Here is a 57,671-nt window from a genome sequence, read left to right on the forward strand (position 1 = left end):
GAACTGTCTGTGTTGGATGGCGGTAAGTGCATTTTGCAGCTGCGCGGTGTGAGACCGTTCAAGTCAGATAAATATGATCTGACCCAGCATCCGAACTACAAGCTCACTGCCGGTGCTGATAAGAAAAACACGTTCAGCATCGAGGCGTTTCTTGACCATCGGCTGAAACTCAAGCCCGGTGATAAGTACGAAGTGGTTGATGCAGATCATGCCAAGTAAGTTCGTTCCGGTGACGAAGATGTCATAGGTGTGCTGTTGGCAACAGAATAAGAAGGGGCGGCGAGCTGCCGCCTCTTTACATAGCCAGGTTTCTGATTGGGATTGGAAATCTGGCTATATGTTTGCCCATTTGCAGGTGCACATGCAGATGGAAAATCACTATTCATCAGCCCACAAGGGCGCATCGTACAAGGAGGTACACATTTATGGCATTTTTCAATAGCGCAGTAACCGTTCTTCAGACTCTCGTTATCGCACTGGGTGCCGGTCTCGGTATCTGGGGAGCCATCAACCTGCTGGAAGGCTACGGCAACGACAACCCTGGTGCAAAGTCTCAGGGCATGAAGCAGCTGATGGCTGGCGGCGGCGTGGCACTGATCGGCACGACTCTGGTGCCGCTGCTTTCTGGACTTTTTGGTTAAACAGAAAGCATACGAGGTTGGAATTCTGATGAGGGCGGCGGTGAGCCGCCCTTTTACATAGCCAGGTTTCTGATGGAAATTGGAGACCTGGCTATTTTTTTGCCCTTTTGCAGGTGCACATGCAGGGGGATATTCACTATTCATCAGCCCATTAGGGCGCATCGTACAAGGAGGTACACATTTATGGCATTTTTCAACAGCGCAGTAACCGTTCTTCAAACTCTCGTCATTGCACTGGGTGCTGGTCTCGGTATCTGGGGAGCAATCAACCTGCTGGAGGGCTACGGCAACGACAACCCCGGTGCCAAGTCTCAGGGCATGAAGCAGCTGATGGCTGGCGGCGGCGTGGCACTGATCGGCACGACTCTGGTTCCACTGCTTTCCGGTCTGTTCGGTTAAGCGAAAGCTGTCGGAGCGAAGATTCCGACCGGGCGGCGAAAGCTGCCTGTTACATAGTCAGGTGCAGGCAATATCCGCAGCTGGCTATTTTCTGCGCTCTCCGGCAGGTGCACATGTTGGAAGTTTGGCGCATAACCGCAGTTTAGAATCGCACCGGCTGATAGGCCGGACAAGTTACAGGAGGACAAATCTATGGCGTTTCTTACTACAACTGCATCGGTACTGTCTCTTTTCTCACAGCTGTTCATGCTTCTGTCCCGGATGGCGAAGCTGTTCGGTGTGTTTGCGTAAGGAAGGAGGCGGCTCATGCAGAGTATCCTTGAACAGATCACAGATTGGCTCAAGAGCATGATCATCAGCGGTATCATGGGAAATCTTTCAGGGATGTTTGATTCGGTCAACCAACAGGTTGGACAGATCGCAGGCGATGTGGGAACCACACCGGCGAACTTTTCACCTGCGGTTTTCTCTATGATCCGTAACATCTCGGAATCCGTGATCCTGCCCATTGCCGGAATGGTGCTGACATTCATCGCCTGTTATGAGCTGATCCAGATGCTCATCGAGCATAACAATCTGGCAAATTTCGAGACGTGGACATTTTTCAAATGGGTCTTTAAGACCTTTCTGGCAGTGACTCTGATCTCGAACACATTCAATATCACGATGGCTGTCTTTGATGTGGCGCAGCAAGTGATCTCCCGAAGCGGCGGTCTGATTTCCGGCAGTACGTCCGTCAGTGATGCGACCCTGACAGCAATGCAGGCTACACTGGAAGGCATGGACTTGGGACCGCTGCTGGGACTGTATTTGCAGACCTTTGTGGTTCAGGTCACGATGCTGGCATTGTCGGCTATCATCTTTGTCATCGTGTATGGCCGAATGGTGGAAATATATCTCATGGTGAGCCTTGCGCCGATTCCGTTCGCAACCTTTGGAAACCATGAGCAGAGCCATACCGGTCAAAACTACCTGCGTTCCCTGTTTGCACTGGGATTCCAAGGCTTTCTTATCATGATCTGTGTAGGCATCTATGCAGTTCTGATTCAGAACCTGTCCTTTTCGGATAACATCATCAGCAGCATTTGGGGCGTTATGGGCTATACGGTTTTGCTGGCATTTACACTGTTTAAGACGGGAAGCCTTGCGAAATCCGTGTTTGCAGCGCACTAAGGAAGGAGGAATGATTCATGGCATCTTATATTTCTGTGCCGCGAGACCTTTCAAAGGTCAAAACCAAGGTCTTTATGAACCTGACCAAACGGCAGATTCTCTGCTTTGGAGCCGGTGCGCTGATTGGCGTTCCGGTTTTCTTTTTGCTCAAATCCAGCGGAAATCTGAGCCTTGCCGCACTTGGCATGATGGCAGTGATGCTGCCGCTTTTCTTTCTTGCCATGTACGAGAAAGACGGTCAGCCGCTGGAAGTGGTGGCAAAGCACTTCTATGAGGCAAAGTTCAAGAGGCCGAAAACGCGGCCTTACAAAACAAAAAATTACTATGCACTGCTGGTGCAGCAGGCAGATGTGGAAATGGAGGTAAATCGCATTGTTCAAAATTCTCGAAAAGCTGACAGCGAAGAATAAAAAGCAGGATGACATCCGAATGCCGTCTCATCTGTCAGCCGCAGAGCAAAAACAGGTGCAGACGGTGATTGATCGTGCAAGGGGTGACCGCACGGTTCCGCATTCGGCACAGGAGAGCATTCCTTTTCAGCGGATGTTCCCGGACGGTATTTGCCGTGTGACGGACAATTACTACACCAAAACCATTCAGTTTCAGGACATCAATTACCAGCTGGCGCAGCAGGAAGATCAGACGGCTATCTTCGAGGAATGGTGCAGCTTCCTGAACTTCTTTGATTCCAGCATCCGCTTTGAGCTTTCTTTTATGAATATGGCTACGGATGCCTCGAATTTTGAGAAGATGGTGCGCATCCCGTACCAGAAGGATCATTTCAATCCGGTGCGCACGGAGTACAGCACCATGCTGCGCCGCCAGCTTGCCCAGGGCAACAACGGTCTGACCAAGACGAAGTACCTGACGTTTGGCATTGAAGCAGAATCCATGAAACAGGCAAAGCCGAGGCTCATTCACATTGAGATCGACCTGATGAACAACTTCAAACGCTTGGGTGTCCGGGCAAAATTGCTGAACGGCAAGGAACGGCTTCATCTGATGCACGATATATTCCACATGGGTGACCATGACCGATTCAATTTCGATTGGAAGTGGTTGCCAGAGAGCGGGCTGTCGGTAAAGGATTTTATTGCGCCGACCGGGTTTGCCTTTCCGAAAAACCGTATTTTTCAGATGGGCGGGATGTATGGTTCCATGTCCTATCTCCAGATCACGGCTTCCGACCTGTCGGATCAGCTGCTGAAGGATTTTCTGGATATGGAATCCAGCCAGATCGTGACTATGCACATTCAGTCGGTAGACCAGAATAAAGCAATCAAATCCATCAAGCACACCATTACGGAGCTGGATCGTTCCAAGATTGAGGAACAGAAGAAAGCTGTCCGTTCCGGATACGATATGGACATCATTCCGTCAGATTTGGCAACTTACGGCAAGGACGCAAAGGCACTGCTGAAGGAATTGCAGAGCCAGAATGAGCGTATGTTCCTGCTGACCTTTCTGGTGATGAACACCGGCGAGACGGAGCAGGAGCTGGAAACCAATGTGTTTCAAGCTTCCAGTATCGCGCAGAAGTACAACTGCAACCTGCGCCGTCTGGACTTTCAGCAGGAGCAGGGGCTGATGAGCTGCCTGCCGCTGGCACAGAATCTGATTGAGATTCAGCGCAGCATGACTACCAGCAGCACGGCAATTTTCGTGCCGTTTACCACCCAGGAACTGTTTCAGACCGGGAAAGAGGCTCTGTATTATGGGCTTAATGCGCTGTCCAACAACCTGATTATGGTTGACCGGAAAAAGCTCAAGAACCCCAACGGGCTGATTCTTGGCACTCCCGGTTCCGGTAAGTCCTTCTCTGCCAAGAGAGAAATCGCCAATGCGTTCCTGGTGACGGATGATGATGTAATCGTGTGCGATCCGGAAGCCGAGTACACGGCACTGGTGCAGAAATTTGAGGGGCAGGTCATTAAAATCAGCCCTTCCAGCACGCAGTATATCAACCCGATGGACATCAACGCGAACTATTCGGAAGAGGATAATCCGATTGCCCTGAAAGCAGATTTTATCCTGTCCCTGTGTGAGTTGATCGTGGGCGGTAAGGAAGGCTTGCAGCCGGTAGAAAAGACGGTCATCGACCGATGTGTTCATCAGATTTACCAGACCTATTTTGAGAACCCGGTGCCGGAGAATATGCCGGTATTGCAGGACTTGTACGAGGCTCTGCTCCGGCAGGATGAAAAGGAAGCACACCATGTGGCAACAGCACTGGAAATCTATGTGACCGGTTCGCTGAACCTGTTTAACCACCGCACCAATGTAGATATCAATAACCGGCTGGTCTGCTATGACATCAAGGAGCTGGGCAAACAGCTGAAAAAGATCGGGATGCTGGTGGTGCAGGATCAGGTCTGGGGGCGTGTGACCGCCAACCGTAACGCCGGCAAAGCCACCCGCTACTATATGGACGAGTTCCATCTGCTTTTGAAAGAAGAGCAGACAGCAGCCTACAGCGTGGAAATCTGGAAGCGATTCCGTAAATGGGGCGGTATTCCCACCGGCATCACCCAGAACGTCAAAGACCTGCTTTCTTCTCGCGAAGTGACGAACATTTTTGAGAACAGCGACTTCATTTATATGCTGAATCAGGCAGCCGGTGACCGTCAGATACTGGCGGATCAGCTGAACATCAGCCCGCACCAGCTGTCCTATGTGACCCATTCCGGTGAAGGCGAAGGACTGCTGTTCTACGGGAATGTGATTTTGCCGTTCGTTGATCGCTTCCCCACCGACCTGGAACTGTACCGGATTATGACGACAAAATTAACCGAAGTGCAGGAAGCAAAGGAGGCGTAAGCGATGGCTGGCAAGAAAAATCCGAATCTCGGAGACAAGCTGCGGCAGGAGCGCGAGGGTGCGGAGAACACCCTTCGCGATTCCAGAAACAAAGCCGTAGGTAGCAGTACGGGAGAAAGCAGCAAGAAAAAAGCGGAACACCGAAGACAGATTCGTCACGAGGCCGATCTTGCCAAGATGCGCAGCAAGAAGCTGAAATCGGAGCAGGAAGTAAAAGCGAAGAAGAATGCAGTCGCTTCCGGAAAAAAAGATGGAAAGCCAAAGAAGCCGGGGAATCTTGCGACAGATGTACTTTCAGCCAAAGCACATCAGAGTGTGCGTAATGCCGACCGGGATAATAATTCCGGTGTGGAGACAGCGCATTTCACCGAAGGTTCAGCGGAAGGCGCAGTTCGTGCAGGTTTCCGGTTCCAATATGGTCGAAAGCTGCGGCAGTACAAAAAGCTGGAGCGGCTGGAGAAAAAGGCAGATAAAGATGCCGTAGATTCCATCTTTGCGGAACGCATGAAGTCTGATCCGCAGGCTGGCTCGAATTTCTTTTCCAGATGGCGGCAGAAGCAGGCTATCAAAAAAGAGTATGCCGCTGCGAAGGCAGGTGCAGCCGCAGCGGAGAACACAGCAGCTGGCACAGCCAAAGCTGCGCAGGGTACTGCCAGTATAACGGAAAAGGCATTTCAGTTTGTGCAGAGCCACTCGCATATCATCATCGGTATCGCAGCCGTGGGACTGCTTGTTTTGGTGATTGCCGGGTCGGTTTCGTCATGCTCCGTCTTGATCAATGGCGGCGGCAATGTGGTGCTGGGAACTTCCTACACAGCGGAAGATGAAGATTTGAAAGGAGTGGAGACGGATTATACCAAGCTGGAAGATAAACTTCGCAAACAAATCGACCGCATTGAAACCGACCATCCGGGCTATGACGAGTATCGCTACAATCTGGAAGAGATTGGTCACAATCCCTATGAGCTTGCTTCTCTACTGACCGTAGAATTTGAAAACTATACGAGAAGTCAGGTGCAGGCGCGGCTCCAGAGTATTTTTGAAGCGCAGTATGAGCTGAAGCTGGTGGAAAAGGTGGAAATCCGGACAAGGAAAGAAACCCGTGTGGGTTATCGCTACAATCCAATCACCGGAACCGGACACACCTACACCTATCAGGTGACGGTACAGTATGAGTATAAAATTCTCAATGTAACGCTGCTCAATCGGGGTGTGGACTATGTTGCCAGAAATTCCGGCCTTACAGATGACCAGCTGCAACGCTACGAAGTCACATTGGAGTGCAGGGGCAATCGGGATGATCTGTTTGCAGGCATCGCCTTTGCAACGCCGGACGGCGTGGGTTCCAGCGGAGAATACCAGGATTACGACATTCCGGGCGAAGCTCTGACGGATGAAAAATTCCGGAAGATGATTACCGAAGCAGAGAAATATCTCGGTTATCCCTATGTCTGGGGCGGCAGCTCGCCGAGTACCAGCTTTGACTGTTCCGGCTTTGTCAGCTGGGTCATCAACCACTGCGGAAATGGCTGGAATGTAGGCAGGCAGACGGCCAACGGTCTGATGGGAAAATGCGACATTATCCCGAAGAGTGAAGCAAAGCCCGGAGACCTGATCTTCTTCCAGAAAACCTACAACACCAGCGGAGCGTCCCATGTGGGCATTTATGTCGGCAACGGGATGATGATCCACTGCGGCAACCCAATTTCCTATGCTTCCATTGAGACGAACTACTGGAGGCAGCACTATTACTGCATGGGAAGAATTCGATAAAAACAGGGCGTTTATTCGCCCGGAAAGGAAACGATATGAGCTTGAAACTGGAAAAGATTGCTGCGGAGCGGGAGAAAGCCCGCAGAAAACGCGATGAGTGGGAGGAACGCAGAAAGGAATGGGACAGAAAGTACCACGAGCAGGAAAACAGCGAAATCTGTGAAATGGTACATGCCCAAAGCCTGACCCCGGAACAGCTGGCAGTCATCATTCAGATGGCGCAGGCTGCGGTTCCAAACCCGGAAAATCTGAAACTGGATGAGAAAGAAATGGAGGATATGGAATGAAAAAGATGATGGCAATGCTGCTTGCCAGCGTGATGGCAGCAGGAACCTTTACGACCACAGCGTTTGCCTATACGGGCAATGATGTGCAGAAGAACACATCTGCCAGTACCGCTGCGCAGGAGACGGATGCAGCGGAAAGTGCAAATGCAGGGAAAACGGACAATACCGACAACATCGAAATCGACCCGGACATGCAGGTGCTGCCGGATGGCTATGAAGTCTCTACGGATGCGGATGGGAACCTGATCGTTACGGTGGGCGGCAAGGAATACAACATCGGCAGCGAAAAGTCCCCAAAGCAGACTGGCACGGTGGTGCCGGGTATCACCAGCTTGCATTTCCGTTCCGGTCCCGGCATGGATCAGGAGATTATCGGGTATCTACATTCCGGTGATACGGTGGAGATTGTCGAAAAATGCGGTGACTGGTATAAGGTGAACTTCAATGGCAAAACCGGGTATGCACATGGAAAATACCTGAATGTCACGGATTCTGGAAAAGACAGCAGCATGTTCAGTGAAGATGCTCTGAAGTTGTTTCTGGATCTGATGCAGGGCGGACTGTCATCCGAGAGTGAAAAGGAATCCAGTACAGCTCTGACCCCGGAAGGAAATATGACGCTGGTGGACGATATCGGTGAGAAAGAAGATAAATCCAGCCAGCAGTTCATCACGCTGGTGACAAAGGCGGGAAACACTTTCTATCTGATTATCGACCGCGATAAGGACGGCAACCAGAATGTGCATTTTCTGAACATGGTGGATGAGGCCGATTTGCTTGCGCTGATGGATGAAGAGGAAGCTGCCAAGTATCAGGAGAAGGAACCGGAAGTCACGGAGCCTGCGGAAACCGAAAAACCGCAGGAGACGGAGCCTGCACCGGAAGAGCAGAAAACAGAGAACGAGCAGAAGAAAGCGTCTCCGCTTCCGATGATTATGCTGCTTCTGTTTGTGATTGGTGCAGCTGGTGTCGGCGGTTATCTCTATATCAAGATGAAGGGCGTAACGCCTGTATCCAAGAAAAATCAGCCGGACCCGGATGCAGATTATCACGATGAAGATGAAGATGCGCTCCAGCTGCCGGAGGATGATGGTGACGAGGATGAAGAAGTGGATGTCAATGAGGATTACGAAGCAGAATCGGACGATGAACCTGTCTGATTAAGGCAGCGTTGACCGGTAGGGGCGGCTGAGAAGCCGTCCCTTTTACATAGCTAAATGGTTTGTGGATGAATTATTTTGAGCTATGAAGCTATGGAATCCGTAGGCGATATCTGATAAAATAGAGAGTAAGAACAGTGATACAAATCGGAAGTTGTGGAGGTAAAATATAGATGAATCAAGGTAGAATGGCTAAAATGAGAATATCACCGGAATTGAAAAAACTGATCGAAAAATACCGCTGCGTAAAAGATACGGAAGGAATGTCTCCTGCTAAGGTATATAAGCTGGTGGGAGAAAATGAAAACCTATATTTAAAAATGACGGACAGCCGGTATAAAGGGACCACCTATGATGTGGAACGGGAAAAGGACATGATGCTATGGCTGGAAGGAAAGCTGCCTGTTCCAAAGGTCCTGCACTTTGAACGGCATGATGGCTGGAGCAATCTGCTCATGAGTGAGGCCGATGGCGTCCTTTGCTCGGAAGAGTATGAAGATGAACAAAGCCCTGAAAAGATTATCGAGCTGTATGCGGAGTGCATCAGGCTCTTTCACTCCATCGACATATCGGATTGTCCCTATACGAATAGCTTAGACAGCCGCTTAGCCGAATTGGATTACTTACTGAATAACGATCTGGCCGATGTGGATTGCGAAAACTGGGAAGAAGACACTCCATTTAAAGATCCGCGCGAGCTGTATGATTTTTTAAAGACGGAAAAGCCCGAAGAGGAACTTGTCTTTTCCCACGGCGACCTGGGAGACAGCAACATCTTTGTGAAAGATGGCAAAGTAAGTGGCTTTATTGATCTTGGGAGAAGCGGCAGGGCGGACAAGTGGTATGACATTGCCTTCTGCGTCCGGTCGATCAGGGAGGATATCGGGGAAGAACAGTATGTCGAGCTATTTTTTGACTTACTGGGGATCAAGCCTGATTGGGAGAAAATAAAATATTATATTTTACTGGATGAATTGTTTTAGTACCTAGATTTAGATGTCTAAAAAGCTTTAACTACAAGCTTTTTAGACATCTAAGATACTGTTTCAGCAGTAAAAGAAAAAATAGTAAGCGGTACGGCTTTACTATTTTAGACAACTTCCAGTTTGTAGACCTAAAACGGAATACAGTTCCTTACATAGCAGTCATGTGCTTCGGTGCCTGGCTGCTAATTTTTTTGCGAAAGGAGCAGTATCAAATGAAGCTTGTATTAGCGGAAAAGCCCTCGGTTGCCATGAGCCTCTCGAAGGTGATTGGGGCAAATCAGCGCGGGGATGGTTATATGGAGGGCAATAGCTACCTTGTCAGCTGGTGTGTAGGGCATCTGGTGGAACTTTCTCAGCCGGAAGCCTATGATGAAAAGTATGCCAAGTGGAGGTATGATGATCTTCCGATTTTGCCGGAACATTGGCAGTATCAGGTGTCCGCCAGCACGAAAAAGCAGTTTGGAATCCTGAGAAAGCTCATGCAGCGGAAAGATGTGGAGAGCCTGATCTGTGCAACCGACGCAGGCCGTGAGGGAGAACTGATTTTCCGACTGGTTTACCATCAGTGCGGCTGCAAAAAGCCGGTGGAACGTCTGTGGATTTCTTCGATGGAGGACAGTGCGATCCGGGAAGGCTTTCAGAAGCTCAGACCGGGAACAGAATATGATGCCTTATATGAGGCGGCTTTATGCCGGGAGCGTGCCGACTGGATTGTCGGAATCAACGCCACCCGGCTTTTTTCATGTCTGTATGGGCAGACCCTGAATGTAGGGCGCGTGATGACACCAACGCTTGCGATGGTGGTCATGCGGGATGCAGCAATTCGGGCGTTCAAGCCGGAGCCGTTCTACTCGGCAGAATTGAAATTTCGGGATTTTCAAGCGGGCGGTGATCGGATGAAAGAAAAAGCAGAAGCAGAAAAACTGGTGGCAGAGTGCTGTCAGGCGGGGAGTGCCATCATTACCAAGGTGGAGCAGAAAGAAAAATCAGAGAAGCCCCCGGCCTTGTTTGATCTGACCTCGCTTCAGAGAGAAGCAAACCGGCAGCTGGGATTCACTGCCCAGCAGACCCTGGATTACACGCAGGCTCTGTACGAGAAGAAACTCGTGACTTATCCCCGTACCGACAGCCGGTATCTGACGGATGATATGGCACCGCTGGTGCCGGAACTTGTTTCTGCGATCCAGCAGAGCTTTCGGATTCAGCCGGATGTGCCAGCACTGGTGAATGCAGCGCAGGTCATCAATTCCAAGAAAGTCACTGATCACCATGCCATTATTCCTACAAAAACAGCGGCAGGTTATGACATTTCCTCTCTTCCCAGTGGAGAACAGGCGATTCTTACCATGCTGGCGGTGCGGCTGATTTGTGCAGTCGGAACACCCTGCCACTATGCAGAAACCATAGTAGAAGCGGAGTGCGCCGGTCAGAAGTTCGGCACGAAAGGAAAAACTGTCACGGATATGGGCTGGAGGCGATATGCCGGAAAGTCGAGTGAAGACGCTGAGAAGAATGCGGAGGCAGGTGATCTGCCGAAACTTTCGGAAGGCATGACACTGGAACTTGCTGGTGTCGATCTGAAAGAAGGTAAGACCAGCCCACCCAAGAGATTTACCGAAGACCTTCTGCTTTCAGCGATGGAGAGTGCCAGCTCAGATGAATTCCCGGCTGGCGTAGAGCGAAAAGGCATCGGAACACCGGCCACACGCGCTGCCATCATCGAAAAACTGGTGCAGAAGGGCTTTATCGAGCGCAGAGGCGATAAGAGAACGAAATACCTTTGCTCTACGGATAAGGGAAATGCGCTGGTGACGGTGGTGCCGGAACAGATCCAGTCCCCCTCCATGACGGCAGACTGGGAGGAAAAATTGCTGAAAATAGAACACGGCGAGTATGACAGCGATGCCTTTATGGGCGAAATCAGCAGCATGGTCAGCGGACTTGTAAAAACCTACGAGGCTGTGAAAGGTGCCGATGTTCTGATGCAGTCGGAGCGCAAAGTTATTGGTTCCTGCCCGGCCTGCGGCAGTGATGTCTGCGAAACGGGAAAGGGATGGTTTTGCAGGGATAAGAGCTGCAAATTTGCGCTCTGGAAGGAAAACAGATTTTTTCAGACACTGGGAAAGCAGATGACGGAGGAGCTGGCAAAGCAACTGGTAAATCAGGGAAAAGCACGGCTTACCCATTGCTATTCCAAGAAGTCAGGACGTTACTATGACACAACCGTTCGTGTAGAGACCGGCGAGGACGGTGCAGCAGCATTTAAGTTGGAGTTTGGAGGTAAAGAATGAGCATGAAAATGATGAATGCAACTTATCTGGTGGATAATGCGGCGCTGCTTTCCTTGCAGGAAAAGCAGGACGGCGTGGAGTTCCATTGCTTTGATATGGACAGCAAGGTACAGATTGCCGAGGGACATATTGGCTGGGATGTGTTGGATAAACAGCCGTTTTCTACTTTGGAAGAAAGCGCGAGGATGGCAGCACTCCAGAAGATTCCCCAGATTGCAGGTCTTACCGTTGCACCGGTAGCTCCGGAGATGCTGGAGCAGGTACGCGGCGGCAGAAAGGTTCTTTGGCAGATGAAAAAGGCTGATCCTGAGCTGGAGAATGCTAAAAATATCCGGTTTATCACCAGCAGCTACGAAGATCGATTCAAAATTCCGGATGGCAGTGCGGTGGAGATCGAGTATCCGAATCGGAAGTTTTCGGCTCGCTGCGAGTATATGGACGAATATCATTTGCGCCTGGGGTATGATGTTTTGCACATCTGTCAGCTGGCAGAAATGCTGGAACGCGGCGGTGGTACATGCCGCCCGGAGCCACTGATTACGGAAGAACGCAGCGCATGGGATTTGGGAAGCAAGGGCTTTCTTACCATTCAGACCTGTGAGGACGGTTACGACTATACCTTATATCATAAGGACTTCACGGAAATTGACGGCGGGCAGATCGACAACCCGGAAATCAGCATGAATGCAGCCAGAGACCAGATTCTTTCGGATTATGGGTTCGGTGGCCGTACCATGACGCGGATTGACTATGATGAACTTTGTGATCGTGCAGAGGAAGCGGAAATCAGCAGACGGGAATCTGTGCTGGGTAAACTCTCGGATTTGTCTTCCAGAACGGATACGCCGGTGAAAGCTGCCAAGGCGAAGGAGGCAGAGCGATGAAATACAAGCTTACGAAGGCAGAGCAGGAAACCGTCATCAATTTTGATAATGAACTGGATACCGCCAGCATTTATACCCATGACAGCCGCCTGATTAAGAAGCTTCGGGAACTGCGAAAACAGTATCCGGAGCAGTTTATTTTGGAGCACCGGGAGCATGGGTCGGTCACTTATACGATTCCGAAACGCTGCGTCGGTATCCGACCGCCTTATAGTGAAAAGCGGCGGGAACAGCAGCGGCAGGAAGCAAAGGAAAACGGCCTGCCGTTTATGGAGAAGGGAGAAATGAACGATGGCAAGAATTGAAAAATGGGATGAAGTGCATGGAACGCAGGCACCGGACGAAAGAATGATGGCATTTCTCGACAGTACTACCGACCAGTATGCGATTTTGCAGCTTCGCCGCAGCGAGGATACGGTATATGAACGCTTTTCGTCTATGCGCGAACTGGAACGGATAGGGCTGGAACCGGATATTGACCATTATGAGGTGGTTTATACGGCTCCGCTTCTTCCCTACAAGGATCAGAATACGATGTTGGAGGAACTGTATGCGAAATTCAATGTTTCCCGCCCTGATGATTTTACTGGTCATAGTCTTTCTGTGTCTGACATCGTGGCTTTACGGCAGAATGGTGTTGTAAGCTGTCACTATGTGGATTCCATCGGCTTCCAGGAACTGCCCGGATTTTTGAAACCGGAGAACTACCTGAAAGCCGAAGAAATGGCGATGGAGGACGATTACGGCATGATTGACGGCGTAATCAATAACGGAAAGAAGGAAGAACCGGTGGAGAAAGCATCGGTTCTGGATCAGCTGAAGGAAAAGCAGGAGGCTGTGCCGCCTGCGCCGCCTCGCAGGTGCTGCGAAGAAAAGGAGTTATAAATGCGTTTTACGGATGACGAATGGATGCTCATGATGCTTTACAGCCCTGGCACACGGACAGGGCTGATCGAAGAGCTTCAAAAGATGCAAAAAAGTCTGACGGGCAGAGACAGAAACCTGCGCAGGTGGACGGCCTCGCTGCTTGCAAAACTGGCAGAGATGACGGATGCAGAATATGAGGCACTGGATTTGTATCCGGACGAATAAAGGAGAGGAGGAAAAAGACAGATGATGACGAAAACGGCTTATTATATGCAGATGGCGCAGGAAGCTGCGGCACAGATCACTGGCAGCAAAGAACAGTGGACAGCGTTTCTGACCACATCCGCGCGGCTTTATAAGTATCCCTTTGCGGAGCAGCTGATGATCTATAAGCAGAGGCCAGAAGCGACGGCCTGTGCAGAGTACGATCTCTGGAATGATCGGATGAACCGCTATGTGAAGCGTGGCTCCAAGGGCATTGCTCTTTTGGATATGCGCGGGGAGCAACCGAAATTGCGGTATGTATTTGATGTGGCAGATACCGGCGAACGGAAGAATTCCCGCCCGGTACAGCTCTGGAAAATGAATGCGGAGCATGAGCAGCCAATCATTCGGGCACTGGATGCAGCGTTTGATGTTCCTGCAGGTGCCGGGTCTCTGGAAAATCATATCATGGAAGCGGCGGAACGCCTTGCAAGGGATTACTGGGAGGAAAACCGCAGGCAGATTAGTGACATCGTTGCTGATTCCTATCTGGAAGGGTATGATGAACTCAACATCGGAGCTTCCTTTAAGAGAGCTGCCGCTGTCAGCATCGCATTTTCCGTCTTTACCCGGACGGTAGGCAATGCAGATGACTATTTTGAACACGAGGATTTTCTGGACATCTTTGATTTTAATACGCAGGCTGCCGCCAATGTGCTGGGAACTGCGGTCAGCGAAATGTCCAGCCAGATCTTCCGGGAAATTGAACGCACGATCCGAACCTATGAAAGAGATAAGCAGGCAGAAAGGAGCCAAAACTATGATGGAGCTGAATTACACGAAGAACGGCGATTACCTGATTCCGGACATCCAGTTGTCGGTGCAGGAACAGAAGCCCCTGGGCAAGTACGGGAGGATGCGCAGAGCGTTCCTGCAGGAGAACAACACGCTGCTGTACAATCACCTGATCCTGACCGAGAAGCTGTATCCGCACCTGTGGGAGATTCAGAAGACCGTGACCGCACGGATGGAGCAGATGATGGCGGATCTTCTGAAAGCGAATCCGGCACCGGACAAGAAATTGAACCAGATGGCCTGGGTGCAGCACATGAACATGCTGAAAGCGCAGGCAGAGGAAGTCATTCTGACGGAACTTATCAACAGTTAAACTTCATGAGTCTGTTTCAGTCCGAAGCAGAGCAGATTCAGAAAATTGATGCGGCGGCAGAAAATGCAGCCAAAGAAGCGGAGAGCGAAAAGCCCTCCGCTTTTGTCATTTCTGAGGATGAAATCGACCGGATGCTGCGGACAGGCTCCAATTTTGAAGGCGGAAAGATCCGTATTTATTCGCTGTATCAGCAGCAAGGGGACGCAAAAGAACGAGCTGCATTCTTGAAAGCGGAATACGGTCTCGGTGGCCACAGCTATACCTTTATGGATGGCAGTCGCGGTTTTGCCGATTATAACGGAAGAGGTATTCTGCTTCGCAATTATGACCATGACCGGGAAGTGCGACTCACATGGTCGGCGGTGGATAAGCGGTTAGACCGGCTTGTGGAAAATGATCAGTACCTGACCGCGCTGGAAATGGAAGAGTATCGGAAGCTGGAGCAGGAATACGGCGCGCCGCTTCCTATGCCGACTGCCGCCCATGTGTTTCCGCCAACGCCACCGGAACGCTACGATACCGGAAATGAGCATGTGGACAACATGCTGAATACGGCTGCGGATGTATATGCCCGGAGTGAACTGGCGGCACCACAGCGGTTTACCGTGATGGAGACAGACGATGGTTATGCGGTCTGGGATGATATTCAGGACGGCATTCATGTGGAGCCGGATGGTGTCAGCGAAGAGTTTACCAGCGAATGGGAGGCAGAGACCTACCGCCAGCAGTTGATTGAAAAAGTTCAGGAACGGGAAGCAAAAGACTGGCTCTATGTTGAACAGAGCAAGCAGAATTTGCAGCAGGACATTCCATTCCCAGATGTGGAATCCGAAGAAGTACAGGAATCGGCTCACGCAGAGACAGATCCTCTGGTACTGGAAATGCAGGAACACGCCAGCGAACTTTCCAGAGAGTCTGGCTATGCACCGGATGAACGGTTTGTGGTCACAATGACCGGCGAGAACTTTCCGGATTCTAAAGATGCGTTTGCCATCTGGGATTATGTCAAAGAAGAGTATTACGGATATTCGGACGGAAAAGTGCAGACATTTGCCGATTATGTGAGTGCATCAGAGGCGTTGCAGGAGATTCGCGGCAGGAACATGGAGGCTGAAAAAGAGCCTGCAACTGTGCAGCCAGAACCCGCAGCTCCGGTGCAGCCGGATTATCGCGTTGGCGATACGCTGTATCTGGACGGAAAGGCATTTACGATTGAAAAAGTCGGGCTTTTCGATGTGGAACTTCGGGACCCGGATTCCGTGTATCCGATCTTCCGCTCGGAAAGCAAGGAAAATCTGGCAAGAATTTTGGGGCATGAGGAAAATGTTCACCTGCACAATCTGGTGGTTGATCTGAATTCTGGAAAAGAAGAAGCGTTCCGGGCAGGGCATGAAGCAAAACATGCGGAGAACTACCGCATCAACAGCTTTCACCTCGGCGAAGGCAGTCCTAAGCAGAAATTCCGTGCCAACATGGATGCCATCTACACGCTGAAAGCCTTAGAAAATCAGCATAGGGATGCGACACCGGAGGAACAGGAAACGCTGGCCAATTATGTCGGCTGGGGTGGGCTGGCAGATGCCTTTGACGCAGAGAAAACTGCCTGGACAGGCGAATATAAGGAGCTGAAAGCAGCTCTTACGGAAGAAGAATATGCCGCAGCCAGGGCTTCGACTCTGAATGCGCATTACACCAGCCCTACCGTGATCCGTGCAATCTATGAGGCATTGGACGGTATGGGATTTGAGAAAGGCAATATTCTGGAACCGTCGATGGGTGTCGGCAACTTCTTCGGTATGCTGCCGGATTCCATGCTGGGAAGCAGACTGTATGGTGTGGAACTGGATTCCATCACCGGGCGCATTGCGCAGAAATTGTATCCGCAGGCAGAAATCAAGGTGGCAGGCTTTGAAACCACCGACCGGCGCGACTTCTATGATCTGGCCGTGGGCAATGTGCCCTTTGGCAACTACCGTGTCAGCGATAAACCCTATGATAAACTCGGATTTTCTATCCACAACTATTTCTTTGCCAAGGCATTGGATCAGGTTCGTCCTGGTGGCATCGTGGCCTTTGTTACCAGCCGCTACACGATGGATTCCAAGAATCCGGACGCGCGAAAGTATCTGGCGCAACGGGCAGAACTGCTGGGAGCCATTCGACTTCCTAACAACGCATTCCGTGCCAATGCCGGTACAGATGTAGTGTCGGATATCATTTTTCTGCAAAAGAGAGACCATCCAATTGATATCGAACCGGATTGGGTGCATCTGGGGCTGATATCGGAGGGTATTACCCTCAACAGCTATTTTGTTGACCACCCGGAAATGGTGCTGGGTGAGATTACAACGGAAAGTACCCAGTACGGCAAGGAAGAATGTACGGTCATTCCGATTCCGGATGAGGATCTGGGAGACCAGCTGCATGAGGCTGTGCAGCATATCGGCGGTCACTATGAAGCGCAGGAGCTGGCACCGGAGGAAGAACTGTCCTTGCAGGGCGAAACCATTCCGGCAGACCCCAATGTAAAGAACTTCTCCTATGCGGTGGTGGATGGGGATGTCTACTTCCGTGAGAACAGCATCATGCGAAAGGCTGACCTTTCTGCGACAGCCACCGGCAGGATCAAGGGCATGGTGGAGCTTCGTACCATTGTGCAGGAACTGATCGACTATCAGCTGAACGATTATCCGGAGGACGCGATTGCCCAGAAACAGCGGGAACTGAATGTAGCCTATGACCGATTCGCCGATCAGTATGGGCTTATCAACTCCCGTGCAAATGCGCAGGCTTTTTCAGAAGATTCGTCTTATTATCTGCTCTGCTCTCTGGAAAATGTAGATGAAAACGGCAGGCTGGAATCCAAGGCGGATATGTTCACCAAACGGACGATTCGACCGGAACGGGCTGTTACCAGCGTAGATACTCCGGCAGAGGCTCTGGCAATCTCCATCGGAGAGCGCGGCAAAGTGGATTTGCCCTATATGTCGGAGCTTTTAGGTACACCGGGAGAATTTGAAAAAATCCAGCAGGAACTGCATGGTGTCATTTTCAAAGACCCGATGACGCAGGGCGGCGAGGAAACCGGCTGGGTGACGGCTGATGAATATCTGTCCGGCAATGTCCGGGAAAAACTCCGCGTGGCAGAACTGGCTGCGGCTTCTGACCCTGCCTTTGCGGTAAACACGGAATATTTGAAGAAAGCACAGCCGAAAGACCTGGATGCGTCGGAGATTGATGTGCGCCTTGGTGCCACATGGGTCAATCGGGATTATATCCAGCAGTTTATGGAAGAAACCTTTGAACCGCCGTGCTATTTGCGCAGAAATATTGAAGTGAAATTCTCTCCCATGACGGCAGAATGGCAAATTACCGGCAAGAGTACACCGAGCCGGAATGATGTTCATGCCTATATGACCTACGGCACCAGCCGTGCCAATGCCTACCGAATTCTGGAGGATACGCTGAATCTGCGGGATATTCGTATTTACGATACCGTGGAGGATGCAGACGGCAAGCAGAAGCGGGTTCTGAATAAAAAGGAGACCACCCTCGCCCAGCAGAAACAGCAGGCCATTAAGGATGCGTTCCAGAACTGGGTGTGGAAAGACCCTTATCGCCGCGCGGAACTTGTGGAAAAGTATAACGAGCTGTTCAACAGCACTCGTCCCCGTGAGTATGATGGTTCTCATATCCGCTTTGGCGGCATGAATCCGGAAATCCGGCTGCGGGAACACCAGCAGAATGCCATTGCTCATGTGCTGTACGGCGGCAATACGCTGCTGGCCCACGAAGTGGGTGCCGGTAAGACTTTCGAGATGGCCGCTTCTGCTATGGAGGCAAAACGGCTGGGACTGTGCCAGAAATCCATGTTTGTCGTTCCGAATCATTTGACCCTTCAGTGGGCAAACGAGTTTCTGCGTCTGTATCCGAGTGCAAAATTGCTGGTGGCAAGCAAAAAGGACTTTGAAACTGCCCGCAGAAAGAAGTTCTGCGCACGAATTGCTACTGGTGATTACGATGCAGTCATCATCGGGCATTCCCAGTTTGAGAAAATTCCGGTGTCCGCAGAACGGCAGGAGCGGATTTTGACTGCCCAGATTGATGAAATCGAAAACGCCATTGCTGAGATGAAATCCCAGAATGGCGAACGTTTCTCCATCAAACAGATGGAAAAGACCCGGAAAGGATTGGAGGCGAGATTGGAGAAACTTCGGGCAACCGACCGAAAAGACGATGTGATTACCTTTGAGCAGCTGGGCGTAGACCGACTGTTTGTAGACGAAGCACATGCCTTTAAGAATCTGTTCCTCTACACAAAAATGCGCAATGTTGCAGGCTTGTCCACATCGGAAGCGCAGAAATCTTCGGATATGTTTATGAAGTGCCAATATATGGACGAGTTGACAGGCGGGCGCGGCATCATTTTTGCGACCGGCACCCCGGTTAGCAACAGCATGACGGAGCTTTACACCATGATGCGGTATCTCCAGTACGGCACGTTGCAGCAGAAAGGGCTGACCCATTTCGACAGCTGGGCTTCTACCTTTGGTGAGACCACCACAGCCATTGAGCTGGCACCGGAAGGAACCGGATACCGGGCAAGAACAAGATTTGCAAAATTCTTCAACCTGCCGGAGCTGATGAATATGTTCAAGGAAGTGGCAGATATCAAGACTTCCGATCAGCTGCATCTGCCGGTGCCGGAGGCAAAATTTGAAACCGTGGTGGTGCAGCCTTCGGAGCATCAGCAGGCGATGGTGGCGGAGCTTTCGGAACGGGCGGCGGTTGTGCATTCCGGTGTGGTAGACCCGTCGGTCGATAACATGCTGAAAATCACATCGGATGGCAGAAAGCTGGGACTGGATCAGCGATTGATGAATCCGCTCCTGCCGGATGACCCAAATAGCAAGCTCAACGCCTGTGTGCGGAATGTGCTTCGGATTTATGAGGAAGGACAGTCGGATAAGCTGACCCAGTTGCTGTTCTGCGACCTCAGCACGCCGAAGAACGATGGAACCTTCAATGTCTATGAGGATATCCGCGCCAAACTAATTCAGTCCGGTGTGCCGGAAGAAGAAATCGCATTTATTCATGATGCCGATACTGAGGCAAAAAAGAAAGATTTGTTTGCCAAAGTGCGTACCGGACAGGTACGGGTATTGTTAGGTTCGACACAGAAGATGGGTGCAGGCACGAACGTGCAGGACAGGCTGGTGGCCGTGCATCATCTGGATGTGGGCTGGCGGCCTGCGGATATGACCCAGCGAAATGGTCGTATCATCCGTCAGGGAAACCGAAACAAAGAAGTGCAGGTTTATCAGTATGTGACGGAAGGAACTTTTGATGCCTACCTCTATCAGACACTGGAGAATAAGCAGAAATTTATCAGCCAGATCATGACCAGCAAATCTCCGGTACGTTCCTGTGATGATGTAGATGAGCAGGCTCTTTCCTATGCAGAGATCAAGGCACTTTGTGCCGGAGACCCGCAAATCAAGGAGAAAATGGACTTGGATGTAGATGTTGCAAGGCTGAAAGTATTGAAGGCGGATCATCAGAGCCAGCAGTACCGATTGGAAGATAAATTGATGAAATATTTCCCTGCGGAGATTGAGAAAACGCAAGGGTTCATCAAGGGCTTTCAGTCGGATATTCGGACGGTGGCGGCACATCCGCTGCCGGAAGAGGAGTTCTGCGGTATGGAGGTGAATGGCACACAATTTACTGAAAAAGCCGAGGCCGGTGAAGCAATTCTTGTGGTCTGTAAAGCCAATCAGAGTTTGGAGCCGGTGCCGCTTGGCAGCTATCGCGGTTTCAAGATGGAGTTGTCATATGACAGCTTCCAGAAAGAGTATCAGGTGCTGCTGAAAGGCGAGATGACCCACCGGGTGCCCATCGGCACCAGTGCTGCGGGCAATATCCAGCGTTTGGATAATGCTCTTGCCGGGATTCCTGCAAGGCTGGAGAAGGCGGAACAGCAACTGGACAATCTTAGGAGCCAGCAGGAAGCTGCGCAGGCCGAGCTTGGAAAGCCGTTCCCCCAGGAGGCAGAACTGGCGGAAAAGAGTGCAAGACTGGCAGAACTGGACGCACTGCTGAATATGGATGACCGTGAAAATGATGATCCAGACCGTGAGAGAACAACGGAAAAGCCGTCTGTCCTGGCAGAGCTGCGTGACCGTGCAGGGTGCATTCCGCCGATGACACATCGAAATGATGAGGAGGTGGCACTATGAGTGTTCGGGAACACTGGATCAATGTCCGGGTAAACGCGGAAGAGCTGGCGAGGATTCGTGAAAAGCAGAAGGAATTGGGGATTCGGAATACCGGTGCCTATATGAGAAAAATGGCGATGGACGGGTACTGCGTAAATCTTGATTTGTCAGATGTGGCGCAGGTGTCTACCCTCCTTCGCCGATGCAGCAACAACCTGAACCAGTACGCAAAACGAGCCAATGAATCCGGAAGCATCTATGCGGAGGATATCCGGGATTTGCAGAAGCGACTGGATGAACTCTGGGAGATGCAGAAGCTGATCCTGAAGAGACTTTCTGGTATTCGCTGACGGCGCAAATGTGCGGGATTTCTACAGCACATGGCACAGATGAAACTGTCTGTGCCGTTACATATTTTTTTGGTCTACCTGTTGACATCGTGGTGTTTGGCAAGCGGGTACGGTAAAATGAAGATGAAAAGAAAAACGAAGGGGTGAAATCCATGAAGATCGTATGTTTATTGTTGAAGCTGGTGCTGAAAATCCTCTTGCTGCCGGTTGCGTTTCTGTTGCGATTTCTATGCTTTATCGGGAATCTGCTGATGCAGCTATCCCTGTGGGTTCTTTCGCCAATCATGTTGTTTGTTCTTGGCTGCGGCATCTATTCGGTGGTACGGGCGAGCTGGACGGATGTGTTCCTGCTGACCCTGATTGAGATGGGACTTTTTGCGGCTGCGGTTGGTGCGGGCGGCATCATGGAACTGATGGAACGGCTGTGCGAGTGTGTAGAGGATGTTTTGACAATTTGAGTTCAGGAGGGATTAGATGGATATTCAGTTTATGAAAGATTATTATGATTTGCGGTATGAGGAAACAGATGGAGAGAATCATTTTGTGGATGAGGCAGCTTATCAGGAAAAACAGTCTGAGCAATCGAAGATGGAAGACCAGCTGATGGAGATGGTGGGAGGCAGCGAATCTAATGTGTGGAAGCTGTACGAAAGCATCATGTGTGTCTATTTCGATATGGAAGAGATCATCAAGCAGGCCATTTATTTGCAGGGAGCTTATGACCGGGAACAGATGTTAAAATGAGAATAGTGAATTGGTAAGAGCTGCCTTCGGGTAGCTCTTTTTAGATGGAGGAATAAGGAATGGCGGCTACAAGACTAATTGCGCTGCATATCAATAAAGGAAAGACGGTAGCGCAGTGTCTGGCTGACCGTACTGATTATTCTGAGAATGCAGCAAAGACGGAAGATGGAAAATACATTAGTGCGTATGCCTGTGATGCAAAGACCTGTGATGAAGAATTTCTGCTTTCCAAACGGCAGTATGAGCATATCACGGGAAGAACCCAGGCGCATGATGTGATTGCATATCAGATTCGGCAATCTTTTAAGCCCGGAGAAATTACGCCGGAGGAGGCGAACAAAGTTGGGTATGAGACAGCCATGCGATTCACCAAGGGAAAACACGCCTTTATCGTGGCTACCCATGTTGATCGTGCGCACATTCATAACCACATTATTTTTAATTCGACTACATTAGACTGCACCAGGAAATTCCGCGATTTTCGCCTGTCCGGTCTTGCGTTGGCAAGGCTCAGTGATATCGTCTGTCTGGAGCACCGGCTGTCGGTCATTATCCGGAAGCCCTATGGGGAGCGGCAGAAAAGAACGGAATACCCGGAGAAAAAATCGCAGCGGGATGAAATCTGCGAGGCTATTGATGCGGCATTAGAAAGAAAACCAAAAGACTTTCGGGAACTGATTGGCATTTTGCAGGAAGCAGGGTACGAGTATAAAGATGGAAAACAGCCTGCACTGCGGGGAAAAGGCCATGTCAGATTTGCTCGTTTCCGCTCTCTTGGTAAAGGATATTCGGTTGAAGAACTCTGCGAAGTGATTGCCGGAAATGCGGTTCACAAAAGCAAATTTGCAGAGAAAAATCGTACAAACGCACGGTCAGCACAGGTGCATCAAAAGGCAGAGCTGTCGTTTCTTATTGATGTCCGTGCCAAAATGCAGGCAGGCAAAGGCGCAGGATATGCGCGTTGGGCGAAAGTCTTTAATCTGAAGCAGATGGCAAAAGCCATGATGTTCATGGAGGAGCATGGAATCAAGAGCTATGCAGAGCTGAAAGAACAGGCAGATGGAATTTCTGAAAAATGCGATGCGCTGCTGGAATCTGTAAAGGCGGATGAGGCACGGATGTCAGAAGCGTCGGTGCTGCGGAAGCATCTAATCAATTATGCCAAGACAAAAGATGTCTTTGCTGCATATAAGGCATCCGGCTACAATCGGGAGTTCTATGAAACTCATCGGGATTCGCTGGCCTTACGCAGCGCAGCGAAAAAGGCGTTTGATGCCTATAAGAAAGAGAACGGTTCTGACAAAAAGCTCCCGCGCATCAGCGAGCTGAACGCAGAGTATGCGATGCTTCTGGAACGAAAGAAAAGCTCCTATGCAGAGTACCGCAAGACAAAATCGGAAATGCAAGATTGGCTTGTGGCACAGAAGATTGTGCAGGAAATCCTAAAAGAGGACGAGCAGAAAAAAGAGCAGATGCATGAGCAGGGAGAAGAAAATAGAGAGAATAGTAGATGATGGAATGCAGTGCAGGACAGAAGAATCTTCCTGCACTGCTTCTTTTTTTTGCACATATCAAACCACAAGCGCCTGTGTGCAAAATAATGTACATTGCATCTGTCATTCTATGGGTGGACGATATATAATAATATCAAAGCGAATGATGGGAAATGTCTAAATACAGTCTAAATACAAAAAGAAAGAGGAAGATAAAATGGCAGTATGGAGATTACAGGTGAATACAGGAGGCACAAATGTTGCCGACTATTGCTTGAAAAATCATGTCGCAGCAATGGGATGGAGTCTTCGTGAATTAACCCAGGCAGAACGTTCTGGGATACATACATTTTTGGATTACTGTAATCTGGCAAGAACTCAGTACAAATCATTCGACAGTGTATGCCGCATGGTAGAGGATGTGAAAGAGGGAGACCTCCTATGGATGCGCTCAAGAAATGAAGGAAAATACTATATTGCGAGAGTTAAGGCGAACAGTATTTGGGTGTTTCGTGAGGATGCGGTACAGATTGATGCGGCGAATCAGTTGACAAACATAGACTGGTATCCAGCTACAGATAAGGCAGATGAAGAATCCGTTCCTGGTGCTGTGGCAACATCTTTTATTATGGGATCAACCATCCAGAGAATTAAGAAAAATGGCGTGGAAGCATACAGTCAGATGCTGTATAACCGCGTCCACGATTCAGCACTGGATCTATTCAATTATCCCGATCCAGCTCTCTCATTATGTGAGAAGCATTTTTACAGCTTGCTTCAGCCGGAAGATGTTGAAGATTTACTTGCGCTGTGGCTGTATGATACGAAAGGCTACATTTGCATCCCATCGACAAATAAAATTGCTACACCAAAGTATGAGTGCGTTTTGGTTGATCCAAATGACCTGAATCGAAAGCATATTTACATTCAGGTAAAGAAGGGCGATGTTGATCTCAATACAGATGACTATTCCAGCCTGAATGGTGAAGTATATTTGCTGACAACAGAAGGAAACGTTCAGAATGCACAGAAATATACAAATGTGAAAGTAGCAGATCCAACAGTTATTTATGAGTTTGCGATCAATCCGGATAAGTCCCATATCATTCCGGAGAATGTTTTATACTGGGTGAAGTTTCTGACAGAAATAGAGAATAATCGTTTGAAGTTTTCTGCGTGTAAGGGAATTATGTTTGATACGAATATCTCGTATTCAGATACAAACGAGTCTGAGATGCTACTTGGAAACAAAATAGCGGCATATGGAGATGCAAAACGGTATATCGACAGCTTCCGCAAAGATGACTATGCTCTTTTTTATTCTAAAGGAAGAGGAATTATTGCGGTTGGACAGATTGTCACAGACACGCCAACGGAAGTGGCTGATGAAAAATATCACAGTGTAAGAATGATTGTACCGGAAAAATTCAATGGAGATGTCAAAGCCCTACCTGCGCTTTCTCCGAATGAGATTAAAACAATTTTGAAGCGGAATTTTTATTGGGCATCGACAATCAAAACACCGTTCCTTACAGGAGCCCAGGTTGAAATGTTGATTCGTGAATTGAAAAAGAAGCATGTTTAACGAGGCAGCAGAAAGGGGAAGAATAAGCAATGCCCTTACAGATTATTAGAAACGATATTACAAAAATGAGCGTTGACGCGATCGTCAATGCTGCCAACACTTCTCTTTTGGGCGGTGGTGGTGTGGACGGCTGCATTCATCGTGCCGCCGGACCAGAGCTGCTTGCAGAGTGCAGTACGCTGCATGGCTGCGAGACCGGCAGCGCAAAAATCACAAAGGGGTACCGTTTACCCTGCAAATATGTGATCCATGCAGTCGGCCCGCGCTGGCGGGATGGCAAGCATCAGGAACAGGAGCTTCTGGAATCCTGCTATCGGACATCTTTGAATCTGGCGAAAGAAAATGGCTGTCAGTCGGTGGCCTTTCCGCTGATTTCCTCCGGCATTTACGGCTATCCAAAAGACCAGGCTCTGAAGGTTGCAGTCGATACAATCAGTACGTTCCTGTTGGAAAATGAGATGATGGTCTACATCGTTATCTTTGATAAGAAGGCATATCAGATTAGCGGAAAACTATTTGCTGATATCGCAGCGTACATAGATGACCGGTATGTGGAAGAACATACCGACAGGCGGGCAGAACAGAGACGGCGGCTCGAAGCATTGTCAGAGGAATCCTGCTTTGAAGCTGCACCTGCTCCGCTGCCGCCCGAAGAAATCTGTAAATCTTGCAGCAGCCAATCTTTGGAGGAGGCACTGGGGCAGATTGATGAGAGCTTTTCGGAAATGCTGCTGCGGAAGATTGACGAAAGCGGCATGACGGATGCCCAGTGTTACAAGAAGGCAAACATTGACCGGAAACTCTTCTCGAAGATCCGTTCGGATAAATTCTATAAGCCATCTAAATCTACGGTGCTGGCATTTGCTATCGCTTTGGAACTGCCGCTTGCCCAGATGCAGGAGATGCTCGGTAAGGCAGGGTTTGCCCTTTCCCATTCGAGCAAATTCGATATCATTGTAGAATATTTTGTCGAACAGGGAAACTACAATGTGTATGAAATCAACGAAGCACTGTTTGCTTTTGACCAGAGTCTGATCGGAGCATAAGGACAAAGAAATGTCGCTTTCCATGCGACCACTCCACAAAAGAAAACCGCTATACTATGGCTGTAAGGTACGAAACCGAGCAGCCATAATCTTTTGGGAGGACAAGCATATGAGAAAAAATTTAACAGAGATCGTTTTTATCTTAGACCGCAGCGGTTCCATGAGCGGATTGGAACGGGATACCATCGGCGGATTCAATTCCATGATTGAGCAGCAGAAAAAATCAGAGGGCGAAGCACTGATCTCAACGGTGCTGTTTGACAATGTGAGCGAAGTTCTGCACGATCGTGTAAATGTAAGGGACATCCGACCGATGACTGACCGTGATTACACGGTTCGCGGATGCACAGCACTCTTAGATGCCATCGGCGGTGCGATTCATCACATTGGAAATGTTCATAAGTACGCAAGACCGGAGGATGTGCCGGAACACACCATGTTTGTAATCACTACGGACGGAATGGAAAATGCTAGCCGCCGGTACAACAGCGAAAAAGTAAAGCAGATGATCGAGCGGCAGAAAGCGAAATACGGTTGGGAGTTTTTGTTCCTTGGTGCCAATATTGACGCAGTAGAGACCGCAAGCCAGTTCGGAATCGGTGCAGATCGTGCAGTCAACTATCAGTGCGACGGTGAAGGAACCGCGTTGAATTATGAGGTGGTCAGCGAAGCAATCAGCGCTGTCCGGTGCAGTGCCCCGCTGAGTGCAGACTGGAAAAAGCGTATAGACGAGGACTATAAAAAGCGTGGAGGCCGCAAGCACAAGTAAATGTTTTTTGAAGCCGGGGTGATGATTCACTCCGGTTTTTTCTATGGCAGGAACTGCCGTTAAAGCATCCGGAACGGATGCGAAGCCCGATGCCTCAGGCAGCGTTCTAAGGGGATTGGGGAGTTTCCCCAACAAGCAGAAAATCGCTTTCGTGTCACGAAAGCCCTGCTTGCGAATTAGAGGAGTGCACGAAATCCCAAGCGCAATGAGGACAGAATATCTTGATTTTCCGCGAGGTTTGGAGTACAATTATTGTGATTACATGTAGAATTTGCTCGGATTAGATCGGAGAATTGTATGGGCTATTTATCAATCAGACAGACAGCGGAAAAATGGAACCTTTCGGCAAGGTGGATCAGTGATCTTTGTAAAGCCGGACGAATTCCAGGAGCAACGAAAATCGGTTCATACTGGGCGATTCCAGCGGATGCGGAAAAGCCAGCTGACGCAAGAATCAAGAGTGGTCGCTACGTGAAGACAAAAGAAAACTAAGAAAGGGGTCGTACCAATGGCTGCAATCAATGATTTAATTAGCCAGATCCAAGATGAGACTCTTCGAAATAGAATTCAGGAAGAAGTGAGTAAAATGGCCAAGCAGAAGAAATTCGGCTTGGTCTTTGAAGAACATATGCCGGAAAGCACGCCTCTCTATGATATGCCTATCAAAAGAGGCTGTAATGTTATGCTCCGGGACAGCAAGGATGACAAAGCTATCTATGTTGTGCTGAAGGTTGAAGGCGATACTGCTGTTTGCGTTAAACCGGAACAGGAAGATGAAGCGGTCACCTTTGAGCTGAAGGACATCGTTCGTGTTGCGGAATTTGGAGAATCCATCTATCCCTATCTGAAACCGTTGGATTCAGTTTGCAATGCACCGGATAGCGATCTTTGGCACACGCTGATTGAAGCGGACAACTATCACGCCTTGCAGCTTTTGGAATATTTGTATGCGGGTAAGGTGGATTGCATTTATATCGACCCGCCCTACAATACCGGCGCAAAGGACTGGAAGTATAACAACGACTATGTGGATGGCAATGATGCTTACCGTCACAGCAAGTGGCTCTCCTTCATGCAGCGTCGCCTGAAGTTGGCAAAGAAGCTGTTGAATCCGGCGGATTCTGTTTTGATTGTCACAATTGATGAGAAGGAATACCTGCACCTTGGCTGTCTGTTGGAGGAAATGTTCTCCGAAGCAAATATGCAAATGATTAGCAGCGCTATAAATGGAAAAGGCGTAGCGAGAAACAGCGAATTTGCAAGGGTGAATGAATATATCTATATTGTTCGATTTGGAGAATGTGGGGTAAACCCGCTTCCGTTGCCAGATGAGTGGATAGGAAATGTAAAAACCTCAACAACAAAACAGGTACGATGGGGAAGCTTGATGAGAAGTGGTTCAGGCGCATTGAGGAGCGATTCTCCAGGGTGTTTCTATCCGATATTTATATCGAAAGATAAAAAGCACTTTTGCGGTGCAGGTGAAGTCGTCCCAGCAGAAGCTGACCGAAGTACTGTTGAAGTGCCGGAAGGAACTATAGCACTTTTCCCTGTACATGATGATGGCGTTGAAGGAAGATGGCAGTATTCAAGAGATAAATTTTTAGAAATACAAAGAAAAGGATACGTGCGAATCAGCACTCAAACTGCAAATGGGAAAGAAGCTACTCTTCGATACATTTCTGAAGGATGGCAAAAAAAGGTGGAATCTGGTCAAATAACGGTATTGGGCAGAGCGGAAGATGGATCGGTGATCATAGATGATAGTGATTATGAAAAAGAGTTTATTCCCGGAAATCAGTGGTGGATACCAGCACATGATGCAACAGAATTTGGAAGTAAGCTCTTAACAAACTTTATCGGAAAAAGATTTTCATTTCCGAAATCGCTCTATGCGGTTCACGATGTTATCCGGTTCTTTGTGACAAATAACCCTAATGCCCTCATTGTTGACTTCTTCGCCGGCAGTGGCACGACTATGCACGCCGTAAACCTGCTCAATGCTGAGGATGGTGGGCACAGACGTTGCATTATGGTGACAAACAACGAGGTGTCCGATGCAGAGGCGAAGGAAATGTCCAAGTGCGGACTCAAACCCGGTGATGAGGAATGGGAAAAGCTCGGCATCGCCCGCTATGTCACATGGCCGCGCACGGTCTGCTCCATCGAGGGGCACGATGTAAATGGCAAACCTCTCAAGGGCGATTATCTTGGCAGCGAGCCTCCGATACATATGGCGGACGGTTTCAAGGCAAATGCGGCATTCTTCAAACTTGGATTCTTGGATCCAACAGCGGTTTCTCTCGGTATGCGCTTTTCGGAAATGCTGCCTACGTTGTGGTTGAAAACTGGTGCAAAAGGAAAATGCCCGGAATTGACCGGGGAGCAAGTCCCGGATATGCTGATCTTGCCGGAGAATCAATTTGCAGTCTTAATCAACGAGAATACATTTGCCGATTTCGCAGAAAAGCTTGCAGAACATCCTGAAATCCAAACCGTATTCTTAGCAACCGATTATGAAGTGAATTATCAGTCGATGGTAAAAAATCTGAATGTTGAAAATGCGTATCAGCTTTACCGGGATTACTTGGATCACTTCCGTGTGAACAGAGGGAGAAACTAAGAATGATTTGTGAATTATTCCCATTTCAAAAACAGGCGGTTAATGAAATGCGCCTCCGAGTGGCGATGGCGCTGAATAACTATCGCATGCTGAAAATCCCTCAGGTGGTTTCGCTTCAGGCTCCTACGGGCTCCGGCAAAACAATTATCATGTCTGCCCTGATTGAAGATATCTTTTACGGCTCAGAGCAGTTTACTGAACAGCCGGAGGCCATTTTTGTATGGCTTTCGGATTCTCCGCAGCTGAATGAACAGTCCAAGCAGAAGATCGAGCTGAAGGCAGATAAGGTCCGTATGGATCAGTGCGTAGTGATTTCGGATGAATCTTTCGACCGAGAGATTCTGGAGGACGGTCATATCTATTTTCTGAATACGCAAAAGCTTGGCAAGGCTGGTAATCTGAGCCGCCATTCGGATACGCGACAGTATACGATTTGGGAGACCATTGAAAATACAGCAAGAGAAAAAGCTGACCGTCTGTATTTCATTATTGATGAGGCACACCGCGGTATGCAAGGACGCCAAGCGGGAACAGCTACCACCATCATGCAGCGTTTTATCAAGGGCAGCAGCGAGCAGAAGCTGTCGCCCATTCCGGTCGTTATCGGAATGAGTGCAACTGCCGAACGTTTTAATTCCCTTGTCGGGCAGGCAACAAACTCTACATTGCATAAGGTTGTTATTTCTCCGGCCCAGGTTCGCCAATCTGGATTGCTCAAAGATCGTATTGTAATCACTTATCCGGAAGATCCAATCAAACACGGTGACATGGCCGTACTCCAGGCGGCAACAGACGAGTGGCAGGATAAGTGCAAGCACTGGTATCAGTATACCTATGAGCAGCACTACACCAATGTAAATCCGGTGTTTGTTATCCAAGTCTGCGCTGGTTCCGGTACGAAAGTATCTGACACCGATCTGGACGATGTAATTGCGAAAATCGAAGAGCGTATGGGCGATAGCTTCAAGGAAAATGAAGTTGTGCATACTTTCGGTTCAACAGGCACATTGTCAATTCATGGATTGACCGTGCCGCATGTTGAACCTTCGGAAATTGCAGAAGATCGCCGGATTCGTGTGGTTCTCTTCAAAGAGAATCTGTCCACCGGCTGGGACTGCCCTCGTGCAGAAACTATGATGTCCTTCCGGCGTGCGGAAGACGCAACCTATATTGCGCAGTTGCTCGGACGTATGGTTCGCACACCGCTTCAGTGTCATGTTCTCGTAGACGATTCCTTAAATGATGTGCGGCTATTCCTTCCGTATTTCAACCAGGATACCGTTCACAAGGTCATTGATGAATTGCAGGCAACCGAAGGCGGAGAAATCCCGACAGTTGTCGATGGTGAATCTCTGGAAGATCAGACCTATGATACATGGTCGGTTCACAACCAGCGAAAGAAAACGCAAAAACAGACGGTTGGTCAGCTGAGTATCTTTGATTACCCGAATGGCTTCCAAGAAGAGCCTGCTGCGGGACCTTCCACAGCAGTTGGAGATATGTCAAATTCTGGAGCTGCGGCAGCGAATCAAGGTGGAGCAGATTCAGAAATTCTCGCAGAAGGACAACACCAGACGATTCCGCTGGAAACAGTGTCTGGAAACGATGTACATGCAGGTCAAGAAACTGAGAGAACCAGTGGAGGCAACCAATCTGTGAATAAAGAGCAGCCAGTGCTGACACCGGCTGTATCGCAGATGTCGATGCTTCCAACAATAGATCGTGAAGGAATCACAAAGTTCATCAATGAACAGGGATATCTGACTTATATCGTCCGTGCGGTAAAAATCAACAGCTATTTGAAGTCGTTGATGAGCTTGGCAGGGCTGTTATCGCAGTTCAATATCTGTATTACGGCGGCTGAGGATGTGAAAAACGATGTTGCAGAACTTATCCGCAACTATGTGAACGGTCTGCATGATGCTGGAAAATATGACGAGCTTACAAAGCAAGTCATGGAGATGAAACTGTCTGTTCAGATATTCGATGTTTTCGGTGAGAAAATACAAAGCGATAACCAGATAGATATGTTTACTGCATCCGAGTCTGACCTTGATCGTCAGCTAAGAGTAGCAGACGCAAAAATGGGTGGATGCGGTTTCCACTTGGCATATGGGCGTAAATATATCGACTTCGACAATCCGAACGCCTTTAAGGTGGATTGTATTCTGTTCGCATTCGACAGCGAGTGTATTGTGGAATTAAATAAATACGCTGAGAAGAAGTTCCATGAATTGAACGATCAGTATCGTAAATATATTGTGGCCAAACCGGAGAAGTGTCAAAAGCAGTATAGCGATATTGTTGCTAACGGCGATGAAATCAGTAAGCACAACTTTACTCTTCCGGAGACAATCAGTGCCAAGGTCGAAGCAGATGGAATAAAGTACACGGATCATCTTTTTGCCAATGCAGATGGAATAGCAAAAATTAAGTTGAATGGCTGGGAACAGGCTGTTTTGGCAGAAGAGCAAAAACGAGAGGATTACGTTTGCTGGCTGCGGAATCCGTCCCGACAGTCTTGGTCACTGCGGATGCCTTATGAAATGGACGGGAAATGCAAGGAGCTTTATCCGGATTTCATCATTGTTCGCCATGATCCAATTCTCAAGTATATCGTTGATATTTTGGAGCCGCACAATCCGGATTTCAAGGATAACTTGGGCAAAGCTAAGGGACTTGCAAACTATGCTGCAAATGAACCAAGAATTGGCAGAGTGCAGCTGATACGTATTGGAAAAGACGCAGCAGGAGAAAATCGCTTTAAGCGGTTAGATCTTGCAAAAGGCAGTATCCGCAATAAGGTGCTTGCCGCAATCAATACGGATGAGTTAGACCATATTTTTGACACAGACGGTGTGTTTGAAGACTAAATTAATTACACAGATAGGGGTTCATCATGGAACGTATCAACGCCACAACAGGCTCTTACAATTTTATAGATTTATTTGCAGGAGCTGGTGGATTGTCCGAAGGCTTCATCCAAGCGGGCTTTTTACCTGTAGCGCATGTGGAGATGAACCCATATGCTGCTCAAACATTGGAAACGCGAACGGGATACTATTATCTCAAAGCACAAGGGAAGCTTGATATCTACAAGGATTATATTAGCGGAAAAATCACCCGCGACGAATTTCTGCAACATATTCCAGAGGAGCAGCTACAATCTGTATTTTGCGAAACGATGTCAAATGAAACTCTTCCAAGGTTATTTGAAAATATAGATAGGATCCTTACGCAAAGAGGCATCAAGCAAGTAGATGTCATTATTGGTGGACCGCCTTGCCAGGCATATTCTTTGGTGGGAAGGGCGCAAAGCAAGCATATGGAAACGCCGATGTCGGCGGATCCTAGAAATGATCTCTATAAGCTGTATGCGAGATTCCTTCAGAAATATCAGCCAAAGATGTTCGTTTTTGAGAATGTTATGGGAATCAAGTCAGCAAACGGTGGTGCAACCTGGCAGAAAGTCCAGGAAGCGCTGCGTTCCGTTGGCTATGAGATTGAATGCCATGAGCAAAATGCAAAGAATTTTGGTGTGCTGCAAAACCGAAGAAGAATGATCATTGTCGGGTGGCTGAAGAATAGTGGGCTTTCTTATCCGCAGTTTGAGCAGACAATAGCGGATGCTACGGTTAACGATATTCTCAGTGATCTGCCAGCGTTGCAGCCAGGAGGAAAATCGGGTGAATACAGATCAAATGATTTCAGCGATTATTTAAGAAGCACTGGAATCCGCAAGGATTCTGACATTCTGACGCATCATTGCGCAAGACCCAATAAAGACAGGGATATTGAGATTTATCGGCGTACAATTGAACTCTGGAATGATGGGCACAAACGGCTGAACTATAATGATCTGCCAGATGAGCTGAAGACACATAAAAACCGGAAGTCGTTTCTGGATCGATTTAAAGTTGTAGAGGGCGACGAGGCGTACTGCCACACCATGTTGGCTCATATCTCAAAAGATGGACATTACTTTATTCATCCGGATATTGAGCAACACCGTTCGATTACTGTCCGGGAGGCCGCTCGCATCCAATCGTTTCCGGATGATTATTTCTTTGAAGGCCCGAGAACGGCTCAATTTGTACAGATAGGCAATGCCGTTCCTACGTTAATGGCTAAAGGCATCGCAGAAGGAATCGCCAATGAATTAAGTAAGGAGGGCATCGATGGAAAGCAATCTCCTACTTGAACAATATAGCTGGTATAAGAAGCAACAATTGGCCAAGGCACCATTTAAATGTCTGTTGAATGCAGATATTGAGCCAAATCCCCATCAGGTCAATGCCTTTTGTGCGGCCATTCAAGCATTAAAGACAGGTGGTATCATTCTGGCAGATGAGGTTGGTCTGGGCAAAACAATCGAAGCTGGATTGGTGCTTAATTATGTTCTGGACAACGGAGCAAAAAAAGTACTGATTTCCCTTCCTGCTACTTTGAGAAAACAATGGGAAGTAGAGCTTTTGGAGAAGTTTGGTCGCCAAGCTGTTATTCTGGATCGGTACACGGTTGAGCATGACCTTGCCAATGTACGAACTCACCTCGGAAACGCAGATGAGGTTAGTATTGTCATTGCTTCTTATGATTATTCATCGAAACTAATTAAGCGTTTTCCCCATGTCAAATGGGACTTCCTGATTATTGATGAGGCTCATAATCTGCGGAATGTTTTTCATGGCACAAAGCGGGCAAAAAATCTTTATGATTTGACACATGGGATTCCTAAAATTCTTTTAACTGCTACGCCGCTACAGAATTCCCTTACAGATCTTCATGGACTGGTTTCTTTTATCGATCCTCGTATTTTCGGGTCAGAAAAGGTTTTCAACCGTCGATTTGTGGATGGCTGTGATTATGAGGAATTGAAGCAAGAACTTCTTCCGGTGTTATATCGCACCCTTCGACGCGATGTCGGAAAATACATGGCCTTCAGCAAGAGAACCTGTATTACGGTCGATTTCCATTTGAGCGCAGAAGAAAAAGAACTCTATGATGTGACCAATGATTTTCTGCGTCGTGATCCGCTGTATTCTATTCCGAATGCGAATCGTGGGCTGATTATTCTTGTTATTCGAAAGTTGCTTGCATCTTCCAGCTTTGCTTTGATAGAGACCTTTGAAGTATTAGAAAAACGTCTTGAAAAACTCTATGAAGGCACTAAATCTGCTTATGCCCAGGAGGGCTTCGATTTATTCTGGGGGTTTGTAGAAGATGAAATCGATGAGGATGGTTTCAACGAATACGATGATGAAGAAACAGCAGAGAAGAAACAGGCTATTCAAGCTGAACTTAAGATTGTAAGGCATATTCTTGAAATGGCAAGGGCTATAAAGACGAATGCAAAGATTATTGCGTTGAGGGAAGCACTGAAATCCGCATTTGACCACCAGATTTCTGAGGGATTGAATCAGAAGGCTGTCGTCTTTACAGAGTCTAAGCGAACACAAAAATATATAGCCGCGGAACTAAGAAAATCTGGTTATAGCGAGGAAGATATCCTTCTCTTTAATGGTGACTTTGATGATGCCATGACGAAGGAAATCTTTCGAACATGGCAGGTCAAGAATTTTGGTAAAACAAACTATGGCAGAAGTGTGGAATATAAGCACGCAATTGTCGATTATTTCAAGAGTCATGCCAAGATTTTGATTGTTACAGATGCTGGTTCAGAAGGTCTAAATCTACAGTTTTGCAACACAATCATCAACTATGACCTGCCTTGGAATCCGCAGAAAATTGAGCAGAGAATTGGCCGTTGTCATCGCTATGGACAAACTCACGATGTCGTGGCAATCAATCTGTTGAATACGGATAATGAAGCAGATCGCAGAGTATATGATATACTTTCTAAGAAATTTGAACTGTTTGAGGGCGTGTTTGGTGCATCGGATGTTGCGCTAGGCGCACTTGAATCGGGCGTAAGTTTTGAAAAGCGTATTCTGGATATTTACCAGAATTGTAAGAATATCACTGCGGTAAGGAAAGCATTTGCAGCTTTGAACAGGCAGCTAGATGCAAGGAAGAATGCTCATGCAGCAGAACTTCGCTCAATTCTGCTTACAGAAAGTAGAGAGGCGAAGGGGCAAGCGTTAGAAAAGACCAAGGCTGATATCGATAAATATCTACGTGATGTTGAATATTGGAACCAGTTTGAAGAACCAGAAGTGGATCACAAGCTACATTACTGGAAAATCGATAACTGGGGTGAAAAGATATTTGGTTCACATGGCGTTTTGTTTCTTGGAGCATTCATGGATAATACAAAACTTCTCTTCCCAGTTTTACTACTTTGTGATGAAAATGGTGAGTATATCAATTTTACTGAAGATGAGATTGTCTCCGCATTGGAGGAGGCCAATGATTCGGATGTTCGCTATTTTAAACCGACAGATGAAGAACAATCTTATTTTCACCGGATTTATGCCCGCTTAATTTCAGAGGTTCAGGATCAGCATGATAAAACTGTAGCTCCTACTATCGCCTATAACAAGAAGAAGATTGAAAACTGGGTCAATGTCCAACAAGAACAGCTTCATGTTCAGCTTACTGATGCTCAAAAAGAAGTTGAGGAGTACATACTTGCTGAAATGGCGGCTACTGACACGCTGGAAAAAAAGGATATCCGAAAAAAAGCGGCTGAAGCGAAGAAAAAAATGGATAAGCTGCAACACGACCTGCCTAAGCGCAGAAAAGAGATTCAAGACGAGGCGCAGGCTGAAATTGATCGATTTAATCAGTCTCAGGAAATCAATCCATTGCTTCTGATTAACATTGTCCTAAAATTTTAACAGGAGGCACCACATGGCAGATAGATTTAAGTTTGCTGAGGTTCGCCAAGAAGTCATAGAAATGTTAAAGAAAGACTTGTTGGGACCGAGTAGTGAAAATGAAATATTGAATCAAAACCCGCGCTTTGAATATATCGTGGGTATGCTTGCGCCACAAACCAGTGAAAATGATACGAATGAGCAGGAAGTCGATGGAGATGCTTCTTTCGAAGGGGATGCAGATTATACTGCGGGCGAAGACGATGATAATGAGCCGGTCTTTACAAATCGATTTAAAACACCGTCTTCCATTGGCATCAGCTTTTACTTAGAAAGTAGTACAAAATCTTTCAATGTGGATGTGACTTGGGGCGATTATACCAAAGCTTCTGATAAAACCACTAACAAAGAGGGAAAAAAAGTTGATGTAAGCACGTATACACGTCATCCGCAGAAAGAGACAGTTGTTATTGATCTGCAAGAGTTTAGTAAGAACAAAGAATACCCTTTGGTTTGTGATTCAAATGTTATTTTATATATTTCTAAAATCGGCCTCAAGCAGGGGTATACCTTGGTAACAGCATATGTTATCAACAAGCGCAAAAATCCTGAGAGTGATATTGCTGGAATGATGTTCCAAGTCAACGTGCGTGCCTATTCCCAGGACAAAATGGATATCTTCGTGGCAGAACACATATGCAGAAAAATCCTTGCCGTCGATGAATTTTACTTTGCCCAGCGTCCTATTTTAGGAAGGGGACGTGGTTGCGCAGCAACTTGGAAAGCCAATAAAAATGGACATGCTTCTGAAATTGTATCGACATTTATTCCAGAGTACGAATTTCCGGGTGTTAGCGCTGCCTTAGAAGGTTTTGATCCGTTCTACTTTTCTATGAGAACACTCTCTGTTGCAAAGAAAAAAGATGACATCATTGCCCGGCTGAATGTCTTGGCAGATTCTTATGAGGATTGGATCCAGGAAAAACTGGTTCATGATTCAAAAATGGATGATGCTAAGTTCAAGAAAGAGATTGGCGATGCAGTAATAAAAAAATGTATAGAAGCTCTTGGGAGAATCCGCGCGGGCATTCAGCTACTTGTAGAGGATGATATTTCGTTTGATGCCTTTTGCTTTATGAATCGTTCTATGATTCTTCAGAGAAATATTATGAATTTCTCTAAGAGGCATGGAGCCGGTATCGAATGTGCCTTTAGGGATTTTGTGGATCCTCGTAATCCTTCCAATAATTTTGGATGGAGACCTTTCCAGATTGCTTTTATTCTCATGAATCTGAAAGGTATTGTAGATCCGGAACATGATAACCGCGAAGTCGTGGATCTTCTATACTTTCCGACTGGTGGAGGTAAAACTGAGGCATATCTGGGTCTTATGGCATTTGTTATTGCAAATAGAAGGCTGCGTGCTGACGAGAACGATGAATACAATCGTGACGGCGGTGTAACTGCAATCTTGCGTTATACTTTGCGCCTACTTACTACGCAACAGAGAGATCGTATCACCAAGATGATTCTGGCTGCGGAACTCATCCGACAAAAAGAATATCCGAAATACGGAAAAGAACCCATCAGTATTGGTTTCTGGGTTGGTGGTACTGTGACTCCGAACACCTTTAAAGAATTGGAAGAAGATCCGGAGGATCCAGCTAAAACAAGAACAGCAAGAAGCAAGAAAAACTCTATCTACAAACAGCTGCTTACATGTCCATTCTGCGGGAAGCCACTTACAGAGGAAAATTTTTATATAGATATTCCTACAAAATCGGTTAGCATCTATTGTTCGGATGATAAATGCATGTTCTATAGGTATAAACCCAGCAATAAGATGAAAATCCCGGTTTATTTGGTAGATGAAGAAATTTATGCTAAGTGCCCGACCATTATTCTGTCAACAGTTGATAAGTTTGCCCGCCTTCCGTGGGATGTGAATACAAATGCTCTGTTTGGTCGCGTTGATAGAATTTGCAGTCGCGATGGCTATGTTGCTATTGGAGCAGACCATGCTCGGCATACTTGTACAGAAGAGTTACCCACAGCTACGCTTAGATCAATTAAACCATTCCTTCCGCCGGAGCTGATTATCCAAGATGAGCTGCATCTTATCACAGGACCTCTGGGAACCGTATACGGTGCATATGAAACAGTTATTGAAGATCTGTGTTCCTACACGATTGGAGGTAAGAAAATCAAGCCAAAGTATGTTGTTTCTACGGCAACTATCAAAAATGCTGCTGAGCAGACAAAATGCTTATATGGCAGAAAAGTAACTGCGCAATTTCCACCAAATGGGTTTGAAATCGGTGACAGTTTCTATATTCGTGAGGTACCGGTTGAACAAGATCCGTTTAGAAGATACGTTGGTGTCTGCGCACCAGGCCAGTCTGTAAAGACAGCTTTGCTGCGTGTATATTCGATTATCCTTCAAAGTGCTTATAATCTTTCGCTGGATGATGAGTACAAGGATGTTATTGACCCTTACTATACCCTTGTTGGGTATTATAACAGTATTCGAGAACTCGGCGGTGCCGTTCGATTGCTACAGGATGATATTCCTGACAGAATTCAGCGTATTAAGAAAAAATATGGAATGAGTAGGCAGCGTTTCCTTAATCATAAGGTTGAAATTACTTCTCGCATGTCTTCTTATGACATTCCGAAGAAACTAAGTCAGTTGGAAACTTCATATACAGATAGAAATTGCCTAGATACGGCAATTGCAACTAATATGATTGCTGTTGGTATGGATGTGGATCGGCTTGGTCTCATGGTGGTAACTGGTCAGCCGAAACAGAACTCCGAATACATTCAGGCAACTAGCCGTATCGGGCGTTCTTATCCAGGCTTAGTAGTTACTCTATATAACCCTTATCGCCCCCGCGACTTGTCGCATTATGAGAATTTTACCGGTTATCATGCTCAGCTATATCGTTTTGTTGAAGGCACAACAGCGACACCGTTTTCTGCACGTGCAAGAGATCGCGTGCTGCATGCGCTGGTTATTTCTGCAATTCGTTTGCATTATCCGGAATTTGCAAGCAATGATGGAGCAGCAGCTATTGATAAGCTAACCGATGAGCAGCTTGATGAAGTGAAGGCTCTTATCATGAATCGATTGAACATCATTAAGCCTTCTGCTAAGGCAGATGCCGAACATGAGATTGATGATTTTATAAGCAATTGGAAACTGCTGGCAACTCAATCCAAGGAACTTAGATACTATGTCTATACAACTAAAACGTATAATCGCCTAATGAACACTTATGGCGAAGTTTGTACTGATCTTGAAAAGCCGACTCTTCGTTCTATGCGTGATGTTGAGAGTGCAGCAAATATGTTCTATTACACGGAGGACTAAAAGCCTATGTTTGATAATAATAAATTAGGTGAGATTCGTCCTAATCAGTTGATAACTACATTTGGTCCAGGTTCTATTGTGGATGCCGTGAAAGATTCCGTCACGGTTCTGGACTTGAACTATTGGAAGGAAAAAGGAAAGAAAATTATAGATGGCAGATTGGCCTCATATCTGGGTGTTGACTGCTTTTATATGCCACGGACTTCTTATAGCGGAGATATTCCTGTGGTCTCATTCCCTTATATGCATGTTTGTTCCAATGTGAAATGTGGGAGAATATTTGATTTAAGAGAGAATTTTGACCTGGATCGATATCTGAAGTTTGGTGTAACTTGTCCGGAATGTCATAGACAGGCCTATCCTTCTCGTTTTATTACTATTTGTGAGAACGGCCATATGGATGATTTCCCTTGGAGCTGGTGGGTTCACGGTGGCAATACAACCTGCAAAGGTACGATGAGGATGTATTCAACTGGCAATACATCAACGCTTGCAGATATGTGGGTTGAATGTTCCTGTGGGGCACGACGGAGTATGAGCGGCGCAACGCAGCATGAGAATTTTGAAGGTATGAAATGTTCCGGACATCATCCGTTCCGGCCAAATCATAAAAATGAAAAATGCGATAAGGAAATGATTCCTTCTCAGCGTGGCGCGTCGAATGTGTATTTTCCAGTAATGAGAAGTGCCATATCCATTCCACCTTGGATCAATCCGCTTTATAACTTGATTGATGAGCATTTGCGCTTAATTGACAGCTATGAAGAAGATTTTGGAGAGATGGGATTAGACAAAGTGTATCAAAAATATTTCTCTGCATTTACAAGAGAAGAATTTGATGCAGCTTTATTGCGCAGAAGACAGAACATCAAAGAGTTCACAGAGATTAAGCAGATGGAATACAACGCCATTACGCATCACGCAGATCCTGTGTACGCCTCCAACAAAAAACATTTTAAGGCTGAGGAGGATCCGCTTCCGGATTATCTGCTCCCGTATTTTAAGAGAGTCATTCGCATTACACGATTAAGAGAAGTGAGAGTGCTGCTTGGCTTCACCCGTGTAGATGCTCCGGATCCAGATGCCGATGAGCAGACAAATATCGTTTATCTAAATAAGGGTAAGACTGAAAAATGGCTTCCTGCTGCAGAAGTGCACGGTGAAGGTGTCTTTATTGAGTTTAATAGGGATAGTATTGATGCGTGGTTGAGAGATCCAGAACTGGGAGCACTTTCTCAGAAATATGCGCAGTGTTATAAGGAATTCTGTGAATCTAAAGAATGGACTGTTACCTCATTACGAGATGCAAGGTATGTCCTGATGCATACATTCGCACATTTGTTGATTAAGCAGATGTCAATGTCATCGGGGTACTCTTCATCCGCTATTCGTGAGCGTATTTATTTTGGGGATGATATGTCTGGTGTGTTGCTCTATACCGGAAGTGCCGATAAAGAAGGCTCACTTGGTGGACTTGTAGAATTGGGAAATATTGATCAGCTTATTGTTTTAATGAAAGACGCTTTCCAGGAAGCACTGGTTTGCACAAATGATCCGGAATGCCTTAACAATGTGCCTGCTGGCAATAATTCAAATGGCGCGGCGTGCCATTCCTGCTGTATGATCTCAGAAACAGCTTGCGAGAATGGAAATCGCATGTTGGATCGCGGACTAATTGTACCTATTGGCGGAAGAGAAAATCAGTCTTATTTTAAAACTTTGGTGGAAGAACTATGTCAACTGGAAGTATAAGCTTAGATATTTTGTTAAACAAAATTCTCACAGATGCTATATCTGGTGGAAATGAGTCTATCAGAGCCATTCAGAAGAGATACCCATCTCTTTCTGAAAAAGAAGCTCATGAAATTCTTGCTATGGTTTCAGCGACTGCCCAAAGTAACGATGAGATCGCTGAATTAGTTGTTACAGCGCCACCTTCTTTTGCGTTGAAAACAAAACCGACAAAGGTTACCGTAAGAGAAATGCTTATGGGAGCTAGGAAGAGCATTCTAATTACCGGGTACTCCCTCTCGGATTATTTTGCAGAGTTAGTTGATTGTGTAATTCAAAAGAGCCAAGAAGGCGTTCTCGTGAAATTTTTTGTGAATGACATTGAGAGTCAGAAGGCCTTTGACCGTTTATGCTGCTATAAGGGAAAATTCCTGCGAATTTATAACTATCCAAAACAAGAAGATAAAATGTCTGCTCTTCATGCAAAGGTAATTTCTGTTGATCAAACGGATACGCTGATTACATCCGCAAACCTTTCATATCATGGACAGGAAGGAAATATCGAGCTGGGGGCACGAATCCATTCGAAAGAATTGGCTAAACAAGCAGAGGATATATTTACTTCACTGGTATTCAAAAGGATATTTGTTGAACTGTAAGCTTTATGGAGGTGCGTCAATGAATTTAAGCTTGAAACATAAGCTAATGCTGCAATCATTGAGTCCATTGGCTTTTTTGACTATTGTACGCAATTTCAAATTTACCCCTGTCAGCGAACTTGCTGAAAATCAGTCATATTGGGGAGAGTTTGTTCGCCTTAATAATGTGCTGATTGTTGTGTTTTTGTTATGTGCTACATGGATTTTAGCAGCAATCATATCTTTTGTTTCTTTTACAGCCTTTAGATGGACTGATAAGAAACAAGGGTATCAGCTTTCTTTCTTCGTAGAAAAAGAGGACGCAAGTTTGAATTTTTTTATGACAATGATTATACCGCTTTTGATTGATGATGTAGGAACGATTCAGGGAGCGATAACATTTCTTATCATTGTGGTTATGATGTGTGCGCTGTTAAGCAAAACACATTTGTACTATGCGAATCCTGTGTTAGCAATCTTAGGATACCGAGTCTATGAGGTTACCTTTAAAAGTAACCCTGACTTTAATAATGAAGTTTGCTTGGCTGTAGTAAAAGGTAGGTTTCTAAAAAATCCGGGCACAGTAGAATATAAAGTGATTAATGATACAGTCCTCTACATGAAGGAGATGAACAAATGACCAAGGAAGAAATTCAGACATCGATTAAGTCGATAATGTTTTCTGGTGCAGTCTGCGGGATTGAAATTTATGCCAGTCTACGCAATGAAAATGGGTATCATACTAAAAAAATGAGGGCAACAGACAAGTTGCTTTCTAGCACAAAAGATAAGGTGGCAGGTTTTATCAATTGTACCTATCTTGCAGATGATGCAGAATTTGACACATCAGAAAATATTGCAGACAATAAGAAAGAATTTTATGAGATTAGTCTGACAGAGAGCTATAGGCCCTTTGCGTTCCTTAATGGTGCTGAAAAGTGTACAGAGTACTATTCGGAAAGTGATAAAAATAAACTGTCTGGATTTCTTTTTAGAATTAATTTGAATGACCAGTACTTTTGGGTTTATCAACATATATACTCTGTATCAAGAATTGATCGAAGTAAGAACATAATAGCCAGACTTACTGGAGATACGTACGATGAAATTGATAGCGATATTGTGCAGATAGATTCACGAGCAGATATAATTATTTTTTCTTCAAGTGTTGTTACGGCGAAAATGGATCTTATGCAAAGATTTTTTGGATTTGAGCAATACATACGAGCGGGAGCACAGAAGACGATTGAGATTATTCGCGATCTGGATATTGTAGATAGCCTTGAAAAGTTTGTTGCGTTTGAAAATAAAAGTAAGCTGACAAATGCAAAGAAGTTACTAAAGGCAAAGAGTTCGCCTGTTTTACAGATGAAAAAAAACGATTTGTTAGAGAATCTGAAAAAGCATTCTCGCTACAAAACTATGTTCAATTTTGAAGAAGATCATATTGTGATTTCTTCACAAAAAGAAGCGGCGGCATTTATTAAAATGTTGAATGATGATATTGTTCGGTCTGAACTCACAGGAAAAGAATATGACAGCTCCAGCAAAATGCTTTTGGGTCCAGTGGGAGCGAGTCAATGACTGACCAGTGATAGGAAAATATAGATGAGTGATAGAAGAAAAAAGGCTTCTATGTCACAGGTTCTGACAGATATAAAGCCTTACATAACGAAAAAGTTTATGGCGGCTCTCTGTGTTAAGGAGCAAGACATTCAGGCTATTTGTCAAATTCTCCTGCCCAGATACAAGAATGTACAGCTTATGCAGGGACTGACCAACAACAAGCCGGATTTCAGAATTCAGGTAAAAGGTTTGTTCGGGACAGAAGAGAAACGGTTTGAAGTGGTTGGCGGTGATAAGAAAAGACCAGCAACCAAGAAGAAATCCGACCTAGGCTGGATTGATCAGCTGGAAGAAATAAATGCTGCATTAGATGATTTTTGATGGCGATGCAGTGTGGAGGAGGTGCGGCTAAGTGACCTGGGCTGAATATTATGAGCGATATGACGGATGGCAGGAAAGTACTCAGTATAGCCGTCTGGCCTCTATCAAGGACTTCGGACCGGATGGAAGTCCATCTGAGGAAATATGTGACTGCATTCAGTATGTGGATACGCGCACAGCGACCAGCATTCTTCGCAGAGCATTAGCAGCGGGAGTCCGGTTTCGAGCCGCGGAAGTTGCGGAGATTGCAGATAGCGGGCAAATCGAAGATGAAGAAGCACTGGAAAAGTTGATTCAGACAGCTGTGGATGCTTATACGGGGGAACAGCTGGATACGCTGCTGAGCTGTCTTCCTGATCCGGAACCGGTGTTTGAGTTGATTGATAAGATTACTTCCAAACCAACGCACTTTACAGAGGAGGATGTTCTGACACTGCTTCCTAATCTGCCAGATGAGGAATCCATCGATCAGCTGGTCAACTCGACAGATGCGATTTTCACAGAAAATGGGCTGAATGAGTTATGTGATTATGGTGTGGACGAGTCTCTGATTAGGAAGATTTCAAAGCGCAGTGGCATTCCGTATGCTGATCCGGATGAGCCAGATGAGGAATTTCCGCTTAAAGAGACACAACCGAAGAAGCCGGGACTGTTCAGCAGTATACTAATGGGAATGGCTCTGGCTGGTAGTCCTAAGCCTAAAAGTACAGGCAGATGCACGGGAGATTGTGCTCATTGTCCTCCCCACTATGGTTATCGCTATGGACGATGGTACTATGGACATGGGCATACACATGGCTGCGAATTCTGTGGAAATGGAGGATGCAGTGGTAAGTGCAACATGGACTGAGATTCGGAAGGATGTTGCAAAAATGGATATGGATATAAACGGGATTGCAGAGAGAATTCAAGATGCAAGTGAGCTGTCATATAGTTACTATAAATCGCTTGTAGATAGAATTATTGCAGAGAAGGCATCTGAAAAAGAAGTGGAACATCTGTTGGATTACATGCTTGATGTATGCCATGATGATAGAATGCTGAATCTGTTCAAGAAGGTTTGCAGACGATATTATAGTCTTTATCCGGAAATGATTGCATCTGAGATACTGGCCTATAAGGAATGGTATGAGGATTGAATGATTCTATCTTAAATCAAAGGATGAGGATGGTTGTTGAGTGTATAGAAAATGGACAAAGAATGATATAGAAGCATCCAAAGCGCGTTTCCGTAGGCTTTATGCGCAATCGCCGATTGAGTACCGGTTTTTCTGTGGTCACGATATTCAGAGCGAAGATGACGAGGATGCATTAGATTACTACATGATTGGAGTATGGCTGGTTCAACATAGGAAATATTCTGACTGGTCGAAAGAAAAATCGTTTGATTTGGCGGAAATTCTTGAATTTATGCGAGTGTACAGGATAAGAATTCCACGATATATCAAGCGTACAAGATTTTATCGTGAAAAATTAACTTAAAAGATGACACGACAAGAATTATTTGCATGGATACGCCAGCAGTACGGCACAGAGCCGGAATACCCTTGGCATGACTGGAATGCTGTGCTGCGGCACAATGACAATAATAAATGGTATGGTGTAGTTCTGGAAGTATCTGCTGATAAGTTGGGATTGTCGGAGGCAGGCATCATTGATGTTCTCAATGTGAAAAGTGATCCGCTGCTGATCGGCTCTCTTCGTGGGCAAGACGGCTATTTTCCAGCCTATCACATGAATAAGGAAAAATGGCTTAGTATTCAGCTTGGCAAACCAGAACTGGATGATGCCATCAAAGACCTGCTTTCTTTGAGCTATGAGCTGACGGCACCGAAGAAGCGCAAACCAAAGTCATCAGCAAAAAATCCGGGAGATTTCGCAAATGGCAAAGAAAAAGAAACTGACGAAGGCTGAGCGAAAGGAAGCCCGCCTCCGAAAAGGCAAGCAGTGGCTGCTCACCTATACCGGCTCACCGAAAAAGATGAACAAGCATTACCGGGAACGCTTTCATGTGGATGCTGTGACTGCCGCTAAAGATTTGCAGGAGCTTGGAGTCAATTATACACAGGAGCAGCTTGACCAGATTAAACAGGCTGAAGAACAGCGGCTTCGGCAGCGGAGAATGGAGCGGGAAGCGAAAGAACGGGAACGGCTGGGAGAACTGTATGAGGACTGCGATGGTCGCTTTGCCTTTATCGCCGGATATACAGATGGCGGCGCACCGTATGGTGTGATGTGGGAAGAAGTCGGCATTGATCCGGGACTGCCGTTCGAGGAAAAAGTGAAGCTCTATCACATGCAGATGTTAGGCTGATAATTGTGCAGACGGCATCTGCACAATTTGCAACAAAAAAGAGGAGCCGGTCAAGGCTCCTCGAAGATACGTTATTTCAAAAAGTTGCTTTTATGTTCCAGTGCGTGCAGATTATAGCCAAGTGTGGCCAGGTGTGCTACCTTCAGCGCAACCAGATTGATGTCAGTGGACATCGCGCTGGCGATCTGCTCGGCTGTGTATCCATACTCATAGATGTAACGAAGGACTTCGTTGCTGTCCATCAAGATCTCCGCTGCTACGATGTTCGCTTCATATTCCGGTTTGGATTTCATGTCGTAGAGCATGAACTCATGAATCGGGGTGGTTTTCGCCATATTCCGGTGAAGCTGATCATGCCCTAATTCATGTGCGCACACGATGCGCAGCATATTTTCATCCAGACTGTTATTCAGGAAAATAAAGCGATTTCGCTTAATCACCCGGTACATTCCCTTCAGGGAACCAAAATTTTCGCAAAGCATGACATTGATACCAAGCTGCCTTGCAATTTCAAAAGGGTCTCTGGAACCGCAGCGTTTTACCAGTTTCTCACCGACCCGTGAAAGCTGTTCCGCATTCATCATACCACCTCCAGTTTACAGTATAGCGAAAAGTGTGTACGATAAATATCACTGATCGGATTTTTTACGCCTCGTTTTCGGGGCGTATTTTTTATTGTTCTCTTTGGCAATCCAGTAGGCATCGGTCAGAGCTTTATAAGCTCCTTCGATGGCATCTTCGCTTAATTCGCCGCCAGCGAACATACCGGTCACTTCGCTGACCAGTTCTTCAATATCTTTCGCTGCTTTTGCGCCGCCTTTTTCATGAGCTTCTACGACATAGGTGCCGCTGCTTCCCAGCAGGTACTCAGTAGTAGTATTCAGCGCATCCGCAATCTTCTGGATCGTAACCATATTGGATGGTTTGCGGCTGCCAAGCTCATAATTCTGAATTGTGCGGGCGGTTACACCGGCCTTCTCTGCAAGTTCTACCTGAGTTAAATTGGCTTCTGTTCTTTTTTCTTTCAACCTTTCTTTGAAGACCATAGGAATACCTCTTTCTTTTTTGATTACGAACACGAACATTTTTTCATAAAAACCTATTGACACGAAAAACTGTGCTTGCTATAATGACGATGAAAACACGAAATATAATTCGTGTAATTATAGTATCACAAGAAATGCTGTGTGTCAATGCGTTCGTGAAAAGTTGTTCGTGCTTTCACGAACGGAGAGGAGGAATACGGGATGCAAAGAGTGATTCTTCACTGTGATATGAATAATTTCTATGCCTCTGTCGAGTGTATGCTGAACCCGGAACTGAAGAACAAGCCGGTGGCAGTGTGCGGTTCTGTGGAGGAACGGCATGGCATCGTACTTGCGAAGAACTATGCAGCAAAGGCGTTTGGCGTTTCCACGGGAGAGGCAATCTGGCAAGCAAAGCAGAAGTGCCAGGATCTTGTGATCGTGGAGCCGCACTATGAGCAATATATGAAGTTTTCAAAGCTGGCTCGTGAAATATACGGTCGCTATACCGATCAGATCGAGCCGTATGGGATGGACGAATGCTGGCTGGATGTGACCGGAAGCGGCTGCATGGGAACCGGATTTGAAATTGCAGATGAAATTCGCAGAACGGTTAAGTTTGAATTGGGACTTACGATTTCCGCAGGAGTGAGTTTCAACAAGATTTTTGCTAAGCTTGGGTCGGATATGAAAAAGCCGGATGCGATTACCTGCATCGAAGCAGATTCGTTCCGGGAGAAGATTTGGTGTCTTCCCGCCTCTGACTTGCTTGGAGTCGGCAGAGCGACCGAGAAGGTTCTGTCCGGTTATGGGATTCATACCATTGGAGAGCTTGCTGCAACATCGGATGATTTCTTGAAGTGCCGCCTTGGAAAGAATGGACTGGCGATTAAGAAATATGCCAATGGACTGGATGATTCGCTGGTTATGCATTCCGATTATGTCTCCCCAGTAAAGAGCATTGGGCACGGGATAACGACCATGCAGGATTTGGAAAATAACGCCGAAGTCTGGTGTGTCATGCTGGAGCTGGTGCAGGAAATCGGAACTAAGCTGCGAACGCATAAAAAGAAAGCAGGCGGAATTGCGATTTCCATCCGCAACAATGAGCTTTTCACGAAGGAGTGGCAGTGCCGGATTAGCATTCCGACACAAAGCCCTACCTATCTGGCGAAAACCGCATTTTCTTTGTTTGCAAAGAATTATCAGTGGGAACACCCGATTCGTTCGGTGACGGTTCGGGCAATCAATCTGTTTGAAGAGGATTGTCCGATACAATACGACCTATTCACAGATGTGAAATCACTGGATCGCCAGGAACGGCTGGACGCAGCGATTGAGCAGATTCGATTCCGATTCGGGAAAGATGCGATTAAAAATGGGGTACTTTTTCAGAAAAGCAAGATGCCGACAGAGCGAAAAGTGGATTTGGTCATGCCGACAGGAATGATCGGTTAATACAGCACCGGCAGAATCTGGTGAGTTCTTTGCTAAAAGAAGTCAACACATTCGCCGGTTTACAGAGGAGGAGCGTAGAATATGTCGGAACAGAAATGTAGAAAAGTATATGTACCTGTGAATTTGGATGTGGATGCGGAGGGAAATATCCGCCCGCGTCTGATTCGGTGGATTGACGGACGGGTGTATGAGATCGACCGATTGAAGCATAAGTGCCGGGCTGCTTCCACGAAGGTAGGTGGCTGCGGAATCCGCTATACGGTCATGATCGGTGGGCATGAGAGTTTCCTGTACAACGAAGATGAAAAATGGTTCGTTGAAGCAAAGGAGCCGTGCCTATGATCCTTTCGCAGAAAAACATAGAAGAAATCGCTGTTGCAGTGATAAGAGATTTTCAAAAGTCCTTTTTCGGCAGCGAAGCAGATGATCCGGCAAGATTCGCACTTCCGACACCCATTGACCAGTTTGCATCCGATTATCTGAACCTGAAGGTGTCATTTCAAAAGTTGTCCTCGGACGGAAGCATCTATGGTCTGACCGCGTATGTGGATACAGAATATCAGATAGAGGTTGATGGAAGTCAGAGGAGCATCTTCCTGAAAACCAATGATGTGGTTCTGGACAAGAGTTTCATTGAACCAGCGAATATTCGGAAACTCTGCGGAAAACGCAGATTTACGCTGGCACATGAGTGCGCTCACCAGATACTGTTTCAGCTGGATTCCGATGACCGAAAGATAGCCTGCCATAAGAGACCGGAAGTGCGAGGAAATGGCTCGCGCGTCTTGAGAACGCAGGAAGATTGGAACGAATGGCAGGCAAATACGCTGGGAGCTGCCATTCTGATGCCTCAGTCAGAAGTGGATCGGGCGATGTGGTTCATCAACAGCAGAAAGCCTCTGACCTGTTATGGATGGCGTTTTTACGACAGTGACCAAGTGAAGATAGATACCTTCTGTGGTGTCTTTGGTGTTTCGAGATCAGCAGCAGCTATCCGATTGGAACAACTGGGCTATCTGAACCGGAAAAAGGATTATGAATATCGTGATCCATTGGAGGTGTGGCCATGAGCAGGAATATCAGAGTATCGGAACCATCTGCGGAAATGCAGATTAAAATCATCCGGGCAAAGGATGCGATTGCTTCGCAAAAGCCCAGGATTGTCAGGTGCCCTTATTGCCGACACAATTCAATCATCGTCTTTGAGGATACCAGAGGACATGTGCAGACCAAATGTAAGGCCTGCGGACGCGAGACCGTCTTCAATGTTTTGGAGATGAGAAGATTACGGAGATTGCAGCTCTACTATTCGTCTTTGAATGGTTGAGATGACAATAAATAACCCTATTAACACAATTTTATAAGTCATAGCTGTGCTGTGGAGCCGCTGACAGGCGAAGTCTTCCGAATGCCGCATGAGACAGAATTATGGGATACCCATGTTCTGTTTTATCGGCACAGGATTTTTCTTCACCGTCATGCGGCTCTTTTTTTGACCTTCCGTCGATCCGGTTCTGTACCGGCTGTGCGGAAGGAGAAACGTATGTATTTTGACGCAAAAGAGTTTGGTAAGAGACTTCACGATGTTCGCACTTCCCGTGGCATTACGCAGGAGGAACTGGCGGTTCGCCTGGGCCTGGCAAGCAAGCAGCATGTCAGCCGCATGGAGAACGGTGAACGCAGCTGCTCTATTGACTTGCTGATTGAACTGTCCTGCATCCTCCATGTCAGCACGGATTATCTTCTGATGGGCAGCGAGCCAAGCAAAGAGGAAGTCAAAAATGATCTTCTTAGTATTATTTCGGAGCTGTCTACGATTGCGAAAAAAATCTAAAAAGCATTAGGCGCAATATAACTGCTGACGGCGTAGAATCATGGTGGCTATCTTGGTGGATACCTTGATGGGTGTCATCCTCTAAGTTATCATGGGTTGCGTCATAGGACTTATCATTGGCTGTACCCATGATAGAGTGAGCATGAGTGATTTGAGCACCCTCACTGCCGTGGGCAATAAGGTGGATACAAAGATTCAAAACTGTGTGTGGGATGTCCGGCGATTTATCTTGCTCACTAACTTGGTCATTGACTAAGTTTTTCTAACTAAGTTGGTAATTTACATTTTTCAAGATGACTCTGAAATCTGTTGCCGTTGAGAAAATTTTCGGATTATATGCCGCTGTATATCCAGGCGGCTTTTCGGTTTCCCTGACGATTTTGCGTAGGCCGCTTCCATGACGCTCCATGTATTTCATGCGGTGGAACGGGTCAGCAATCACAGGGCTTGCCATATTGAACGGATACTTTTTAGTGTCAAAAGCAAATCGGAAAATAAAAACGGAAAATCCGTTGATATTTCCTGATTTGCGGCGTATAATAAGATTATAAGAAAATAAAAACGAAAAAACTGTTTTTAGAGGAGGACTACCTATGAAAATACTCCGCATCACCGCACAAGGACTCCCATTATTCAAAAAAGACTTGGATATTTGCTTTTATACGCAGCAACGTGTTTGCGAAGAGGACAAAGATAGTCTTTACCGTTTGACGGATAACTACTATCTCCACTCTGCCTGTGCTTTCATTGGAATTAACGCATCTGGCAAGACCTCGGTATTAAAGGTCATTAGCTTGGCCTTAAATATTGTGAAAAATGAGCCCATCAATCATGTGGAGGCAAAAAGCATTCTTGGCGGAGCGAAGAATGCTACAATCCGCACATATTTTTATGATAAGCGCAGCTACGTCTGCTGCTTGGAAACTGTAATTGCAGCAAAGAAGTCGAAAACAGGGGAATATATGTATTCGATTCTGTCTGAAAGCCTTTGGGAAAAACCAATTGCAACCGTTAAGTCGAAAAAGTATCTGACAGATTTTACAGGAATGAAGCCTGTAGAGCAGCGCAATAGCGATGAAGCATACCTTTCTGATGATGTCAGCTTTGTCATTGCACATAATAAAAAAGCGAATGATACAGTGGAAATATTCAGCCTGCTTTCCTATACGAATGTGAATGTGCTTCCATTTACCGAAGATATTCCATTGGAGGTAATTGCATTTCTCGATCCGACCATTGAGAAATTGTGTTTTGAACAGACAGAGGGAAAAACATTTATCCACTTGAAGTTTAAGGATGAAGAAGAGATTATCCTGAATAATGCGGCAGACCTTGAGCAGTATCTGTCCTCTGGTACGATTAAGGGTATTATTACATTCTCGATGGTAAAGGAAGTTCTTCATTCAGGTGGTTATCTTCTGGTAGATGAAATAGAGAATCATTTCAACAAGGAAATTGTAACGACCTTAGTGCGCTTCTTTATGGACAGCCGACTGAACAAAAATGGCGGAACGCTTATTTTCACTACGCATTATCCGGAACTGCTGGACGAATATGACCGAAATGACGGAATTTGTATCGTTAGAAACCGTAATGGCATTACAGCAGAAAATCTGAGCTATATATTGAAACGTAATGATATTAAAAAGAGTGATGCTTACCAGAGCGGCTTCCTTGAGGGAACAACGCCAGCATATGAAGCGTATATGCGCTTGAAGAAAAGCCTGGCTGCTTCAATCAATTAAGGAGGCGGCAGAATGGAATTAGCAAAATACAAGGCGTGTATATGTGAAGGCTCTGCCGAAGAAGCTATTATCGACATACTGGTTGATAATGATCTTCTGATTTTCAACAGAGAAGAAATGTTGGAAGAACGTGTCATCCGTTGCAGAAGTGCTAAACGATTCGAGGAGCGATACTTACGGAAAGGATTCGATGAGCAGATTTCTGTGATACGGATTTTGGATTCTCGCAGAGAGGAATTTCGATTGAGTAAAGCATATGAGCAGAAAATTGACGTGGTAAATGTCATTACTGCTCCAGAAATTGAAATGCTGATTATTCATGCGGAAGGAGCATATGATCAGTTTAAGCGTTCTGGAAAAAAACCAAGCGAATTTTGTAAAATAAATCTTCGGATGCATGATGTGAAGTCGTATGATTTTGTGAAGCAGTATTTCAGTAATCCTCAGCTCTTGGTGAAAGCCATAAAAGAGTATCGCAGAACAGCAAATATCCCCAAAGGAGAATACAGCTTGTCTGATTTGCTGAGATGAGCGTTGCTTTTTTGATGCATTGGCCGTGACTCAAATGGTCACCAGGAGATAAACGGGTACCAGTTTATAGAAAACAGAATAGAATCGTCTTTGATGCCTCGTTGGGAAACCAACGGGGTATTTTTTTGCCTCAATCCGGCTGTATAGAACACTGGAAAAGTCAAAACGAACCGTATGTAGTCCTGCAAGGACAACCAAAGTGCGCCTACGAGGCCAACGCGAAACCGGAGGATTCTTGTTAAACTTACTTTGTAAGGACGAAAGTCCGGATGTCCCTTGAAAACTGAATACTCATTCTTCAGGTACATTCCTGTTTGGTCGAGCCTTAGACTGCACGCCATGAAGCCCATCGGGGCGATAGCGGTTTCGCAGAAGCAAATGCCGGATTGCAACCGGCGGCGGTGTTAAAGCCGGACAGGGACAATGATACTTCCGTAATTCGCGGTCCGGCCATAAGGAAGGCGGGATGGTTAAATTCCAATGGAGCAGTGAAGCACACTGCCGCCTGTGAGAAATCCTACATCTCTGGGGTGATAAGAAAAAGTACAGAGAAACCATATTTTCAGAAAGCGCTGCCGGATGCTGTATCAGCATGATACCTGGCAGGCTTTATCCATATCAGTGTATGGAGATTGGAGACAACAGCATATGAAAGAAAACTGGGTTTATCGGCGAGGTGATTTATATCTCGCCAATCTCGGTGTTCCGGTCGGATCAAAGCAGGGCGGTGTTCGTCCTGTTGTGGTTCTTCAGAATGATGTCGGTAATTATTATGCGCCGACGATCACGATTGCTCCGCTGACATCGAAAATTGAGAAGAAGCGAAAACAGCCAACGCATTTCTTTCTCCGTAAAGCAAAGGGACTGGCAAAACCGTCTATGGTATTGGCAGAACAGCTCGACACCTGCGACAAGATATGCGTGATTCGCTATCTTGGGCGGGTAAGTAAGGGGCAGATGCGTGGGATTGATGAAGCAGTAAGGATTCAACTTGGATATTACATTCCGGAACAAGCAGAGAAAAAAAGACAGGGCAAATGCCGAAAGGATGGCGAAGAAGGCGATGGATAAACTGATTACAAGGAAAGAAGCAGCCAGTATACTGGGAATCAGCGTAAAAACACTGGATGCTGCAAGAACAGACGGTTTGATCTCATATGTTCAGTATGTGGAAAACGGCTGCGTTTATTTCACGGAAGTGGGGATTCAGGAGTACATTGCAAAATGTACGCACCGTGCAAAACCGATGGAACGTGCTGCGACATATCGCAAACCTCGAAGCTTTCGGCGGTGAAAATCGACATCGTTGAGTATGGACGATGAATCCGCAATAATGAAAGCATCAACAGGATTGGAGGTAATGATATGGCGGCAAGAAGAATGATGCTTCCCGATTATGGTACGGTGAGTATGAAGGGAACGCAATATTATCGAACCCGTGTAACAGATCAGCAGGGACGGCGGGTTTCCTTATATGCAAGAACGAGAGAGGAACTGTACCAGAAGGAACAGGAAGCGATCCAGCAGATTGAGAACAAGACGTATCGCCGCAGTACACCTACAGTAGAGGAGTATTGCGAGAAATGGCTGCTGATGCAGTCGGCACAGATCAGGATGACAACGCTGATTGACTATACATCGAAAGTGAAGAACTACATCATCAAGCCATTGGGCGATATGCATATGGGAGATGTAACAGCAGATGACATTCGCCTGGCACTGTTGGCGGCATCGAAAAAGTCGGCATCCGTGTACAAATCAGTGAATGTTCTATATAAGTGTATTTTCACGGCAGCCATGGAGAGTAAGATCATTGATGAGAATCCGACCATCTATCTGAAGAAGAATGTGGGCGGGATTCCCCAGAAGGACCGTCTCCCGCTTACGGATGAGCAGGTGGATAAGCTGCTGGATGCCATTTACGGCTTACCGCCGTATGTGTTCGTGATGCTGGGGCTGTACGCAGGATTGCGGAGAGAAGAAATCCTCGGACTTCAATGGGATTCGGTGTATCTTGATTGCGAGGCTCCGTACCTTACCGTTCGGAGAGCCTGGCATACGGAGCATAATCGTCCGGTGATTCTGACAGAGTTGAAAACAAAGGCAGCGCATCGGAATGTCCCTCTGCCGGACAATCTTCTGGAATGTCTGAAAGAGGCGAAGAAGACATCGACATCGGATTTTGTGGTTGCAAACCGGGATGGAGACCCGTTGTCCTATACGCAGTTCAAGAGATTATGGCAGTATATCGTAACCCGTACCACCAAGGAACGCTGCTATTATCGCTATGAAGATGGCAAGAGGGTGAAGCATACGGTGAAGCCGGTTCTGGGGCAAAAGGCAGCACACAATGGAAATGTGGTTTACAGTCTGGACTTTGAGGTGACTCCGCATCAGCTGCGGCACACCTACATTACGAATCTGATTCATGCTTCGGTTGATCCGAAGACGGTTCAGTATCTTGCCGGTCATGAAAGCAGCAAGATCACCATGGATATTTACGCCAAGGTGAAATATAATCGCCCAGAGCAGCTCGCAGGAGTGCTGGAAGATGCTTTTGCATCGTGGGATTAAGAGTAAATCAGAAAAAACTTGGGGCAGGGATGGTCAAAAATCCCTGCCCTTTTTACATACATTCGACATCCTTGAAGGAAGTGGTGTACGTCATGATAATAAGAGTAGCAACACCCAATGTATGAAGATAGACGAGGAGGAGAACACATGGCTAAAGGAAAAAAGCGCCCTGCTGAACTTCCGGAATACGGAACAGTGATGATGAAGGGGGTACAGTATTACCGCACCCGGATTACAGATGCAGACGGAAAGAGAGTGGCGATTTATGGGCTGACACGCGAAGAATTATATGACCGGGTGGAAGATGCCCAGAAGAAAATTGCAGAAGTGGTTTTCCACAGAGAGAATCCGACCGTGGAGGAGTACTGCGAAAAATGGCTGCTGATGCGGTCTGGAACGGTAAGAACCAATACGTTGGAGGGATACGAGCGGATGGTGAATCGGTACATCGTGGGGCCGATTGGACAGATGTATATGGATGAGGTGACCACAGATGACCTGCGGCTGCTGATGGTTCCGCTATCAAAAGGTTCTTCCGGAATGTATGGCCAGCTCAATATGCTGATTAAGAACATTTTTAATTCGGCAGAAGAGAGCAAGGTGATCAAAGAAAATCCATCCAAAACGATTTGTGCAAGAGGCGGAAAGCCTGCGAAACGGCGCGAAGCTTTGACGGATGAACAGACTGCCATTTTGCTGGATAGCATTCGTGAGCTTCCACCGTATGTTTTCGTGATGATCGGCTTGTACGCGGGACTGCGTAGAGAAGAGATTCTCGGATTGAAATGGGACTGTGTATTCCTGGATGAAAAAACGCCGTACATTTCCGTAAGGCGTGCATGGCATGTGGAAGGCGGTGCGCCGGTAGTCAACACACTTTTGAAGACTCCGGCAGCGAAGCGAGATGTTCCGATTCCCAAATGCCTGGTAGCCTGTCTCAAGGAAGCAAGGGAAAAATCAGAATCGGAATATGTGATCTCGAATTCGAAGGGAACTGTTTTGACGGAAACACAGTTTGTGAGGGTCTGGAAGTACATAACAGTTCGTTCTACCGCAGAACGCTGTTATTACACCTATGTAAATGGACAGTCCATCAAGCATAGAATAAAGCCAAGGCTTGGTGAGCATCAGCCGAACAATCCCAAGCTGGTGTATACGATGGACTTCAAGGTGACTCCGCACATGCTGCGGCACACCTACATCACCAATCTGATTTACAAAGGTGTTGATCCTAAGACGGTGCAGTATCTGGCAGGCCATGAGAACAGCAAAACGACTATGGACATCTATGCGAAAGTCAAGTATAATAAACCTGAAGAATTGAGCAGCGTTGTGAATGCAGCATTCGGGCTGCGTTAAACGGCACCAAAAATTTCGCGATTTCGTGGGTTTACCTATGGGTTTACTGAGAGAGGAAAGCCCGAAAAACCGCATGAATACTGGTCTTTTTGGATCAAGGTCAGGTGAATACGGTCTCAAAGCAGCTCGTCGCGCTCCGCAGTTCAGCAAGCGATAATTTGGAACGAAGCGACAACGAGAGAAAACAAAGTTTTCTCGAGTTTGTTTCAAGCGACAACGAGAGAAAACAAAGTTTTCTCGAGTTTGTTTCAAAGATATCAAAAGAATTTTGTCCCGGAAGCAATTGTGCTTCCGGGATTTCTTCATATTTGGTCAGATCATTGACCGTAGATTCAATTATTCTTCAAACAGGTCACTTCGGTCCGTTTCGCAGAATGACCTTAACTTCAAAAAATCAAAAACAAGTCACCCCCCGACGTCGATGAAGGATGACCGCAATTCTAAGAAATCAAAAACAAGTCACCCTCGACGTCGAAGAAGGATGACTGTAATTCCAAGAAATCAAAAACAAGTCACCCTCGACGTCGAAGAAGGATGACCGCAATTCTAAGAAATCAAAAACAAGTCACCTTCGACGTCGATGAAGGATGACTGTAATTCCAAGAAATCAGATATAAGTCAATAGTAGGAGAAAAGATATGCAAGGTCTAAAACAAATGCTTTTACAGGAGCAGAAATATCTGGAAAACATTGTAAATAAAGCAAAAGAAGGATTGTCTACAGCACCGGATGGACATCTAAGAATCTCAAAAGATAAAAATAAAATCAGATATTACCATTGTACAGAGGATAATAGTGGAATCTATATTCCGAAATCAGACAAATCTTTACCCCAAAAGCTTGCGCAAAAGACTTACAACTTGTCGGTGATAAAAAAGGCAGAATCGA

54 protein-coding genes and 1 pseudogene (2 of these 55 cut by a window edge) are annotated in these 57,671 nt (G+C 46.6%); 52 read left to right on the plus strand and 3 right to left on the minus strand.

Annotation, left to right across the window (positions count from 1 at the left end; genetic code table 11):
• The 40 genes from ACTNB3_RS07335 to ACTNB3_RS07530 form a co-directional block, all read left to right on the plus strand.
• On the plus strand, positions 1-219 hold the 3' portion of the coding sequence (locus tag ACTNB3_RS07335; protein ID WP_097772870.1) for a VirD4-like conjugal transfer protein, CD1115 family. It extends 1,539 nt beyond the left edge of the window; 219 of the gene's 1,758 nt are visible here — the last part of the coding sequence; its start codon lies off the left edge, out of view; the stop codon is at positions 217-219.
• 206 nt (positions 220-425) lie between these two features.
• Complete coding sequence (locus ACTNB3_RS07340; protein WP_002576404.1) at positions 426-641, plus strand: Maff2 family mobile element protein; 216 nt, start codon at positions 426-428, stop codon at positions 639-641.
• 183 nt (positions 642-824) lie between these two features.
• A complete protein-coding gene (locus tag ACTNB3_RS07345; protein WP_002576404.1) occupies positions 825-1,040 on the plus strand; it encodes a Maff2 family mobile element protein in 216 nt (71 codons plus the stop codon).
• Between the two features lie 306 nt (positions 1,041-1,346).
• Entirely contained in the window at positions 1,347-2,213 is an 867-nt protein-coding gene (locus ACTNB3_RS07350) for a VirB6/TrbL-like conjugal transfer protein, CD1112 family (protein ID WP_002576403.1), read from the plus strand.
• Between the two features lie 17 nt (positions 2,214-2,230).
• Positions 2,231-2,623: a PrgI family protein gene (locus ACTNB3_RS07355; RefSeq protein ID WP_002576402.1), complete on the plus strand. Its 393-nt coding sequence runs from the start codon at positions 2,231-2,233 to the stop codon at positions 2,621-2,623.
• 19 nt (positions 2,624-2,642) lie between these two features.
• Positions 2,643-5,030, plus strand: a complete 2,388-nt coding sequence (locus ACTNB3_RS07360; RefSeq protein WP_441024960.1) for a VirB4-like conjugal transfer ATPase, CD1110 family — start codon at positions 2,643-2,645, stop codon at positions 5,028-5,030.
• A gap of 3 nt (positions 5,031-5,033) precedes the next feature.
• On the plus strand, positions 5,034-6,803 hold the full coding sequence (locus ACTNB3_RS07365; RefSeq protein ID WP_441024919.1) for a C40 family peptidase: 1,770 nt from the start codon (positions 5,034-5,036) through the stop codon (positions 6,801-6,803).
• Between the two features lie 35 nt (positions 6,804-6,838).
• Complete coding sequence (locus tag ACTNB3_RS07370) at positions 6,839-7,090, plus strand: DUF4315 family protein (RefSeq protein WP_238078482.1); 252 nt, start codon at positions 6,839-6,841, stop codon at positions 7,088-7,090.
• On the plus strand, positions 7,087-8,250 hold the full coding sequence (locus tag ACTNB3_RS07375; RefSeq protein WP_441024921.1) for a CD1107 family mobile element protein: 1,164 nt from the start codon (positions 7,087-7,089) through the stop codon (positions 8,248-8,250). The genes ACTNB3_RS07370 and ACTNB3_RS07375 overlap by 4 nt, the downstream gene beginning before the upstream one ends.
• 188 nt (positions 8,251-8,438) lie before the next feature.
• Positions 8,439-9,233, plus strand: coding sequence for an aminoglycoside O-phosphotransferase APH(3')-IIIa (gene aph(3')-IIIa / locus ACTNB3_RS07380; RefSeq protein WP_001096887.1), 795 nt, complete (start codon positions 8,439-8,441; stop codon positions 9,231-9,233).
• Between the two features lie 215 nt (positions 9,234-9,448).
• The gene (locus tag ACTNB3_RS07385; RefSeq protein ID WP_427819632.1) at positions 9,449-11,527 is read left to right on the plus strand and encodes a DNA topoisomerase 3; all 2,079 of its coding nucleotides are present in this window, start codon (positions 9,449-9,451) and stop codon (positions 11,525-11,527) included.
• Positions 11,524-12,411 (plus strand): LPD16 domain-containing protein, encoded by an 888-nt coding sequence (locus tag ACTNB3_RS07390; RefSeq protein ID WP_441024922.1) that lies wholly within the window; start codon positions 11,524-11,526, stop codon positions 12,409-12,411. The genes ACTNB3_RS07385 and ACTNB3_RS07390 overlap by 4 nt, the downstream gene beginning before the upstream one ends.
• The gene (locus ACTNB3_RS07395) at positions 12,408-12,716 is read left to right on the plus strand and encodes a hypothetical protein (protein WP_008396497.1); all 309 of its coding nucleotides are present in this window, start codon (positions 12,408-12,410) and stop codon (positions 12,714-12,716) included. Before ACTNB3_RS07390 ends, ACTNB3_RS07395 begins: the two co-directional genes overlap by 4 nt.
• On the plus strand, positions 12,703-13,296 hold the full coding sequence (locus ACTNB3_RS07400) for a YodL domain-containing protein (RefSeq protein ID WP_441024923.1): 594 nt from the start codon (positions 12,703-12,705) through the stop codon (positions 13,294-13,296). Before ACTNB3_RS07395 ends, ACTNB3_RS07400 begins: the two co-directional genes overlap by 14 nt.
• Entirely contained in the window at positions 13,297-13,503 is a 207-nt protein-coding gene (locus ACTNB3_RS07405; RefSeq protein WP_005929883.1) for a transposon-transfer assisting family protein, read from the plus strand.
• 802 nt (positions 13,504-14,305) lie between these two features.
• Positions 14,306-14,650, plus strand: coding sequence for a TnpV protein (locus ACTNB3_RS07410; RefSeq protein ID WP_441024961.1), 345 nt, complete (start codon positions 14,306-14,308; stop codon positions 14,648-14,650).
• Positions 14,651-14,781: 131 nt separating this feature from the next.
• Positions 14,782-20,889 (plus strand): SNF2-related protein, encoded by a 6,108-nt coding sequence (locus ACTNB3_RS07415; protein ID WP_441024963.1) that lies wholly within the window; start codon positions 14,782-14,784, stop codon positions 20,887-20,889.
• Complete coding sequence (locus ACTNB3_RS07420) at positions 20,886-21,218, plus strand: plasmid mobilization protein (RefSeq protein WP_441024926.1); 333 nt, start codon at positions 20,886-20,888, stop codon at positions 21,216-21,218. Before ACTNB3_RS07415 ends, ACTNB3_RS07420 begins: the two co-directional genes overlap by 4 nt.
• Before the next feature lie 152 nt (positions 21,219-21,370).
• On the plus strand, positions 21,371-21,676 hold the full coding sequence (locus ACTNB3_RS07425; RefSeq protein ID WP_253098835.1) for a hypothetical protein: 306 nt from the start codon (positions 21,371-21,373) through the stop codon (positions 21,674-21,676).
• Positions 21,677-21,692: 16 nt separating this feature from the next.
• Complete coding sequence (locus ACTNB3_RS07430; RefSeq protein WP_195638413.1) at positions 21,693-21,962, plus strand: protein BART-1; 270 nt, start codon at positions 21,693-21,695, stop codon at positions 21,960-21,962.
• 59 nt (positions 21,963-22,021) lie between these two features.
• Positions 22,022-23,476 (plus strand): relaxase/mobilization nuclease domain-containing protein, encoded by a 1,455-nt coding sequence (locus tag ACTNB3_RS07435; protein WP_441024927.1) that lies wholly within the window; start codon positions 22,022-22,024, stop codon positions 23,474-23,476.
• Positions 23,477-23,672: 196 nt separating this feature from the next.
• Complete coding sequence (locus tag ACTNB3_RS07440; protein WP_441024928.1) at positions 23,673-25,040, plus strand: hypothetical protein; 1,368 nt, start codon at positions 23,673-23,675, stop codon at positions 25,038-25,040.
• A 29-nt stretch (positions 25,041-25,069) separates the two neighbouring features.
• On the plus strand, positions 25,070-26,086 hold the full coding sequence (locus tag ACTNB3_RS07445) for an O-acetyl-ADP-ribose deacetylase (protein ID WP_412315030.1): 1,017 nt from the start codon (positions 25,070-25,072) through the stop codon (positions 26,084-26,086).
• 109 nt (positions 26,087-26,195) lie between these two features.
• Positions 26,196-26,855, plus strand: a complete 660-nt coding sequence (locus tag ACTNB3_RS07450) for a vWA domain-containing protein (RefSeq protein ID WP_412315029.1) — start codon at positions 26,196-26,198, stop codon at positions 26,853-26,855.
• A 297-nt stretch (positions 26,856-27,152) separates the two neighbouring features.
• Positions 27,153-27,347, plus strand: coding sequence for a helix-turn-helix domain-containing protein (locus ACTNB3_RS07455; RefSeq protein ID WP_287084204.1), 195 nt, complete (start codon positions 27,153-27,155; stop codon positions 27,345-27,347).
• A 16-nt stretch (positions 27,348-27,363) separates the two neighbouring features.
• Positions 27,364-29,478: a site-specific DNA-methyltransferase gene (locus tag ACTNB3_RS07460; protein ID WP_441024931.1), complete on the plus strand. Its 2,115-nt coding sequence runs from the start codon at positions 27,364-27,366 to the stop codon at positions 29,476-29,478.
• A gap of 2 nt (positions 29,479-29,480) precedes the next feature.
• On the plus strand, positions 29,481-32,351 hold the full coding sequence (locus ACTNB3_RS07465) for a DEAD/DEAH box helicase (RefSeq protein ID WP_441024933.1): 2,871 nt from the start codon (positions 29,481-29,483) through the stop codon (positions 32,349-32,351).
• 26 nt (positions 32,352-32,377) lie between these two features.
• Positions 32,378-33,679 (plus strand): DNA cytosine methyltransferase, encoded by a 1,302-nt coding sequence (locus tag ACTNB3_RS07470; RefSeq protein ID WP_441024934.1) that lies wholly within the window; start codon positions 32,378-32,380, stop codon positions 33,677-33,679.
• A complete protein-coding gene (gene drmD / locus ACTNB3_RS07475) occupies positions 33,657-36,275 on the plus strand; it encodes a DISARM system SNF2-like helicase DrmD (protein WP_441024936.1) in 2,619 nt (872 codons plus the stop codon). The genes ACTNB3_RS07470 and drmD overlap by 23 nt, the downstream gene beginning before the upstream one ends.
• Positions 36,276-36,288: 13 nt before the next feature.
• Positions 36,289-39,627 carry a DISARM system helicase DrmA gene (drmA, locus tag ACTNB3_RS07480; protein WP_441024937.1) on the plus strand — a complete coding sequence of 1,113 codons (3,339 nt, stop codon included), beginning with the start codon at positions 36,289-36,291 and terminating at the stop codon, positions 39,625-39,627.
• 6 nt (positions 39,628-39,633) lie between these two features.
• Positions 39,634-41,379, plus strand: a complete 1,746-nt coding sequence (gene drmB, locus ACTNB3_RS07485; protein ID WP_441024938.1) for a DrmB family protein — start codon at positions 39,634-39,636, stop codon at positions 41,377-41,379.
• Positions 41,361-42,017, plus strand: coding sequence for a phospholipase D-like domain-containing protein (locus tag ACTNB3_RS07490; protein ID WP_441024939.1), 657 nt, complete (start codon positions 41,361-41,363; stop codon positions 42,015-42,017). Before drmB ends, ACTNB3_RS07490 begins: the two co-directional genes overlap by 19 nt.
• Before the next feature lie 19 nt (positions 42,018-42,036).
• On the plus strand, positions 42,037-42,636 hold the full coding sequence (locus ACTNB3_RS07495) for a hypothetical protein (RefSeq protein WP_441024941.1): 600 nt from the start codon (positions 42,037-42,039) through the stop codon (positions 42,634-42,636).
• Positions 42,633-43,580, plus strand: a complete 948-nt coding sequence (locus tag ACTNB3_RS07500; protein WP_441024942.1) for a DUF4868 domain-containing protein — start codon at positions 42,633-42,635, stop codon at positions 43,578-43,580. Before ACTNB3_RS07495 ends, ACTNB3_RS07500 begins: the two co-directional genes overlap by 4 nt.
• Before the next feature lie 24 nt (positions 43,581-43,604).
• Entirely contained in the window at positions 43,605-43,943 is a 339-nt protein-coding gene (locus tag ACTNB3_RS07505; protein WP_441024943.1) for a hypothetical protein, read from the plus strand.
• A gap of 31 nt (positions 43,944-43,974) precedes the next feature.
• Positions 43,975-44,793 (plus strand): hypothetical protein, encoded by an 819-nt coding sequence (locus tag ACTNB3_RS07510; protein ID WP_441024944.1) that lies wholly within the window; start codon positions 43,975-43,977, stop codon positions 44,791-44,793.
• Entirely contained in the window at positions 44,771-45,082 is a 312-nt protein-coding gene (locus tag ACTNB3_RS07515) for a hypothetical protein (protein ID WP_441024946.1), read from the plus strand. Before ACTNB3_RS07510 ends, ACTNB3_RS07515 begins: the two co-directional genes overlap by 23 nt.
• Positions 45,083-45,122: 40 nt before the next feature.
• Positions 45,123-45,425 carry a chalcone synthase gene (locus ACTNB3_RS07520; RefSeq protein WP_441024947.1) on the plus strand — a complete coding sequence of 101 codons (303 nt, stop codon included), beginning with the start codon at positions 45,123-45,125 and terminating at the stop codon, positions 45,423-45,425.
• 3 nt (positions 45,426-45,428) lie between these two features.
• Positions 45,429-45,857, plus strand: coding sequence for an MmcQ/YjbR family DNA-binding protein (locus ACTNB3_RS07525; protein WP_441024949.1), 429 nt, complete (start codon positions 45,429-45,431; stop codon positions 45,855-45,857).
• Positions 45,826-46,257 (plus strand): hypothetical protein, encoded by a 432-nt coding sequence (locus tag ACTNB3_RS07530; protein WP_117964039.1) that lies wholly within the window; start codon positions 45,826-45,828, stop codon positions 46,255-46,257. Before ACTNB3_RS07525 ends, ACTNB3_RS07530 begins: the two co-directional genes overlap by 32 nt.
• 71 nt (positions 46,258-46,328) lie before the next feature.
• Here ACTNB3_RS07530 and ACTNB3_RS07535 read toward each other — a convergent pair whose 3' ends face one another.
• Positions 46,329-46,841 carry an ImmA/IrrE family metallo-endopeptidase gene (locus ACTNB3_RS07535; RefSeq protein WP_257360077.1) on the minus strand — a complete coding sequence of 171 codons (513 nt, stop codon included), beginning with the start codon at positions 46,839-46,841 and terminating at the stop codon, positions 46,329-46,331.
• A gap of 45 nt (positions 46,842-46,886) precedes the next feature.
• Positions 46,887-47,303 carry a helix-turn-helix domain-containing protein gene (locus tag ACTNB3_RS07540; protein ID WP_002576372.1) on the minus strand — a complete coding sequence of 139 codons (417 nt, stop codon included), beginning with the start codon at positions 47,301-47,303 and terminating at the stop codon, positions 46,887-46,889.
• Positions 47,304-47,504: 201 nt separating this feature from the next.
• On the opposite strand from ACTNB3_RS07540, the gene ACTNB3_RS07545 reads away from it, so the two are divergent.
• The 5 genes from ACTNB3_RS07545 (at position 47,505) to ACTNB3_RS07565 (ending at position 50,574) form a co-directional block, all read left to right on the plus strand.
• On the plus strand, positions 47,505-48,740 hold the full coding sequence (locus ACTNB3_RS07545; protein ID WP_441024950.1) for a DNA polymerase Y family protein: 1,236 nt from the start codon (positions 47,505-47,507) through the stop codon (positions 48,738-48,740).
• A gap of 81 nt (positions 48,741-48,821) precedes the next feature.
• A complete protein-coding gene (locus ACTNB3_RS07550; protein WP_013274265.1) occupies positions 48,822-49,082 on the plus strand; it encodes a hypothetical protein in 261 nt (86 codons plus the stop codon).
• Complete coding sequence (locus ACTNB3_RS07555; protein ID WP_097772838.1) at positions 49,079-49,810, plus strand: ImmA/IrrE family metallo-endopeptidase; 732 nt, start codon at positions 49,079-49,081, stop codon at positions 49,808-49,810. The genes ACTNB3_RS07550 and ACTNB3_RS07555 overlap by 4 nt, the downstream gene beginning before the upstream one ends.
• Positions 49,807-50,067 (plus strand): hypothetical protein, encoded by a 261-nt coding sequence (locus ACTNB3_RS07560; protein WP_008396552.1) that lies wholly within the window; start codon positions 49,807-49,809, stop codon positions 50,065-50,067. The genes ACTNB3_RS07555 and ACTNB3_RS07560 overlap by 4 nt, the downstream gene beginning before the upstream one ends.
• Before the next feature lie 81 nt (positions 50,068-50,148).
• Entirely contained in the window at positions 50,149-50,574 is a 426-nt protein-coding gene (locus tag ACTNB3_RS07565; RefSeq protein WP_227192417.1) for a helix-turn-helix domain-containing protein, read from the plus strand.
• 268 nt (positions 50,575-50,842) lie between these two features.
• On the opposite strand, the pseudogene ACTNB3_RS07570 reads toward ACTNB3_RS07565, so the two are convergent.
• Positions 50,843-51,022 (minus strand): annotated as a pseudogene (locus ACTNB3_RS07570) (ATP-binding protein); the annotation flags it as partial.
• Positions 51,023-51,167: 145 nt separating this feature from the next.
• Here ACTNB3_RS07570 and ACTNB3_RS07575 point away from each other — a divergent pair.
• From ACTNB3_RS07575 to ACTNB3_RS07605, 7 genes are all read left to right on the plus strand, one after another.
• Complete coding sequence (locus ACTNB3_RS07575; protein ID WP_117505044.1) at positions 51,168-52,319, plus strand: AAA family ATPase; 1,152 nt, start codon at positions 51,168-51,170, stop codon at positions 52,317-52,319.
• A 12-nt stretch (positions 52,320-52,331) separates the two neighbouring features.
• Entirely contained in the window at positions 52,332-52,850 is a 519-nt protein-coding gene (locus tag ACTNB3_RS07580; protein ID WP_002576365.1) for a hypothetical protein, read from the plus strand.
• Between the two features lie 648 nt (positions 52,851-53,498).
• Positions 53,499-53,921, plus strand: a complete 423-nt coding sequence (locus ACTNB3_RS07585) for a type II toxin-antitoxin system PemK/MazF family toxin (protein WP_002576364.1) — start codon at positions 53,499-53,501, stop codon at positions 53,919-53,921.
• Entirely contained in the window at positions 53,914-54,144 is a 231-nt protein-coding gene (locus ACTNB3_RS07590) for a hypothetical protein (protein WP_002576363.1), read from the plus strand. The genes ACTNB3_RS07585 and ACTNB3_RS07590 overlap by 8 nt, the downstream gene beginning before the upstream one ends.
• 71 nt (positions 54,145-54,215) lie before the next feature.
• Positions 54,216-55,424 (plus strand): tyrosine-type recombinase/integrase, encoded by a 1,209-nt coding sequence (locus tag ACTNB3_RS07595; protein WP_002576362.1) that lies wholly within the window; start codon positions 54,216-54,218, stop codon positions 55,422-55,424.
• Between the two features lie 147 nt (positions 55,425-55,571).
• Positions 55,572-56,783 carry a tyrosine-type recombinase/integrase gene (locus tag ACTNB3_RS07600; protein WP_002576360.1) on the plus strand — a complete coding sequence of 404 codons (1,212 nt, stop codon included), beginning with the start codon at positions 55,572-55,574 and terminating at the stop codon, positions 56,781-56,783.
• 638 nt (positions 56,784-57,421) lie between these two features.
• A protein-coding gene (locus tag ACTNB3_RS07605) for a hypothetical protein (protein ID WP_427806970.1) crosses the window boundary here: on the plus strand, positions 57,422-57,671 show its beginning. It continues 542 nt past the right edge of the window; only the first 250 of its 792 coding nucleotides appear in the window; the start codon lies at positions 57,422-57,424; its stop codon lies off the right edge, out of view.

The organism is Bariatricus sp. HCP28S3_D3 (assembly GCF_052065755.1).
Taxonomy (GTDB): domain Bacteria; phylum Bacillota; class Clostridia; order Lachnospirales; family Lachnospiraceae; genus Allocoprococcus.

Excerpts from the sequence above, each read along its gene's own strand:
- drmA (WP_441024937.1), top strand. The coding sequence starts at position 36,289 with ATGGCAGATAGATTTAAGTTTGCTGAGGTTCGCCAAGAAGTCATAGAA.
- ACTNB3_RS07370 (WP_238078482.1), top strand. The coding sequence starts at position 6,839 with ATGAGCTTGAAACTGGAAAAGATTGCTGCGGAGCGGGAGAAAGCCCGC.
- ACTNB3_RS07575 (WP_117505044.1), top strand. The coding sequence starts at position 51,168 with ATGAAAATACTCCGCATCACCGCACAAGGACTCCCATTATTCAAAAAA.
- ACTNB3_RS07525 (WP_441024949.1), top strand. The coding sequence starts at position 45,429 with ATGACACGACAAGAATTATTTGCATGGATACGCCAGCAGTACGGCACA.
- ACTNB3_RS07495 (WP_441024941.1), top strand. The coding sequence starts at position 42,037 with ATGAATTTAAGCTTGAAACATAAGCTAATGCTGCAATCATTGAGTCCA.
- ACTNB3_RS07550 (WP_013274265.1), top strand. The coding sequence starts at position 48,822 with ATGTCGGAACAGAAATGTAGAAAAGTATATGTACCTGTGAATTTGGAT.
- ACTNB3_RS07470 (WP_441024934.1), top strand. The coding sequence starts at position 32,378 with ATGGAACGTATCAACGCCACAACAGGCTCTTACAATTTTATAGATTTA.
- ACTNB3_RS07385 (WP_427819632.1), top strand. The coding sequence starts at position 9,449 with ATGAAGCTTGTATTAGCGGAAAAGCCCTCGGTTGCCATGAGCCTCTCG.
- drmD (WP_441024936.1), top strand. The coding sequence starts at position 33,657 with ATGGAAAGCAATCTCCTACTTGAACAATATAGCTGGTATAAGAAGCAA.
- ACTNB3_RS07535 (WP_257360077.1), bottom strand. The coding sequence starts at position 46,841 with ATGATGAATGCGGAACAGCTTTCACGGGTCGGTGAGAAACTGGTAAAA.
- ACTNB3_RS07585 (WP_002576364.1), top strand. The coding sequence starts at position 53,499 with ATGAAAGAAAACTGGGTTTATCGGCGAGGTGATTTATATCTCGCCAAT.
- ACTNB3_RS07450 (WP_412315029.1), top strand. The coding sequence starts at position 26,196 with ATGAGAAAAAATTTAACAGAGATCGTTTTTATCTTAGACCGCAGCGGT.
- ACTNB3_RS07355 (WP_002576402.1), top strand. The coding sequence starts at position 2,231 with ATGGCATCTTATATTTCTGTGCCGCGAGACCTTTCAAAGGTCAAAACC.
- ACTNB3_RS07560 (WP_008396552.1), top strand. The coding sequence starts at position 49,807 with ATGAGCAGGAATATCAGAGTATCGGAACCATCTGCGGAAATGCAGATT.
- ACTNB3_RS07580 (WP_002576365.1), top strand. The coding sequence starts at position 52,332 with ATGGAATTAGCAAAATACAAGGCGTGTATATGTGAAGGCTCTGCCGAA.
- ACTNB3_RS07360 (WP_441024960.1), top strand. The coding sequence starts at position 2,643 with ATGCCGTCTCATCTGTCAGCCGCAGAGCAAAAACAGGTGCAGACGGTG.
- ACTNB3_RS07345 (WP_002576404.1), top strand. The coding sequence starts at position 825 with ATGGCATTTTTCAACAGCGCAGTAACCGTTCTTCAAACTCTCGTCATT.
- ACTNB3_RS07600 (WP_002576360.1), top strand. The coding sequence starts at position 55,572 with ATGGCTAAAGGAAAAAAGCGCCCTGCTGAACTTCCGGAATACGGAACA.
- ACTNB3_RS07545 (WP_441024950.1), top strand. The coding sequence starts at position 47,505 with ATGCAAAGAGTGATTCTTCACTGTGATATGAATAATTTCTATGCCTCT.
- ACTNB3_RS07400 (WP_441024923.1), top strand. The coding sequence starts at position 12,703 with ATGGCAAGAATTGAAAAATGGGATGAAGTGCATGGAACGCAGGCACCG.
- ACTNB3_RS07555 (WP_097772838.1), top strand. The coding sequence starts at position 49,079 with ATGATCCTTTCGCAGAAAAACATAGAAGAAATCGCTGTTGCAGTGATA.
- drmB (WP_441024938.1), top strand. The coding sequence starts at position 39,634 with ATGTTTGATAATAATAAATTAGGTGAGATTCGTCCTAATCAGTTGATA.
- ACTNB3_RS07395 (WP_008396497.1), top strand. The coding sequence starts at position 12,408 with ATGAAATACAAGCTTACGAAGGCAGAGCAGGAAACCGTCATCAATTTT.
- ACTNB3_RS07465 (WP_441024933.1), top strand. The coding sequence starts at position 29,481 with ATGATTTGTGAATTATTCCCATTTCAAAAACAGGCGGTTAATGAAATG.
- ACTNB3_RS07375 (WP_441024921.1), top strand. The coding sequence starts at position 7,087 with ATGAAAAAGATGATGGCAATGCTGCTTGCCAGCGTGATGGCAGCAGGA.
- ACTNB3_RS07340 (WP_002576404.1), top strand. The coding sequence starts at position 426 with ATGGCATTTTTCAATAGCGCAGTAACCGTTCTTCAGACTCTCGTTATC.
- ACTNB3_RS07410 (WP_441024961.1), top strand. The coding sequence starts at position 14,306 with ATGGAGCTGAATTACACGAAGAACGGCGATTACCTGATTCCGGACATC.
- ACTNB3_RS07415 (WP_441024963.1), top strand. The coding sequence starts at position 14,782 with ATGCTGCGGACAGGCTCCAATTTTGAAGGCGGAAAGATCCGTATTTAT.
- ACTNB3_RS07350 (WP_002576403.1), top strand. The coding sequence starts at position 1,347 with ATGCAGAGTATCCTTGAACAGATCACAGATTGGCTCAAGAGCATGATC.
- ACTNB3_RS07530 (WP_117964039.1), top strand. The coding sequence starts at position 45,826 with ATGGCAAAGAAAAAGAAACTGACGAAGGCTGAGCGAAAGGAAGCCCGC.
- ACTNB3_RS07460 (WP_441024931.1), top strand. The coding sequence starts at position 27,364 with ATGGCTGCAATCAATGATTTAATTAGCCAGATCCAAGATGAGACTCTT.
- ACTNB3_RS07500 (WP_441024942.1), top strand. The coding sequence starts at position 42,633 with ATGACCAAGGAAGAAATTCAGACATCGATTAAGTCGATAATGTTTTCT.
- ACTNB3_RS07440 (WP_441024928.1), top strand. The coding sequence starts at position 23,673 with ATGGCAGTATGGAGATTACAGGTGAATACAGGAGGCACAAATGTTGCC.
- ACTNB3_RS07505 (WP_441024943.1), top strand. The coding sequence starts at position 43,605 with ATGAGTGATAGAAGAAAAAAGGCTTCTATGTCACAGGTTCTGACAGAT.
- ACTNB3_RS07540 (WP_002576372.1), bottom strand. The coding sequence starts at position 47,303 with ATGGTCTTCAAAGAAAGGTTGAAAGAAAAAAGAACAGAAGCCAATTTA.
- ACTNB3_RS07390 (WP_441024922.1), top strand. The coding sequence starts at position 11,524 with ATGAGCATGAAAATGATGAATGCAACTTATCTGGTGGATAATGCGGCG.
- ACTNB3_RS07445 (WP_412315030.1), top strand. The coding sequence starts at position 25,070 with ATGCCCTTACAGATTATTAGAAACGATATTACAAAAATGAGCGTTGAC.
- ACTNB3_RS07590 (WP_002576363.1), top strand. The coding sequence starts at position 53,914 with ATGGATAAACTGATTACAAGGAAAGAAGCAGCCAGTATACTGGGAATC.
- ACTNB3_RS07365 (WP_441024919.1), top strand. The coding sequence starts at position 5,034 with ATGGCTGGCAAGAAAAATCCGAATCTCGGAGACAAGCTGCGGCAGGAG.
- ACTNB3_RS07405 (WP_005929883.1), top strand. The coding sequence starts at position 13,297 with ATGCGTTTTACGGATGACGAATGGATGCTCATGATGCTTTACAGCCCT.
- ACTNB3_RS07565 (WP_227192417.1), top strand. The coding sequence starts at position 50,149 with ATGCCGCATGAGACAGAATTATGGGATACCCATGTTCTGTTTTATCGG.
- ACTNB3_RS07595 (WP_002576362.1), top strand. The coding sequence starts at position 54,216 with ATGGCGGCAAGAAGAATGATGCTTCCCGATTATGGTACGGTGAGTATG.
- ACTNB3_RS07420 (WP_441024926.1), top strand. The coding sequence starts at position 20,886 with ATGAGTGTTCGGGAACACTGGATCAATGTCCGGGTAAACGCGGAAGAG.
- ACTNB3_RS07435 (WP_441024927.1), top strand. The coding sequence starts at position 22,022 with ATGGCGGCTACAAGACTAATTGCGCTGCATATCAATAAAGGAAAGACG.
- ACTNB3_RS07430 (WP_195638413.1), top strand. The coding sequence starts at position 21,693 with ATGGATATTCAGTTTATGAAAGATTATTATGATTTGCGGTATGAGGAA.
- ACTNB3_RS07425 (WP_253098835.1), top strand. The coding sequence starts at position 21,371 with ATGAAGATCGTATGTTTATTGTTGAAGCTGGTGCTGAAAATCCTCTTG.
- ACTNB3_RS07455 (WP_287084204.1), top strand. The coding sequence starts at position 27,153 with ATGGGCTATTTATCAATCAGACAGACAGCGGAAAAATGGAACCTTTCG.
- ACTNB3_RS07490 (WP_441024939.1), top strand. The coding sequence starts at position 41,361 with ATGTCAACTGGAAGTATAAGCTTAGATATTTTGTTAAACAAAATTCTC.